This is a genomic window from Mycobacterium sp. (assembly GCF_032159775.1).
Lineage (GTDB): Bacteria > Actinomycetota > Actinomycetes > Mycobacteriales > Mycobacteriaceae > Mycobacterium.
The window spans coordinates 1-54,275 of sequence record NZ_JAVHWK010000022.1 but is presented as its reverse complement, the minus strand read 5'-3'; the positions used below and the strand labels follow the sequence as shown (position 1 = coordinate 54,275).

The window sequence follows — 54,275 nt, the reverse complement described above, 5'->3', positions numbered from 1 at the left end:
AGCGCCTGGGCCAGCACGGTGGCGGTGGTGGTGCCGTCGCCCGCGACGTCGTCGGTCTTCTTGGCGACTTCCTTGACCAGCTCAGCGCCGATCTTCTCGTAGGGGTCCTCCAGCTCGATCTCCTTGGCGATGGACACACCGTCGTTGGTGATCGTGGGGGCGCCCCACTTCTTCTCCAGGACGACGTTGCGGCCCTTGGGACCCAACGTCACCTTTACCGCGTCGGCGAGGCTGTTGAGGCCCCGCTCGAGGCCGCGACGGGCCTCTTCGTCGTACGCAATTGTCTTAGCCATTGCGAAGTGATTCCTCCGGATTTGGGGATGGCACACGTATGTGGTCGGGTTCAGTGCCCGCGACGGACGGCTGTGGGTGTGCTCCGCATGTGCGGCCCCGTGCCTCACCGGCCCGACCTAGCACTCACTGGTCGCGAGTGCCAACTGCATTTCTAGCACTCGACCATGGAGAGTGCAAGGTAGTTCACCGCTGGCGTAGCCCGTCCAGAAAGACCTCTGTCAGGCGCTCTGCCGCCTCCCGACGGTAGCCCTGCATCGCCTGGGCCCCGACCATGAGTGCCTTGACGTCCGGGACATCGAGGTCGCCGCGAACCGTTCCCGCCTTCTGGGCAGCCCGCAACAGATCGCCCAGCAGGCCGAGGAACGCCTCCTCGGCGTCCGGCGCCGCGGCGTTGATGTCGACGCCGACTCCCGCGAGCGCATCCACCAGACCCTGGTCCGTCGCACCCCAGTCCAGCACCATCGAACGCAGGAAGTCGAACAGCGCCCCACCCGGCCCGGCCGAGGTCAGCAGGGCGTGGCCGCTGTCCACGATGTGGCGTAGCCGGTTCTCCACCACGGCCCGGTAGAGGTCCTCTTTCGTCGGGAAATGCCGGTACACGGTGCCCGCCCCGACGCCGGCCCGCCGCGCGATCTCGTCGATCGGCACCGCCAACCCCTCGGCGGCGAAGGTGTCATAGGCGACCTCCAGCACCCGGGCTCGGTTACGCGCAGCATCCGCGCGCAACGGCCGATCGGGTTGAGCCACGTCCCACCTCCCGGGAATTGACTAAGCGGGGCGCACGTTCCGTATAGTCGGTTCAAACGGAGCACTCGCCCCGTTTAGCCTCGATTCTAGGAGATCATCATGACGAACTGGACTACTAGCGACATACCGGACCAAACCGGTCGCACCGCCGTCATCACCGGCGCCAACACCGGCCTCGGCTACGAGACCGCAGCCGCGCTGGCCGCGAAGGGCGCCCACGTGGTGCTCGCCGTGCGCAACACCGACAAGGGCCAGGCCGCAGCCGACCTGATCTCCAGGCGCAGTCCCGGCGCCAGCGTCGCCGTGCAGGAACTCGACCTCACCTCGCTGGTGTCCATCCGCGCCGCAGCCGACGAGCTGCGGGCCGCCCATGACTCCATCGACCTGCTGATCAACAACGCCGGCGTCATGTTCACACCGAGGTCGACGACAAAGGACGGCTTCGAATTGCAGTTCGGCACAAACCATCTGGGCCACTTCGCCTTCACCGGACTGCTGCTCGATCACATCGTGGCAGCGCCGGGTTCTCGTGTCGTCACCGTCAGCAGCGTCGGACATCGTTTTGCGCGCAACGGCATCCGCTTCGACGACCTTCAGTGGGAGAAGGACTACAGCCGCGTCGGCGCGTACGGGCAGGCCAAGCTGGCCAACCTGATGTTCACCTACGAGCTCCAACGCCGCCTGCGGGGCACCGGCACCATCGCGGCTGCCGCGCACCCGGGCGGTTCGCGGACCGAGCTCACACGCAACCTGCCGCCGCTGCTCGGGGCCGCGACCAAACTGGCCGAGCCACTTTTTCAGCCCGCCGAAATGGGGGCGCTTCCGCAGTTGCGCGCCGCCACCGACCCCGGTGTCATCGGCGGTCAGTACTTCGGTCCCGACGGATTCGGTGAACAGCGCGGTTACCCGGTCGTGGTGGCCTCCACCCGGGTCTCGCACGACGTCGCCGCGCAGAAGCGGTTGTGGACGGTCTCCGAGGAGCTGACCGGCGTCACCTTCGACGTTCACACCAGGTCGAGCAGCCCCTCGTAGAACCCGCCGAACCCGCACGCGGCTCGATCAGAACTCGGCCGCCTTATTCTGGACGTCGAGGAGCATCTCGATACGGGAGCCCTCGTCGTAACCCACGCCCGATGCTATGACCGCGAAGGAAGCGTTGATGTCACTCGTGAACCCGCGGGCGGTGCCGCCCTATCCGCCGCAGCGATACACCAAGGACGAACCCGAGGTCAGTGCGTGGCTGCGGCGGGGAACCGAACCGCCGGACTACGACTCGTTCGGCCTTGTCCAGTACCACTATCTGGCCAACCAGAGGGCCACCGACGGCGACTACGGCCTGTATCGCGTCGAGATCGCCCCGAACGGCGGCGGGCCCGGCCCGCATTTTCACCGCGCGATGTCCGAGGCGTTCTTCGTGCTCTCAGGAACAGTCAAGCTGTACGACGGCACGGATTGGGTCGACGGGCAGCCCAACGACTTCCTCTACGTCCCGCCGGGCGGCATCCACGGTTTCCGGAACGAAGCAGACGCGCCCACGTCGCTGCTGATGCTGTTTTCTCCCGGCGCGCCGCGGGAGCACTACTTCGAGGGCTTGGCCCAGCTCGGCGACTTGACCGACGACGAGCGCCGGGAGTGGTTCATCCGCAACGACAACTACTTCGTGGAGTGATCGAACCGCGCCGCCAGGTAGGGCGCGGTGCGGCTGCCCTTGGCCTGACTCACTTTTCGCGGTGTGCCCGCCGCGACGACGCGGCCGCCGTCATCGCCCGCGCCCGGTCCGAGATCGATCACCCAATCCGACCCGGCTACCATCCGCATGTCGTGTTCGGCCACCACCACGGTGTTGCCCGAGTCGACAAGGCGATGCAGCTGCGCATCGAGCGCGTCCACATCGGCCGGATGCAACCCGGTGGTGGGTTCGTCGAGCACATAGAGTGTGTGGCCGCGGCGAGGTCGCTGCAATTCCGAGGCGAGCTTGATCCGCTGCGCCTCCCCACCGGAGAGCTCGGTCGCGGGCTGCCCGAGACGCAGATAGCCCAACCCGACGTCGTGCAGTGTCGTCAGGCTGCGCGCCGCGGCCGGGACATCGGCGAGGAACTTCGACGCCTCGTCGACGGTCATGGCCAGGACGTCGGCGATGGTTCGGTCGCGGTACCGCACACGCAATGTCGCCTGGTTGTAGCGCGCGCCGTTGCACGCCGGACAGGTAGCGTAAGTGCCTGGCAGGAACAATAATTCGACCGATACGAAGCCCTCTCCCTGACAGGTCTCGCAACGACCTTCGGCGACGTTGAACGAGAACCGGCCGGCCGTCCAGCCACGGCGCCGCGCCGCAGGCGTCGCAGCGAATTCCCGCCGAACGGCGTCGAACAGTCCCGTGTAAGTGGCCAGCGTCGAGCGCGGGGTCCGCCCGATCGGTCGCTGGTCAACGGCGACAAGTCGGGCGATCGCCTCCGCGCCCACCGCCGTCACCCCGACGCTGGCGTCGTGATCGAGGTCGACGATCTCTGCGTCGGAATCCTCAGCGTCACTGTCGGTTTCGCTCTGGCCCACCACGCGGCCAAGCTGGCGGATCACCACATCGCCGAGCACCTTGACGACGAGCGTCGACTTGCCTGAGCCGGACACACCGGTGACGGCGGTGTAGACGCCCAGTGGCAGGTCGACGTCCATGTCGCGCAGGTTGTGAAAGCAGATGCCCTGCAGCCGCAGCCAGTCCGACGGCTTGCGCGGGGTGCGCCGCACCGATGCATCGTTGTCGAAAAGGTACCTACGAGTGATCGACTCATCGATATCGGAAAGTCCCGAAACGGGTCCGCTGTAGAGAACCTGTCCGCCATGCTCGCCCGCGCCGGGACCGACGTCGACGATCCAGTCGGCGCGGCGAACCACGTCCATGTCGTGCTCGACCACGAACAGCGAATTACCTGCTCGCCGCAGCCGATCCAGCACATCAAGCAGCGGCTCGGCGTCGGCGGGATGTAGGCCGGCAGATGGCTCGTCCAGCACGTAGAGCACCCCGAACAGCCCCGCGCGCAGCTGCGTGGCCAACCGCAGCCGCTGCAGTTCGCCCGGCGAGACGGTAGGCGTGCGTCGGTTCAGCGTCAGATACCCCAGGCCGAGATCGATGAGCACCTGGATGCGCGCGACGAGGTCTGCGGCGATCATCGTGGCGACCTCGGTCAGTTCACCGGACTCCGTCGACTCGAAGGCCGCCGCGGCATCCTTTCGCGCCGCCGTGGGTCGCAGCACGTCGGCGAGTTCTGCCAACGGCATCGCCACGTAGTCGGCGATGGTGCGGCCCGCGAAGGTCACCTTCAGCGCCTCGGGCCGCAGTCCCGAGCCGTGGCAGAGCCCGCATTCGACGCTGTCGACGTACTGTAGGACGCGACGCCGCATCATCGCGCTGTGCGAATTGGCCAGCGTGTGCCGGACGTGGCGTTCGGCGCTGGAGAACGTCCCGTTGTAGTAGTAGTCCGCGGTGACCGGATGCTGGCTTGGATCGATCTCTACGGTCGGCTGCTCGTCTGTGAACAGGATCCAATTACGATGGCGCTTGGGCAGTTTCCGCCATGGCTTGTCGATGTCGTAGCCGAGGGTGATCAGAATATCCCGCAGGTTCTGCCCCTGCCAGGCGCCGGGCCATGCGGCGACGGCGCCCTCGCGGATGGTCAACGACGGGTCGGGAACCAAGGTCTGCTCCGTCACCTGATGGATCCGGCCAAGTCCGTGGCACTGCGGGCAGGCGCCGACCGCGGTATTCGGCGAGAAAGCATCGGAGTCGAGTCGTTCGGTGGCCCCGGCCGGATACGTCCCGGCCCGCGAGAACAACATCCTCAGCAGATTGGACAAGGTCGTGATAGTGCCCACCGTCGACCGCGAGGTCGCCGACCCTCTCCGCTGCTGGAGTGCGACGGCGGGTGGCAGACCCGTGATGTCGTCCACCTTCGGCGCGCCGGTCGGCAGCAGCAGGCGTCGAGCGTACGGCGAGACGGACTCGAAGTACCTGCGCTGCGCCTCGGCGTAAATGGTCCCAAAGGCCAGCGACGATTTGCCCGACCCGGAAATCCCGGTGAAGGCCACCAGCGCGTCGCGCGGGGCCTGGACGTCGACTCCCCTCAAGTTGTGCACCCGGCTACCGAAGACCCGAACACACGGGTCGATTTCGTCGCTTCGCGGATCAGAGGTTGCTGGCATGCTGGCAGCAGAGTACCCACGCCGGGGCGGGACAAGCATCGTGTTTGCGGCGACTACAAGCGTCAACCAACCGCGACACACCGCCTGTCCGGCGACGCGCCGCAGTTAGATGCAAACCCGTAATCCGTTGCGTTAGGCTGCTGTCCGATCAGTTGAGGAGTCTTGGGTGCGGGCTAACGGCGCGCCCGACACCCAGGCTCTGCGGAGCTGGCAGCGTCGGGCATTGGTGCGGTATCTTGCCGCGCAGCCACGAGATTTTCTGGCTGTGGCGACCCCGGGCTCGGGTAAGACGGCGTTTGCCCTGCGTGTCGCCGGGGAGCTGTTGGCCGACGGCGCCGTCGAGCAGATCACCGTTGTGGTGCCGACCGAACACCTCAAGACACAGTGGGCGCTGGCGGCGGCCCGGGTGGGTATCGCGCTCGACCCGAAGTTCAGCAACTCCGCCGCGCTCACGTCGTCGGAATACCACGGCGTCGTCGTCACCTACGCCCAAGTGGCCAGCCACCCGACTCGGCACAGGGTGCGCACCGAGAACCGGCGGACGCTCGTGGTGTTCGACGAGATCCACCACGGCGGTGACGCGAAGAGCTGGGGCGACGCCATCCGCGAAGCGTTCGAGGATGCGACGCGGCGGCTGGCGCTCACGGGCACACCGTTTCGCAGCGACGACTCCGCCATCCCGTTCGTGAGATATGAACCGGACACCGGGTCTGATGCTCTTCGCGCAAGCGGCTCATCGCCAGGGCTGATGCGCTCGACGGCGGACCACACCTACGGCTATGCCGAGGCGCTGGCCGACGGCGTGGTCCGGCCGGTGGTGTTCCTCGCCTACTCCGGCGAGGCGCGGTGGCGCACCAGCGCGGGCGAGGAGCATGCGGCCCGGCTCGGTGAGCCGCTGAACGCCGAGCAGACGGCACGGGCGTGGCGCACCGTGCTCGACGCGAAAGGCGAATGGATACCGGCGGTTCTGCAGGCCGCCGACACCCGGCTGACCCAGAAGCGCAACGGCGGTGTGCCCGATGCGGGCGCGATGGTCATCGCGTCCGACCAGAAGGCCGCACGCGCCTATGCCGCCGTGCTGACCAAACTGACCGGCGAGACGCCGACCGTCGTGCTGTCCGACGACCCCGGGTCGTCGGCACGCATCGCGGAATTCGGAGCGGGAAAAGGCCGCTGGCTCGTCGCGGTCCGGATGGTGTCCGAGGGGGTCGACGTGCCCCGGCTTGCTGTCGGCGTCTACGCCACCAGTGCGTCGACGCCGCTGTTCTTCGCGCAGGCGATCGGCCGCTACGTGCGGTCGCGGCAGCCCGGCGAGACCGCGAGCATCTTCCTGCCGTCGGTTCCGGCGCTGCTCGACCTCGCCAGCCAGATGGAGGCACAGCGCGACCACGTACTCGGCAAGCCGCACCGCGAGGAACAGGGCTTCGACGACGAGGCGCTCGCGGACGCGGCACAGAAGAAATCCGAACCCGACGAGGACAAGGGCTTCGAGTCGCTCGGCGCGGACGCCGAACTCGATCAGGTCATCTTCGACGGCTCGTCGTTCGGCACGGCGACGCCTGCGGGCAGCGACGAGGAAGCCGACTACCTCGGCATCCCCGGCCTCCTCGATGCCGAGGCGATGCGAGACCTGTTGCGGCGCAGGCAGGAAGAGCAGATCACCAAGCGCACCGCGACGGGCGAGGTACCGCCGGTGTCGAAGCACAGCCAATTGCGCGAACTGCGCAACCAGCTCAACACCCTGGTTTCGGTCGCCCACCACCGCACGGGTAAGCCGCACGGCTGGATTCACAAGGAGTTGCGACGGATCTGCGGCGGACCACCGATGGCGGCAGCGACGTCGGACCAGTTGCAGGCCCGCATCCAAGCGGTGCGGGAGCTGCGTACCTAGCTTCGCGTCTGCGCCAGCTCGGCGAGGTGCTGTAGCGAGTTCTCCAGGTGCGACACGTCGAACGGCGGAAACTGGAAGACCTCACGCGTTTGTGTGGGGACCGCCGACCAGTCGTAGGAAAGCGTCACATCGGTGCGGTCGTCGCCAACGGGCTCCAGGTCGTAGCGCCAGATCCAGCCGCCGAAGTCGAGGGGGCCGTCCTCGGGACCTTGGTAATCGGGGATATGCCGAGGTTCGGATCCGGGCATCCACGCGATGGCGCGCGGCGGGTCGAACACCTCGACGCGGTTGGCCATCTCGTAGTGCTTGTTGGGGTGGTTGTCGTGGAACATCGCGACTCGAAAGATCTGACCGGTTTCGGTCAGCGGCTTGTCGTCGCGCGCTTCGCGCACCCAGCCGGTGCCGTCAATCGCGGCGTGCGTCGTAGGGTCGGCCAACACACCGAAAACAATGTCCGCTGGCGCATTGACTGTCGTGGTGACACGTACGGATTCATCGGTCATATCAGTACAGACCCGCACCGCCCGGGAAAATCATCGCTACAGACCGAGCACCTCGGGCAGATCGGCGACCGATTCGATGACGTGGTTGGGCTGCATCGCGAACTCGTCTGCAGCCCACCGGTCGAGGGTGTCCTGACGGAACTTGCCTGTGCGCACCAGGACGCCGGTCATCCCGACCACCTGCGCGGCCAGCACGTCGTTGTTGAGGTCGTCACCGATCATGAACATCTCGTCGGGGTCGACGCCCAGACGTGAAGCCGCGGCGAGAAATCCGGCTGGCGCGGGCTTGCCGACGGCGCTCGCCTTGCGGCCGGACGTCTCCTCCATCCCGATCAGGTACATGCCGGTGTCGATGCGCAGGCCCTCGGCGGTGTTCCACGAGGTGCTGCGGTGCATGGCGACCACCGGAACGCCGTGGGCCATCCAGTCGTAGACGCGGCTGAGCGTCACGTGGTTGTACTCCGGGCCCGCCCCGCCGAGCAGGATGACATCCGGGGTCTCCGGTGTGGGGTCCTCGGGGCCGTGGTCGCTTGCGTAGGCGATGTCGATGCCCGGCATGTCCTCGGCGATCTGTCCGTTGTTCACCAGGAAGCACCGCGCATCGGGGTATTGGCCGCGGACGTACTCGGCCGTCAGCGCAGCGGCGGTGATCACCTCGTCGGCCGCCACGTCCATGCCCGCCTCGGTGAGCAGATCAGCGATCTGCCTGCGGGTGCGCGTCGTGGTGTTGGTCAGATACGACCGGGCAATCTGGTTGTCCGCCAGCACCCGAAGCGTCTCGGCCGCACCCTCGATGGGCCGCCACGAGGTCACCAAGACACCATCGATGTCGAACAACACGCCACCGACCGCCATCCTGCGACAGTAATTGGCTTATCAGGGCCGCGCCCACTCACTGTCGGCCACCCACGGCGAGGCGGTGCCCGCGATGGACCAACTGAGTTCTGCCGGAACGTCGATCACCTGATAGTGCTTGACGCCGGCCGCGGTGGCCGCGATCAGCGTTGCCACCCCGGCCCGCCGCTGGAAGAACGTCTGGCGCACGGTCCATCCGATGATGCCTTCGGCGGCAATGCAGTCCCGACGGCGTTCCAGGCTGCCCGCCCGTGCGACCAGCCAGCGATCGTCGACCCGATGCCCGAGCGCACGTACCCGGTCGGCGGCCAGCAGTGCGCACGTCAGCGCCAGCGCGGCAACGGCGATCCAGCCCCACAGCGGTACGGCCACGAATGCCGCGGCGAGCGCCAGGCCGGCCGCGACGACGACCGGAAACACGAGGCCGCGCGTCCAGCGCCTGCGCGTCGCGGCGGTTCCGTGCCCGCGCACCGGACCGGACGCCGTGTTGACGTCGGCGATCAGGTCGGTCAACACCGACTCAGCCGTGCGGACGGGGCACGGCGGCAGCAGCAGCGACGCCTCCCCCGCGCCCGCGACCCCCGTCATCACCGCGTCCAGCCGAGCGCCACCGAGCAGCCGGACCAGCAGTGGCTGGCGCAGCGTGCCGCCCCGCAGCCTGCGCATGTCGAAGGTGTGCTCACGCTTGCGCAGCAGACCGTGCTGCAGATGTAATACTTCCGCGTCGCGGCGCAGCGTCAAATTCCCGAACGTCACCAGCGACCTGAGCACCGAAAGCCCGACCGACGCGAGCACGACGACCACGACAAAGACGGCGACACTGGCGACGATGCCGAACCGCTGCGCCGCGTCGCGGCCGGACTCGGCTAGTCGCGAATGTTCAAGTATCGCACCAAGACCCGCCTGGTAGGTCACGCCGACCGCGGCAAGGATCATGGCCAGGCCGGTGAAGCTGAGCGGGCTGTACCGCAGCCAGGACAGCTGCCAGCGCGCCAGCTGCCGACCCGGTGCCTGCGCTTCGACCTCGTCGGCGGCGGCCAGCGAGTCGGCCAGCAGGATGGAACGAAGCCGTGGCACCTCCTCGACGCGCACCGCATCCAGCGCGAACTCAGTGTCGCCCCTAGCCTGCTGCCCGGTGCTCACCCGCAACACCGTCAAGCCGAGCAGCTGGTGCAGCAGCCTGGCGTCGGTCTGAACCGAACGAATCCGGTTGCGCGGCACCGAAACCACCTTGCGCTGCAGGACGCCGGCGCGCAGCTGCACCTCATCGGTTTCGATGCGGTACGTGGTGGTGAACCAGCGCAGCACGCCGAAGGCGATCGTCAGCGCGACAATGACCACCGTCCACCACGAGTTGCCCGTCGCCGAACCCACCACGACCGCACCGACCAGCAACGGAATCTGCCGCAGCACCTCATGTACGGGGTGCACCAACAACATTCGCGGGCTGAGCCGATGCCAGACCGGCTCTGTCACGTCGCGTCCTCCGCTCCGATCGCGGCGATGTCGGTGAGCTGACCGACAACCCGGTCGGCGACCGCCGAGTCGAGCGCCACGATGCGCACCGCGCCCGCCGACGACGCCGTCGTCACCGTGACGTTGGCCAGCCCGAACAGCCGGTCCAGCGGGCCGCGATACGTGTCGACGGTCTGCACACGGGAGATCGGCGCGATCCGCCGCTCCTGTACCAGCCAACCCGACCGGGTATAGACCGCCTGCGAGCTGATGTCCCATCGGTGCACCCGGTACCGCCACAGCGGCACGACGATGACGAAGACCGCCATACCGACCGCGGTGACGGCCGCCGCGGAGACGTGCGCCCAGGCCAGCCCGTCGTCGACGACGACGAACCACACCACCTGGCCCACCGCGAGCACCAGCCACGGGATCGCCGCGCCGATCGCCCACACCAACGGCGCTTTACGGCTCGGCGGATTGGCGGGATCAACCAAAGTCACCCCTGCGCGTTGTGACATGGGAACGACCGTAACCGCCCGTGGGTAGTGTGCTGGTCATGACCAGAAAGTGGACCTCCGCCGATGTACCCGACCAGTCCGGCCGCATCGCCGTCATCACCGGCGCGAACTCCGGCCTCGGCTACGACACCGCCGCAGTTCTGGCGGACAAAGGCGCGCACGTCGTTCTCGCCGTACGCAACCTGGACAAAGGCAGGCAGGCCGCCGACAGGATCAAGGCTGCGAGCCCGAACGCCGTCGTCGCGCTCCAGCAGTTGGATCTGTCGTCGCTGGACAGCGTCCGCACGGCCGCCGACGAACTGCGCGCCGCGCACCCGCGGATCGACCTGCTGATCAACAACGCGGGCGTGATGTACGTGCCGAAGCGGGAGACCACCAAAGACGGTTTCGAAATGCAGTTCGGCACCAACCACCTCGGCCACTTCGCGCTGACGGGCCTGCTGCTCGACAACATGCTGTCTGTGGACGGGTCGCGCGTGGTCACGGTCAGCAGCAACGGACACAAGTTCCCGCTGTTGGCCGATATCTATTTCGACGATTTACAGTTCGAACGCGGCTATCACCGGATCAAGGCCTACGGTCAGTCCAAGCTGGCCAACCTGTTGTTCACCTATGACCTGCAGCGCCGCCTGAAACTCAAGGGTGTCCCCACCGTCGCGCTGGCCGCACATCCCGGTTTCGCCGACACCGAACTGATGCGCAACCTGCCCGACGTCATTCCGTCCTTCCTGTGGCGGCCAGTCACCCAGCCCGCCGACAAGGGTGCGCTGCCGACCCTGCGAGCCGCGACCGACCCCGGCGCCCAGGGTGGTCAATATTACGGGCCCGACGGCATCGGGGAGATCAAGGGTGACCCGAAAGTTGTTGCTTCCAACGCGAAATCGCACAACGAAGACATGCAGCGGCGGCTGTGGACAGTGTCCGAACAGCTGACCGGCGTCACCTATCCCGTCTGATGCGGTCCGTCGACGAGCACCAACAAGTCGTCGCCGCGCTCATCGGGCCCCGCGCTGCCGCAGCGGTGCCGCTGGCCGAAGCGCTCGGGCTTGTGCTTGCCGAGGACGTCGTTGCGCCGATGTCGCTACCCGGCTTCGACAACTCGGCCATGGACGGTTATGCCGTTGTCGCCGAGGACATCTCGGGCGCGACCGAGCAGCAGCCGGTGATGCTGCCGGTCGCCGAAGACATTCCCGCGGGCCGGACGGATCCGCTGACGCTCGAGCCCGGTACGGCACACCGGATCATGACGGGCGCACCCCTTCCGTCCGGCGCCACCGCCGTGGTGCCCGTCGAGGTCACCGATGGCGCGACGGACACCGTCGCGATCCATGCGACCGCGCGCGCCGGGCAGCACATCCGACGTGCAGGCGAGGATGTCGAAGAGGGCACCACCGTGCTGCGGGCCGGCCAGGTCGTGACGCCCGCGGTGCTGGGCCTCACGGCGGCCCTCGGCCTCAGCCGCCTGAAAGTCGTTCCACGGCAACGGGTTGTGGTGATGTCAACCGGATCGGAGCTGGTGGCGCCGGGCACTGCGCTGCAACCCGGTCAGATCTACGAGTCGAATGCGGTCATGCTCGCCGCGGCCGCGAAAGACGCGGGCGCCGAGGTGATAACGGCCCCGATGAGCAGTGACGACGTCGACGAGTTCCGCGCGGTCCTGAACCGACACGCCGGTGAGGCCGACCTCATCATCACCACCGGCGGCGTGAGCGCAGGCGCCTACGAGGTCGTCAAGGACGCGCTCTCGGCGGCGGGCGTCGAGTTCGTCAAGGTGGCGATGCAACCCGGCATGCCGCAGGGCGCAGGTCGCATAGACGACACCCCGATCATCACGCTGCCGGGCAATCCGGTCAGCGCCCTGGTGTCGTTCGAGGTCTTCATCCGAGCACCGCTGCGCGCGGCGATGGGATTTCCGAAGCCGCAGCGACCGCGGTTGACGGCCGAGCTTTCCGAGGATCTGAAGTCACCGCGCGGCAAGCGGCAGTTCCGGCGTGGCGTGCTGGACGTCGACCGGGCTGCGGTCAGCAGCTACGGACCCCCGGCCTCGCATCATTTGCGCTGGCTGGCGTCGGCGAACTGTCTGCTGGAGATCGACGAGGAGGTCGTCGAACTGGCGGCGGGATCCACTGTGCGGGTTTGGGACCTGTCGAGCGGGTAGCCACCCGTAGAATCGCTGCACGATGGCCAGACGCCCCGACCTCAGATCAGGCCCCGCGCGACTGGTGGCCCTGGCGAGAACCACGATCCCCCCGATGCACCCCGCCGGCCTGCCCTTTGTCGGCGCGGGCATAGCGGTCGCCGCGGCGGGCCGCCGTAACCGGTGGCTGCGCAACGCCGGTCTGCTGACCGCGGGCATCAACGCGGCGTTCTTTCGACACCCGCCCCGCGTGCCGCCCACCCGGCCCGGCCTGGTCGTCGCTCCCGCCGACGGGTTGATCTGCCTGGTCGAGAATGCGGTGCCGCCCGCCGAACTCAACCTGCCCGACCGGCCACTGCCCCGAATCAGCATCTTCCTGTCGATCTTCGACGCCCACGTCCAGCGCATCCCGATCAGCGGTGAGGTGGTGTCGGTGGTGCACCGTCCCGGGCTGTACAAGTCCGCCGAGCTCGCCGCTGCCAGCCAGGACAACGAACGCAACAGCGTGCTGATCCGCACGCCGGAAGGGCACGAGGTGGTGGCCGTCCAGATCGCCGGCCTGGTGGCCCGCCGCATCGTCTGCGACATCGGGCCGGGCGACAAGGTGGCGATCGGCGACACCTACGGCCTGATCCGCTACGGGTCACGGCTGGACACCTACCTGCCGGAGGGCACCGAGCCGCTGGTGCTGCCCGGCCAGCGAGCCGTCGGCGGCGAAACCATCCTTGCGGAGCTGGCGCGATGAAGCCCCGCGTCAAGAGGCCTGCCGTCAGCATGCGCATGCTGCCGAGCGCGATGACCGTCGCCGCGATCTGTCTCGGCCTTTCGGCGGTGAAGTTCGCGCTCGACGACAGGCCGACCGAGGCGATGGCGTTCCTGGCCATCGCCGCGATCCTTGACGCGCTCGACGGTCGCATCGCCCGGCTGCTCAAGGCCACCTCGAAGATGGGCGAGGAGATCGACTCGCTTGCCGATGCGGTCAACTTCGGTGTCGCACCGGCTTTCATCGTCTACGGCACGCTGCTGTCGCATTCGCGCATCGGCTGGATCGTCGTGCTGCTCTACGCGGTGTGCATCGTGCTGCGGCTGGCCCGGTACAACACGATGCTGGTCGAGAACAAGCCCGCGTACATGGACCAGTTCTTCGTCGGCATGCCCGCACCCGCTGGCGCGATCGGCGCGATCGGACCGCTGGCCGCCAAGATGCAGTTCGGCGACGGCTGGTGGACGTCCGAACCCGCCGTGGTGATCTGGATGATCGGTGTCTCGCTGCTTGCGGTCAGCACCATCCCCATGCGCAAGGTGCACACGTTCGCCATATCGCAGAACATGGTGGTTCCGCTGCTGGCGCTGCTGGCCGTGCTGGTCGCCGCGTCGATCCTTTACGGCTACGTCGTGATTCTTCTGATCATCGCGGGATACGTCATCCATATCCCGTTCGCCGTGCGGACGACCGCATGGTTGGCGAAGCACCCAGAGGTGTGGGACGACAAGCCCAAAGCGCAACGCCAGGCGCGACGGGCGAGCCGGGGCGCAAGCCGGGCGGTCCGACGCTCTCAGCCGCACCGTCGTTCGATGGCCCGACTCGGGCTCCGCAGACCGCCGGGACCGTGATATGACCGGGTTCGACGTCGCGGACCGCCCCAGGCCGCGACAGCAGCTCGCACTCACGGCGCGGCTGAACACCTCGGCCATGGACTCGCGTCGCGGTGTGGTCCGACTTCATCCCGAAGCCATTGCAGCGCTGGGCATTCGGGAATGGGATGCGGTATCGCTGACGGGATCGCGGACCACCGCAGTGGTGGCGGGGGTGGCCCCGGAGGGCACCCCCGCCGGCACCGCTCTGCTCGACGACGTGACGCTGTCCAACGCCGGACTGCGCGAGGACACGACGGTGCTCGTCGCACCGGTGACGGTCTACGGCGCCCGGTCGGTGACGGTGCGCGGATCGAATCTGGCCACCCGCTCGATCCCGTCGGCGACCCTGCGCCAGGCGCTGCTCGGCAAGGTGATGACCGTCGGTGACACCGTGTCGCTGTTGCCGCGCGAACTCGGACCCGACATCCCTACCTCGGCGGCAAGCAGTGCGTTGGCGTCGGCCGTCGGCATCACCTGGACGTCGGAGCTGCTGACGGTGACGGGGGTTGATCCCGCGGGACCGGTTAGCGTGCAACCCAATTCGGTGGTCAGCTGGGGCGACGGTGTCGCGACCTCTGAGCAACCCGAATCAGGTCAGTACACCGTGTCCACCCCGGCAAAGTCCACCACGGTGAACATCGACGACCTCAAGGGCCAGCATGCTCAGGCCGGCCGGCTGACCGAATGGCTGAAGCTCGCGCTCGACCAGCCGGATCTACTCCAAACACTGGGCGCCAAACCCAATCTCGGCGTGCTGGTGTCCGGGCCTGCGGGCGTCGGCAAGGCCGCGCTGGTGCGGGCGGTGTGCGCTGACCGGCGACTTGTCGAACTCGACGGGCCCGAGGTCGGGGCGCTGCGCGCCGAGGACCGGCTCAAGAGTGTTTCGGCGGCGGTCGCCTCGGTGCGCGACGGCGGCGGCGTGCTGCTGATCACAGACATCGACGCGCTCCTGCCAGCCAGCCAGGACAGGCCCGCCGAGTCCGTATCAACCCTGATTCTGACCGAACTGCGCAACGCCGTCGCGACCCCCGGTGTCGCCTTCGTCGCCACCTCGCAGCGGCCGGACGATCTCGACCCGCGACTGCGGGCTCCCGACCTCTGCGACCGCGAGCTGGGCCTAAGCCTGCCCGACGGTGCGGTCCGCAAGCAGCTGCTCGAGGTTCTGCTGCGCGACGTCCCTGCCGAAGAACTGATCCTTGACGAAATCAGCGAGCGCACACCGGGTTTCGTGGTCGCCGATCTGGCCGCGCTGGTGCGCGAGGCGGCGCTGCGCGCGGCGGCGAGGGCCAGCGAGGACGAGAAGCCGCCAACGCTGACACAGGCCGACCTGACGGGTGCGCTCACCGTCATCCGGCCGCTGTCGCGGTCCGCCTCCGAAGAGGTGGCTGTCGGTTCGATCACGCTCGACGACGTCGGCGACATGGTCGAGACGAAGCAGGCGCTCACCGAAGCTGTGTTGTGGCCGCTGCAGCATCCAGAGACATTCGAGCGACTCGGCGTCGACCCGCCGCGCGGCGTGCTGCTCTACGGCCCGCCCGGCTGCGGCAAGACCTTCATCGTGCGTGCGCTGGCCAGCTCGGGGCGGCTGTCGGTGCATGCGGTCAAGGGCGCGGAGCTGATGGACAAATGGGTCGGCTCATCCGAGAAGGCCGTGCGCGACCTGTTCCGCAGGGCCCGCGACTCCGCGCCGTCACTGGTGTTCCTCGACGAGCTCGACGCGCTTGCCCCACGGCGCGGGCAGAGTTTCGACTCCGGCGTCACCGATCGCGTGGTGGCCGCACTGCTGACCGAGCTCGACGGCATCGAGCCGCTGCGCAACGTCGTGGTGCTCGGCGCGACCAACCGGCCCGACCTGATCGACCCGGCGCTGCTTCGGCCCGGCCGGCTGGAGAAGTTGGTGTTCGTCGAGCCGCCCGACGCCGACGCCCGCCGTGACATCCTGCGCACCGCAGGCAAATCCGTACCGCTCAGCGACGACGTCGACCTCAACGCGCTTGCCGACGACCTGGCGGGCTACAGCGCCGCCGATTGCGTTGCACTGCTTCGCGAGGCCGCGCTGACGGCGATGCGGCGGTCGATCGACGCCGCGGACGTGACGGCCGCCGACGTCGCAAAGGCCCGCGAGAACGTGCGTCCATCGCTGGATCCGGTTCAGGTCGAGGCGCTGCGCTCGTTCTCGGCCCGCTAGGTTCTCGTCATGTCCACCACCGCAGTCTCGGTCGACGGCTCGCGCATCGGCTTCGAGTCGTCCGGTGACGGGCCGCCCATGCTGCTGGTGCACGGCACAAGCGCGACACACATCAGGTGGGCCCCGGTTCGCGATCACTTGGCCGAGCACTACACGGTGTACGAGATGGACCGTCGCGGCCGCGGTCTCAGTACCGACGAGGCCGACGCCTACAGCCTGCAGCGCGAGGCCGAAGACATTGCAGCGGTCGCACAGGCGATCGGTGGTGGCGTCTACGTCGTCGCGCATTCCTTCGGCGCGCTGTGCACGATCGAAGCCGCGCAGCGTACTTCGGCGTTCCGGCGCATCGTGCTCTACGAACCACCGCGTCCGACACCCGGCCACGATGACGTCTCGTCCGCGGTCGTCGCGCAGCTGAGGGCGATCACCGATCGAGAGCAGATCCTGGAGGTGTTCTATCGCAACGCCTTGCGCCTTCCGCAATCGGCGATCGACGGCATGCGGGGTACAGAGATGTGGCGAGCACGGCTGACCGCCGCGCACACCATCGCGCGGGAACTCGACGCGGTTAGCGAATATCGGGCCGGTGACCTATTGGGCAGCATCAACGTGCCCGTCCGAATGCTTGTCGGCGCCGACTCGACCGCGTTTCTCCGCGCCGCGACAACGGCTTTCGCGGCAGAGATGGCGGGTGTGGACTTGGTGGACTTGGCGGGGCAGGCGCACCAGGCGATCGATTTCGTTCCGGACGAGATCATCCGGCTAGTGCTCGAATTCGACTCGGCCCGCTGACCACCTACGGCCGCGCCTCGAGCACGAGGTTGAACGGTGTCTCGGTGGCGCGCCGGAATCGCGTGAAACCGCCGCCGTCGACGACGACTTCGCGCAGCCGGGCTTCGCCGGCCTGAGCCCCCAGAGCCGGACCGTTGCGCGCCAACGAAACCGGAACGCAGATCTGCGCCGAAGCGCCGTACATGACTCGGCCCACCGGGTTCAGGTTGTCGGCCACCCGGTCGTTGGCGAACGGCTCCACGATCATCGCGGTGCCGTCGTCGCTGATCGCCTCGCGCGCATGCCGGGACACACTGATCGGATCCCCCATGTCGTGCAGGCAGTCGAAGAACGCGATCAGATCGAAACCCTTGTCCTTGTAGCCGACGGCATCGGCGGTCTCGAAGCGCGCATTCGAAGCGCCCGCCGCCGTCGCCTTCTCGGTTGCGACACTGATCGATTCGTCGTGATAGTCGTAGCCGACGAACTCCGAATCCGGATATGTCAGCGCCATCAGGATGGTGCTGGCACCGTGCCCGCATCCGACATCGGCGACCTTGGCGCCGCGCTGCAGCTTGTCCACGACGCCGTCCAGCGCTGGCAGCCACGAGCCGATCAGGGAAGTGTTGTAGCCGGCGCGGAAGAAGCGTTCGGTTCCCTCGAACAAGCACGGGTGGTGCTCACCCCACTCCATGCCCGCTCCGGACTTGAAGTTGGCGAGCGTGTGCTCGAGCGCGTGGAACGTGGCCTCGACGATGTTGTAGGCACCCGGCATGTCGACGGGGCCGTTCGGGTCGGTCAGGCACAGCGCCTGCTCCGGGCTGAGCGACCACGCGTCGTTTGCCGCGTCGTACTCGACATATCCGCCCGCACCTTGATTGCCCAGCCACTCGCGGACGTAGCGCTCGTCGGTGCCGGTTCGTTGTGCCAGTTGGGCCGAACTCACGGCGCCTTTGGCCAGCTCGCGGTACAGCCCGAGCCGGTCACCGACCAGGATCAGCGTCGCGCTCATCGCGGCGCCGAGATCGCCGACCGCCTTGCCGAGAAATTCGTTCAACTTAGTTTCGTCGACAGCCATGGCTGCCTCATTTCGGTTGTCGTGGGTGTATTGCCCTTCATAGTGCGGCCGGTAAGTCCCGGCCGGACGACATTCGCCATCTAGATCTTGACAGTGACAAGTTAGCGCGGCATAGTCGATACACGAACTAGTCATTGTCAAGATCGAGACGGGAGGCACGCCATGACCGCACCGACCGCACCGACCATTCGGGCAGGCGACCGCGAGAGGGAGCAGACCGCGAACCACCTCGGCTCGGCGCTCGCCCAGGGATATCTCACGCTGGGTGAATACGAGACCCGACTCCAGGGTGCGTTCGCCGCCCACACCACCGCCGAACTGCGTCAGCTCGTCGCCGACCTGCCGCTGGCCCGGCTGCGGCGCAACGACCCGCGGCGGCGAGAGGCACGCCGGGCAGCGGCACGCCGCGGCGTGCAGATCCATCTGGCCGGTTACCTCGCGATGGTCGTCGTCGTGCTCACGGTGTGGCTCGCCGTCGGGCTGACCGCCGGCGCCTGGTACTTCTGGCCCGTCTGGCCCATCCTCGGCGCAGGCATCGGCGTGCTCGGCCATGCACTTCCAAATCGGTTCACTACAGGTTGCGGTGCGCGGAGGCGCTAACTCTGAGCAGGCCGCAGTTTCCAGTGGGCGATCGCGGCGGCGACGTGCGCCTCGGTCGGCAACTGGTCATCGGCCCACGCGACGAAGCAGTCCGGGCGCACCAGCACGGCGGCGGGCAGATCGCCGTCGCGGTGCACAGCGGTGATGACGTCGGGGCGATCGACGTCGACGTCTCCGTTCGTCACCATCACGAACCGACCCTCGCGCAACAGTTCGTAGAGCCGGGTTCCGCCACAGTCCACGTCGGGCATGCGCTTGCCGATCAAGCGGTGATCGCCACGGGACGCGCGCGGATAGTCGATGCCGATCTGGCTGAGGCGCCCCGCCATGAACCGCCTGCCCGCCGGCAGCCGCGTGATGGTCCCGACAGCGAGGGACTGCACCAGTCGCTCCGCCTTGGACCGGCCGAGGACCAGCTGGTTGAACGCGTCGGTCAGCCGGAGCACCGCCGCGCCGACGGGAAGGCGCTCGCTCTGATAGCTGTCCAATAGCCACCCGGGCGCCGTCCCGCCCACCGCCTCGCCGAGCTTCCAGCCCAGGTTCATCGCGTCGGCGATCCCGGTGTTCATGCCTTGGCCGCCGAGCGGCGAATGGACGTGCGCGGCGTCGCCCGCGATGAACACCCGCCCGGCCCGGTAGCGCTCGGCCTGCTTGCGTTCCGACAGGAACCGCGAGCTCCAGCGCATCTCGGTCATGCCGTAGTCCTCGTCGGCGATGCGGTGGAAGGAGTCCCGGATCTCGTCGATGGTGACCGGCTCCTTCAGCGGCGCCTGTTCCCGCAGCCGGTCCCAGGCGATGGCGCGAAACCAGCCGTCGCCGAACGGAATCATCAGCACCGCACCGCGCTCGTTGGTCACCCCGGTCAACGTCTCCTGCGGTGCCCGCGTCAGGCGCACGTCGGCGAGCAGGATGTGCGTCTCGTACTGCTTGCCGGTGAACTCGATGCCGACCAACTGCCGCACGGCGCTGTGCGCACCGTCGCAGCCGACGACGTAGCGCGTCGCGATCGACGCGCCGTCTGCACACTTCACCGTGACGCCGTCATCGTCCTGGTTCAGCCCGACGACTTCCGCGCCACGCACGACCTGCACACCGAGCTCGTCCACCCGCGCCTGCAACACCTGCTCGGTGCCGCTCTGCGGGACGATCAACAGCATGCCGAATCTGGACGGCAGCTCCCGCATGTTGATCGTCGCGCCACCCGGCGGCGCGATCTCGTAGACCGGAGCCCCGCGCGTCAGGAGCTCATCCGCCATCCCGCGCGCGTCGAGGAACTCGAGCGTGCGCGCGTGCACGGCGAACGCCCTCGTGATGTTGGGCTTGTCGATGCGCTCTTCGAGCAGCTGCACCTTGGCGCCGCCGAGCGCCAGTTCGGCGGCCATCATCAGGCCGGTCGGGCCTGCACCGATCACCACCACATCCGACGTGTCCACGGGCCGGATGGTAGCGGCATCCGCCCACGTAGACTGGGGTTCAGCCATGCTCGCCGTCCTATTCGCCCACGCGGTCGCGACCGCATTGGCTCCGCTCCTGGTGTACCGGTGGGGGCGAAAGGCGTTCTATCCGCTGGCGCTCGTCCCACTCGCCTCGCTGATCTGGGTGGCTCAGAACTGGCCGGGCGACGGGCCGGTCCGCAGCGTCAACGTGTCCTGGGTGCCGAAGCTGTCGATGGACATCACGCTGCGGTTCGACTCGCTCGCGGCGATCATGAGCATCCTGGTGCTCGGCATCGGCGCACTCGTCCTCGTCTACTGCGCGGACTACTTTCACCACCACGACGGCCACCCCGAGAAACGGCTGCCCAGCTTCGCTGCCGAGTTGGTGGCTTTTTCCGGCGCCATGTTCGGCCTGGTGGTCAGCGACAACATGTTGGTGCTCTACGTGTTCTGGGAGCTCACCACCGTGCTGTCCTTCTTATTGGTCGGTCACTACGCCGAACGCGCCAGCAGCCGCAAGGCCGCGGTGCAGGCGCTGCTGGTGACGACGGCAGGCGGGCTGGCGATGCTCGTCGGCATCATCGTGCTCGGCACCATCTCGGGCACCTACCTGTTGTCCGAGGTGATCGCGGCACCGCCGACCGGGCTGGCGGCGTCGGTCCCCATCGCATTGATTCTTGTTGGTGCACTGGCGAAATCGGCAATCGTGCCGTTGCACTTCTGGCTACCCGGCGCGATGGCAGCGCCGACCCCGGTGAGCGCTTACCTACACGCCGCCGCCATGGTCAAGGCGGGCGTTTACCTGGTGGCCAGGATGAACCCGGGATTCGCCGACTCGCCGCCGTGGCGGCCGATGGTGATCACGCTCGGCGTGCTGACGGTGCTGCTGGCCGGCTGGCGCGCTATCCGCGAATACGACCTGAAACTGATCCTGGCGTTTGGCACGGTGAGCCAGCTCGGCTTCATCACGGTGATGGTCGGCGCAGGCGGCAGCGACCTGATGCTGGCGGGCCTGGCGCTGCTGTGCGCGCACGCGATGTTCAAGGCCGCGCTGTTCATGGTGGTCGGCATCATCGACCACACCACCGGCACCCGGGACATCCGCAGGCTGGCCTGGCTGGGGCACGCCAGCAAGCCACTGCTCGTCATCGCGGTCGGCGCCACGGCGAGCATGGCGGCGCTGCCCCCGTTCCTTGGCTTCGTCGCGAAGGAAGCCGACTATGAAACCCTTTTGCACAGTGAGGCTTTGGGACACTTCGCCCCCTTCGTGCTCGGTGCCATCGTCGCAGGCTCGGTGTTCACCACGATGTACAGCCTGCGTTTCCTGTGGGGTGCCTTCGCGAAGAAGGGCAGAAGGGAACCCAGCAAGCGCGTCGCGGCGATGCACGTGGCACCGGTGACGTTCCTGGCCGCCCCTGCCATTCTCGCGGCCGTCGGTCTGGTGTTCGGCGTCTGGCCGTCTCCGCTCGACACCGCCCTGGACACCTACGCCGCCACGGTGCCGGGCGAAGGCGATTACGAGCTCGCGCTCTGGCACGGCTTCAACCTGCCGCTGCTGCTGTCGGTGCTGGTGCTGGCGGTCGGCACCGCGGCGTTCTTCGGCCGGTCGCGGTTCCCGCGCGCGCGGCTGATGTACCTACCGCTGGGCAACGCGGACCGCATCTACGACACGGTGATCCGCGGCGCCGACGTGCTCTCCGTCCGGCTGACGGGCATCACGCAGCGCGGTTCGATTCCCGCGACGCAGTCGGTGATCCTGGCCACGCTCGCGATCGTCCCGGCTGTGGTGCTGGCCTTGGGGGCCCGCGACCGGCCCGAGTTCGCGCTATGGGGTTCGCCGCTGCAGGTGATCGTCGGCGTGCTGATACTGGCCGCCGCGGTCGGCGCCGCGATGATGCGTAACCGCCTTGCAGCAGTGTTGCTCGTCGGAGTAACCGGCTACGGCTGCGGCACCATCTTCGCCTTCCACGGTGCACCCGATCTCGCGCTGACCCAGTTCCTTGTCGAGACGCTGACATTGGTCATCTTCGTGCTCGTGCTGCGCACACTGCCCGCCGAGTCCGACCGCACCAACATCGCAAGGCACCGGCTGCCGCGGGCGGCTTTGGCTGTGGCCGTCGGGGCAGGCGTGACCACGCTGGCAGCGTTCGCGATGGCAGCTCGCACCGATCTACCGATTGCAGCCCTGCTGCCCGACGCCGCGTACTACCGCGGAAACGGCGCCAACACCGTCAACGCGCTGCTGGTCGACATCCGGGCGTGGGACACCCTCGGCGAGATCTCGGTGCTGCTGGTCGCCGCGACCGGCGTGGCGTCAATGGTGTTCCGGCACAGGCGTTTCGGCGCTGCGCCGCGGGTGTCCGACGCCGGGCAACCCGACATAGGTCCGGTGCAGGCGATCGCCACCAGCCCGGCAGCGGGCGACACCACCTGGCTGCTCGGCAGCGGGCTGCGCGACCCGCGGAACCGGTCGCTGGTGTTGGAGGTCGCGACGCGGATGATCTTCCCGCTCATCATGGTTGCATCGGCATACTTCTTCTTCGCCGGCCACAACACCCCCGGCGGCGGCTTCGCGGGCGGTTTGACCGCAGGGCTCGCACTGGTGCTGCGGTATCTGGCGGGCGGCCGTTACGAGCTCGGCGAGACACTTCCGTTGGACGCGGGCAAGATCCTCGGCACCGGCCTCGCGCTGTCCGCAGGCACCGCGGTAGCCTCGCTGCTGCTCGGCGCACCGGTGCTGTCATCGGCGGTGCTGGAGTTCGACGTTCCGGTGTTGGGCCACATCAAGCTCGTCACCGCCCTGTTCTTCGACCTCGGCGTGTACCTGATCGTCGTCGGCCTGGTGCTCGACGTGCTGCGCAGCCTCGGCGCGCGGGTGGACGTCGAAATGACCCGGCGACCGGCGGAGGCGACGGCGCGATGACGACCTTCATCGTTCCGCTCGTGTTGATCGGCGGACTGACCAGCGTCGGGGTGTATCTTCTGCTGGAACGCGGCTTGACGCGAATGTTGTTGGGCCTGTTGCTGATCGGTAACGCCGTCAACCTGTTGATTCTTCTCGTGGGAGGCCCGTCGGGTAACCCGCCCGTGCGCGGCCGCGTCAGCGACGGCCAGACGTCGACTGCAGACCCGTTGGCGCAGGGCATGATCCTCACCGCGATCGTCATCAGCATGGGCATCGCGGCGTTCGTGTTGTCGTTGATCTACCGGACCTACCAGCTCACCACTGACGAAGAGGTGGCCAACGATCCCGAGGACACCCGGGTGGCCAAGCTGACAGACGAGGAGACCGCGGCGCTCGACGAGGCCCGACCGACTCCCGACCAAGCTCGCGACACCGAGGAACCCGACGAGCTGGACGCGTTGCCCGGGCTGGAGGGGTCGCGATGAGCACGACGGCAGCGGTATTGACCCCACTGCCCGTGTTGATCCCGTTGATCGCCTCGGCCGCGACGCTGGTGGCCGGTCGCCGACCCCGACTTCAGCGGACGATCACACTGATCGCGCTGTCGGCGGTGGTCGCGGTGTGTGCGGCACTGTTCTACCTCGCCGATCGCGAGGGCACGATCGCCCTGCACGTCGGCGGCTGGGGACAGAGCGTCCCCGGTATGGGTCCGCTCGGCGTCACCCTTGTGGTGGACCGACTTTCGGCGCTGATGCTTGTCGTCTCGTCGATAGTCCTGCTCGCAGTCGTGTTCTACGCCATCGGGCAAGGCATCCGCGACGGGGACGAACGTCAACCCGTGTCGATATTCCTCCCCACCTACCTCGTGCTGTCGGCAGGTGTGTGCAACGCGTTCCTGGCCGGCGACCTGTTCAACCTGTTCGTCGGATTCGAGGTGCTGCTGGCGGCGAGCTTCGTGCTGTTGACCATCGGCGCGAGCACCGAGCGCGTCCGCGTCGGCATCTCCTATGTCATGGTGTCGATGGTGTCGTCGGTGATCTTCCTGATCGGGATCGCGCTGATCTACGCGGCGACCGGGACCCTGAACATGGCCGAGGTCGCCGTGCGTATGGACGGGGTCGCGGCGGGCACGCGCAGCGCCCTGTTCGCGGTGCTGCTCGTCGCATTCGGCATCAAGGCGGCGGTGTTCCCGCTGTCCTCGTGGCTGCCCGACTCCTACCCAACGGCTCCGGCCCCCGTCACCGCGGTGTTCGCCGGCCTGCTGACGAAAGTGGGTGTCTACGCGATCATCCGGGCGCACACACTGCTGTTCCCCAACGGTGGGTTGGATCAGATGTTGATGGTGGCGGCGTTCCTCACCATGCTCGTCGGCATCTTCGGCGCCATCGCGCAAAGCGACATCAAGCGGCTGCTGTCCTTCACTCTGGTCAGCCACATCGGCTACATGGTGTTCGGCGTCGCGCTGTCGAGTGAGCTCGGCCTCTCCGGCGCGATCTACTATGTGGCGCACCACATCCTGGTGCAGACGGCGCTGTTCCTGGTCGTCGGTTTGATCGAGCGGCAAGCGGGTGCTTCCACGCTGCAACGGCTCGGCGGCCTGGCGGCCGCTAGCCCGCTGCTGGCGTTCGTATTCGTGATTCCCGCGCTCAATCTCGCTGGTATTCCGCCGTTTTCCGGATTCGTCGGCAAGGTCGCTCTGCTGGAGGCGGGTGCGCAGGACGGTTCGGTGCTGGCGTGGCTGCTCGTCGGTGGCGGCGTGGTGACCAGCCTGCTGACGCTGTATGTTGTATCGCGCGTCTGGACATTGGCGTTCTGGAGAACCCGCACCGACGCGCCGGAAGGTGATGTCGCGGCGGCGGCTCCCTCGGCTCTGCTCGACGACACCGAAGACATCCTGCTCGCCGAACGCACCGACGTCGGGCGGATGCCGGTGGGCATGCTGGTGCCGACCGGAGCGGTCATCGCCGTAGGGCTGACGCTGACAGTGTTGGCAGGCCCGATCGTCGGCTACAGCGATCGCGCGGCCGCCGAAGTGCTCGACCGTGATCGCTATATCTCGGCCGTGCTGGGGGAGGCGCCGCGATGAGAAGCCGCCTGCTGCGAGTATGGGTGCTCTGCTGGCTGATGCTGGTCTGGGTGTTGTTGTGGGGCAGAGCAACACCTGCGAACATCATCGGTGGCTTCGCGGTGGCACTGGTGGTCACACTGCTGCTGCCACTGCCCGCCGTGCCCGTCGAGGGCAGGGTCTATCCGCTGTCGCTGGCGAAGCTCATCGTTGTCGTCGCCTACCAGTTGGTGCAGTCCTCCCTGCAGGTGGCATGGCTGGCGGTCAAACCGGCGCCGCCACCGCTCAACGCGGTGTTGCGCGCCCGGCTGGCGATCAAATCGGACCTGGTTCTTGCGCTGGCCGTCAACATCTTCAACCTGGTTCCCGGATCAATCGTGTTGGAGATCGACCAGGAGCGCCGTCTGCTCTACATGCACGTCCTCGACGTCGGCAACGAGAAAACGGTCGCCCGGTTCTACCGTCAGGTCGAGCAGACGCAGCGGCTGCTGGTGGCAGCGTTCGAGCGGGACGCGGACTGGGAGCCATCTGCGGCGGTCAAGGAGGAGAGCCCATGAGCACCGTGTGGATCATCGCAGCGGTGATGTTGACCGCGGCAGGGGTGACCGTGATGTTCCGGATCCTGGCCGGGCCGAGCACGCTGGACCGCATCGTCGCGCTGGATACCCTGGTGGCCGTGACGATGTGTGCGATCGGCACCTGGGCGGCATTCAGTCTGGACACCACCGTCACCTACAGCCTGACGGCGCTCGCGCTGATCAGCTTCGTCGGCTCGGTGAGCGTCGCGCGGTTCCGGGTACCCGATGTTCGTGCGCATGCGAGGAGCAAATACAACCGGAGCAATCGCGAGAGCAGGTACCGACGATGAACATTGCCGACACCGTCGCCGCGGTGCTGGTGCTCGGCGGCTCGGCGCTCGCGCTCACCGCCGCGATCGGCGTCGTCCGGTTCCCCGACACCCTGTCGCGCATGCACGCGGCGAGCAAGCCGCAGGTGTTGGGGCTGTTGCTCGTACTGGCGGGCGCGGCGATCCGGCTGCGTGGCAATGTGGATGTCGGCATGCTGATCCTGACGGGGATATTCACCGTCATCACAGCGCCTGTCGTGGCCAATCGGGTGGGCCAGCTGGCCTACCGCGAGCAGAACCTTCACGACACACTCACCACAGACGAACTAGACGATTACACCCAAGGCGGCACGAATGGCCAGAACTGACAACGACTCCTGGGACATCACCGAGAGCGTCGGCGCCACGGCGCTGGGAATCGCGTGGGCGCGGTCTCAGGAATCGAAGTCGCAGTGCCCGTTGTACACCGACCCTTATGCAGAGGTGTTCATCGATGAGGCCGTCGCGCGCGGCTGGGAGCTGCCGCAGCGGCACTTGGCCGAGCGGATCCGCTCGATTTCGGGATACGCGGCATCCCGCACCAAATGGTTCGACGAATTCTTCATCGCGGCGGGCGCGGGTGGCATCGAGCAGGCGGTGATCCTCGCCGCAGGGCTCGACGCAAGGGCGTGGCGGCTGCCGTGGAACGACGGCAGCGTGGTGTACGAGATCGACCAGCCGAAGGTGCTCGCGTTCAAGACCGACACGTTGCGCGCACACGGTGCGCAGCCTGCCGCCCGTTACGTGCCGGTACCCGTCGACCTCCGGCACGACTGGCCGAACGCGTTGCGGGAGGCAGGGTTCGATGCGAGCGAGCCAACCGCATGGGCGGCCGAGGGGCTATTGCCGTACCTGCCCGCGGACGGTCAAGATCTGCTGTTCGAGCGGATCACGGATCTCAGCGCCCAGGGCAGCCGGGTCGCCGTGGAGGCATTCGGTGCCGGGTTCTTCGATCCCGAGTACCTCGCCCGCCGCCGCGAACGGGTACGGCAGCTGCGCGAGCAGGCCGGCGTACCCGACGACGCCCCCGACGTGGCGGATCTCTGGTTCATCGAGGAACGCACCGAAGTCACCGACTGGTTCTCCGGTCACGGATGGGAGGTGTCGATGATCGACGCCGCGGATCTGATGACGAGATTCAACCGGACGACCGACGACGACACCACGCCGCGAACGACTTTCGTCGAGGCGAGATTCAGCGGCTACTCGCCGGACAACTGAAATTCGACGAGCGCGCTGACGGTCTCGACGGCTTCGCTCAGCGCCGCCAACCGTGCCGCGACCGTTGGCGCGGCCAGCACCGAATAGCGGTCGGCCTGTCCCATCGGCAGTCTGGTCGTCAACTCGTACAACCACATTGCCGCATCGGGCGCGGCATCCGCTCCTGCGAGGATGTCGCGTGCGTTGATGTCGGCACCGCGGGCACCGGCGATCCGCTCGAACAGCGCAACCATCCTGTCCTCGATCTCGCGGATGGCATCGGCGCCGACCGGTTCACCGGGTTCGTCGGGCCACAGCTCGATCGCCGCCCTCGGGTATGGGTGATCGGGTTGCCATTCCACTACCCGGATCCGTTCGGCCAGCACACAGTTCAGCCGGTAGCGCCCGTCGCCGAAGGCGGCGACCTCGGCGATATGGGCCATCGTGCCGACATCGCTGCGGGCATCGCCGCCGCCGACCTCGCGGCCCGCCTCGATCATCACCACGCCGAACGCGGGGTCATCCATCGCCAGGCAGTCGGAGACCAGAGCGGAGTACCGGGGTTCGAAGATTCGCAGGGGCAGTTCTTCGCCGGGCAGCATCGCCCGCTCGAGCGGAAACATCGGAACGGTCGGCACGTCTAGATGTCCAGTTCCCCGACCAACGCGTCGACCACCGCGCGGAGGTCTCCGTCGTTGTCCTCGGCGACCCGCCGTTGACGCTGATAGGACCCGCCCAACCGATAGATGTCGGTCACCCCGGCCAACTCGTCTGCGCAGCCAAGGGATTTCGCCACCGGCTCGAGTCGATTGCACAGCTCGTCGAGATCCTCGGTGACCAATCGCTCGTTGCTGTCGGCGTCCAGGATGATCACCGCATCAAGGCCGTACCGCGCTGCGCGCCACTTGTTTTCCTGTACATGCCACGGCGGCATGGTCGGCAGCTCCTCGCCGGCGTCCAGCCGCCGGTCGAGATCGACGATCAGGCAGTGCGTCAGCGCAGTCAACGCACCGAGCTCACGAAGGTTGGAGACGCCGTCGAAAACACGCACCTCCACAGTGCCCAAATGCGGGGAAGGCCTGATATCCCAACGGATCTCGTTCATGTGATCGATGATCCCGGTCTTCTTCTGGTCGTGCACGAAGCCTTCCCACTGCGCCCACGTCTGGAAGTGGAACGGCAGACCGGCGGTCGGCAGTTGCTGAAACATCATCGCCCGGTTGCTCGCGTAACCGGTGTCGCCGCCGTCCCAGAAGGGCGACGACGAGGACAGCGCCAGCAGATGCGGATAGTGGTTGAGCAGCGATGTGACGATCGGCATGACCTTGTGCTCCGACGAGATGCCGACGTGCACGTGCACACCCCAGATCAGCATCTGCCGGCCCCACCACTGGGTGCGTTTGATCAGCTCCGCATACCGGGGCGCGTCGGTCAGCTTCTGGGCGGACCACTTCGCGAACGGGTGGGTGCCCGCACAGAAGAGTTCCATGCCGCGGTCACGCACGATGCGGCGGGCGGGCAGCAGACTGGACCGCAGGTCCTCCATCGCCTGCCCGGCGTTGTCGCAGATTCCGGTGACGACCTCGACGGTGTTGCGCAGCAATTCCTTGTGTACGCGCGGGTTTTCACCGATCTCGGCGATCACCGCCGCCGCCTCGTTGCTCAGGTCGCGGGTCTCGGCGTCGACGAGCGCGAACTCCCATTCGACGCCGACTGTCGGCCGGGCCGAGCCGGCGAAATCTATCCGCCTGCTATCCGGTGCCGATAACACCGCACGCGACCCGCTTCCCGGCGTCGCCAGTGGCCATGGTGGTCTGGTCTGGCGGCGGGGTGCCGTTCGTCTGCTGGTAGCGCTCCGGCGGGATGTTGGCGAAGTTGTCGGCCTTCTCGTGGATGATGATCGCCGTCTTGGCCCCCGCCTGCAGGTCCTCCGCGGTGAAGGCGTCGGTGGTGGTCACCAACTCGGCGGTGCCGTCCTCGCGCACCTGCAGCGACGTGAGGTCGCCGCTGGCGGGATGCTCACTGTGGCCGGGCGCCTGGAAATGCCCGCCAGCGGAGTTGAAGTCGCCCGGCTCGCCACCGGTCGGGGCCACCGAGCTGGCCTCGCACTTGCCGACCGAATGGATGTGCATCCCATGGAAACCCGGCGTGAGCTGACCAGGGCCGGTGGTCTTCACCGTCACGGTCACGTAGCCGCTGGAGAATGCGAAGTCGGCGGTGGCCACCGTGGTTCCGCCCGCGTTCTTCAGTTGGGCGGTCAGCTTGTCACCCGCAGGTGCGGCCGCACCCTCGCTCTCGGCGGGAGATGCCGACGGCGACGGCGAGCCCGTCCAGACCGACGGAGTGGTGCCCGGTGTCGAGCTCGGCGTCTCGGGTGCGCTGCAGGCGCTCAGTGACAATGCGGGAAACGCGAATAGGGCAGCGACTGTGACGGTCCTGAACATGCCGTGAGCCTATCCCGTGACCGCCACGATGACGCCCGGTGGTTGCTCAGTCAGCTCGGGAGACCTCGGCTCGACCGGAGCGGCGAGCAGCTGGCCCACCTCGTCGGCGGACGCCCGCTCGCCCGGTGCGTCGCTGAAGTAGACGGTGGTTGCGGTGACTCCCTCGAGTGTGAGGTTGCCGGTTTCGGTGACGTTCCAGCCCGCCTCACGCAGCTGATTGGCGGTGCTCTCGGCGGCTCCGGCGGTCTCCGAGATGTTGTAGACGCGAACGTCGGCCTTGGCTGCGGGCGCCGGCTCCTCGGATGTCGGCGACGGTGTCGAGGCGGTGCTGACCGTGGCCACCGGCGAATCCTCGGCACCCGAGTCGTCTCCTGAGCCCATCGCCTGGAAGCCGACCAGCAGAAACACCACTCCAAGGAACAGCAGCACCATCACCATGGCGCGCAGGGGCAGCCCGGAAGAGTCGGAATGGCGCTCGTTCATTTGGCCCACTGTATCGGCGTGGTGCGCGAACCCACGAAAGGCTCAGGTCACCTCGAAGCCGAGGCGGCGAGCCGCCCTGGCCTTCTGCCTGCTCGCCCGCAGCCGCCGCAGCCGCTTGACCAGCATCGGGTCGGCCGCCAGCGCCTCCGGCCGGTCCACCAGCGCGTTCAGCACCTGGTAGTAGCGGGTCGCCGACATCGAAAACAGTTCCTTGATGGCGTCTTCCTTGGCGCCCGCGTATTTCCACCACTGCCGTTCGAAGGCCAGAATGTCGTGTTCGCGGCGGGTCAGCCCATCAGCGAGTTCAGCATCGTCCCCGGATTGCTCAGTCCGCGCCATGGCGCCGTCCATGTTGCTCCTGGACCTCTCCCACACTCGATCTCGCTAGCGATACGGCGAATATTGAACCACGGCGTTGCTTGTTGGGCCGTCAGCCAACCGGGCGAGTCGGCTCACTTAAGCTTGCCAATCGTGGCAGTCGTACCCATCCGAATCGTCGGAGATCCCGTCCTGCGCACCGCGACCACTCCGGTGCCGGTCGCCGACGATGGTTCGCTGCCGCCCGACGTCGGCGAGCTGATCACGAATCTCTTCGAGACGATGGACGCCGCATACGGCGTCGGTCTTGCGGCCAACCAGATCGGGGTGTCGGCAAGGGTGTTCGTCTACGACTGCGCAGAAGACCGCGGCAAGACGGCCCGCAGGCGCGGCGTGATCGTCAACCCCGTGCTGGAAACCTCCGATGTCCCCGAGACGATGCCCGACCCCGAGAACGACGACGAAGGCTGTCTGTCGGTGCCGGGCGAGTCATTTCCCACCGGGCGCGCCGACTGGGCGCGGGTGACCGGGCTTGACGCGGACGGCACGCCGATCACGCTGGAGGGCGCCGGGTTGTTCGCGCGGATGCTGCAGCACGAGACCGGGCACCTGGACGGGTTCCTGTACCTCGACCGTTTGGTCGGCAGGCATGCGCGCAGCGCCAAGCGGGCGGTGAAGTCGCACGGTTGGGGCGTGCCGGGCCTGACGTGGATGCCCGGTGAGGACCCCGACCCGTTCGGCCACTGACGTGACCGATCTTCCCGCGATAGGCACCCGGGTCAGCCTGCGTTACCGGCGCGAGGAGGGTTCGGTGCCACCGCTGACCGATGTGATCGGTCACCTGCTCCAAGGCGGGCCTCTCATCCGCGTCCAGACGAAAACGGGTGCGGTGGTGGAGATCTCGGCCGGCGACGTTGTTGCGGTGCGAGCGCTGACCGCAGTGCCGGTGCGGACGTCGCAGATCCGTGCGACGGAGCACGCCGCCGCGCTGGCGTGGCCGGGCACCGAGCGGCAGTGGCTCGACGGCTGGCTGCTGCGCGCCGCGGGGGGACACACTCACCGGGCGAATTCCGCTGTGCCGCTAGGCATTGAGGCGGGAACGAATTCGGTGCCCGCGATCGTCGACTGGTACAGCCAACGCGGTCTGACGCCGTGGCTTTCGGTGCCAGACCGGCTGGTGATCCTTCCGCGAGGAGTTCCGCCGCATCTGGAAACCGTCGTGATGGTCCGCGACCTGCCGATGGGTCGTCCCGATGCGATGGTGGCGCTGGCACCGCGGCCCGACGCGACCTGGTTGGCACTCTACGAACGCCGGGTCCCCGTCGACGTGCTCACCGCAGTTGTCGACGGTGACGTCGTGTTCGCGACCCGCCACGACGCCGCCGTCGGCCGCGCGGCGATCACTGCGGCGCCGGACGGAACTCGTTGGGCGGGTATGTCGGCCGTGCGTGTTGCCGACACGCGGCGCCGAGAAGGCCATGCCCGCGCCCTGTGCCTTGCGCTGATGGCCTGGGCCACCGATCGCGGCGCGCATCGCTGCTATGTCCAGGTTGTCGTCGACAACGCACCCGCGATCGCGCTGTACGAACAACTCGGCTTCACAACCCAGCACCGCGCGCGCTACATCGACGGCGCGGACGTGAGGAGCAGTGTGGATCCGCGCACATGAGGGGCAATGTGCATCCGTAGCCTGTAGCCATGCGGCTGGCCACCTGGAACGTGAACTCGATCCGGGCCCGTGTCGACCGCGTCACCGACTGGCTGGAACGTGCCGACGTCGATGTGCTGGCCATGCAGGAGACCAAATGCGCCGACGACCAGTTCCCCACCATGCCGTTCGCCGCGCTCGGATACGAGGTCGTGCATTGCGGCTTCAACCAGTGGAACGGCGTGGCGATCGCATCGCGTGTCGGTATCGACGACGTCCAGGTCGGCTTCGACGGACAACCCACGTGGGGTGACAAGCCGGATGTCGAAGCGGTCGCGGAGGCACGTGCACTCGGCGCCACGTGTGACGGTGTCCAGGTGTGGAGCCTGTACATACCCAACGGCCGCACGGTGGATTCCCCGCACTACGGCTACAAACTGCAATGGCTTGCCGCGCTGAAGGTCACGGCGCAGAAATGGCTCACCGAGAACCCACGGGCACAGATCGCGCTCACCGGTGACTGGAACATCGCGCCCACCGACGAAGATGTCTGGAGTGTCGAGGCCTACCGCGGCAGCACACATGTGACGGGCCCGGAGCGTGCCGCCTTCAATGCGATCGTCGACGCCCAGTTCACCGACGTGGTAAGGCCTTTCACGCCGGGACCCGCGGTCTACACGTACTGGGACTACACCCAGTTGCGGTTTCCGAAGAACCGGGGCATGCGCATCGACTTCATCCTCGGCTCACCAGCGCTGGCACAACGCGTGTCGCACGCCGAGATCGTCCGCGAGGAACGAAAAGGCAAGGTGCCCAGCGATCATGCGCCGGTGCTCGTCGAACTCGGCTAGATCTCAGCCGAACAGCGGCAGGGCCCGCTTTCGCGCCAAGGCGTCCATTCCGCCCTGAATGCTGGATTGCACCTCGCGGTACTTGGCATCGACGTAGTCGTCATCGTCGGCACGTTGCGGATCGTGGTCCAGTTCGATCGCGGGCATGAGCCGAGTCCTGATCTTGGCGGGCAACGGGAACTGCGGTAGCGCCGCGGGCGCGATCCCCCACGGCAGCGACACCGCGACAGGAAAGACCTTCAACCGCAACAGCTTGTCCAGCCGAAGCGTCCGCGAGAGCCGGTCGCCGCGGATCAGCACCGGCATGGCGTCGGCACCTCCGACGGTCGCGATCGGCACGATCGGAACGCCGGCGCGGATGGCCATCTTCACGAATCCACTGCGGCCTGCCAGATTCGCTTTGTCGCGTTCCACCCACGGCCGTAGTGAATCGACCTCACCGCCGGGCCACACCGCGACGTCACGCCCCTCCGCAAGTGCGGTCGCCATCGAGTCCGGGGCGGCGGGCAGCACGCCCATTGCGCGGAAATACCTGCCGATCGCGGGTATCGCCATCAGAGCGTCGTGCGCGGTGCCGTGCAGGGGCCGGTCCTGGCCGAAGCGTCGCCACCACTGCACGCCGACCGTCCACGCGTCCCAGACGAACGGTGCGCCCGAGTGGATGCCGACCAGCAGCACCGGTGGCTCCGGAAGGTTGTGCCAGCCGTCCATCTCCATGCGGAACCAGTAGTCGACGAGGAAGTTCCACAGGTATTTCTGGCGCTGCATCGTCGTCTCGTCCTGACCCCGCAGATCCCACTCGCCCGCGCGCTCGGCCAGCCAGCCGCCAAGCCCGCCGCCCTGCTCAGCGCGCCGATCGGCCATCTTCGCGCGTGCCTCTTGTGCGTTGCGCTGCGCCTGCTGTCTAAGGTCCGGAGGTCGGGGATCGGTGCTTGCCATACCCACCGGGTACCCAATTTAGTCGTCGGCGCCGCCGTACCGGCCGGGGTTGAACATCGACGCCACCGCGCCGATGAGCATCATCACCGCTGCCGCGACGAACACCACGATCAGCCCGCTGTGGAACGGCTCGGTGATCAGTTGCGGGAAGAACGTCTTGCCCGTCAGCACGTCGGCGTTGACGCCGGGGTCCTGCAGCGCGCCCGAGGGCGCCAGCAGTTCGGCGATCGGGTTGTAGCCGAGGAATGCCGCGAACAGGCTGCCGACAGGGGGCAGGTTGGCCACATCCTGTGCGACGGCTGCGGACACGCCCTGAGCCTGCAGCCCGCTGCTCATGGCCGACGGAAGGGTGTGTGCCAGCCCGACGATCATCAGCGAGAAGAAGACGCCGATCGACAGCGATGACCCCGCGTTGAAGAACGTCGCCCGCACGCCGGATGCGGCGCCACGCTGAGCGGCCGGGACGCTGGACATGATCGCCGCGGTGTTGGGTGCGGTGAAGATGCCGCCGCCGAGGCCGTTCAGGAACACCAGCACCGCGAAGACCCCGTAGTTGAAGTTCACCGGGATCATCACCAGAGCGATGAAGGTCGCCGCCATCAGCAGCATTCCGCCGACCGTGAAGGGACGCGCGCCGAAGCGGTCCGACAGCGAGCCGGCAAGGGGCCCGGCCACCAGGAAGCCTGCCGTCATGGGCAGCATGTAGATGCCTGCCCAAAGCGGGGTCGACTCAAAGCTGAAGCCGTGTAACGGAAGCCAGATGCCCTGCAGCCAGATGATGAGCATGAACTGCAGGCCGCCGCGGCCCATCGATGACATCAGCCCGGCGAGGTTACCCATGCCGAACGACGCGGAGCGGAAGAGCCTGATATCGACCACGGGTTCGGCGACCCGCAACTCGATGAAGCAGAAGGCCACCAGCGACAGCAGGCCGAATCCGATTGCGCCGAGGACGACCGGGCTTGTCCATCCGGTCGTCGAGTCACCGTAGGGCTGAATGCCGTAGGTGATTCCGGTCAACAGCACCGTCAGCCCGATACCGAAGGACAGGATGCCCGCCCAGTCGAGGCGGCCCGGTGTGCGGACGCCGAGCTCCTTCAGCGACCGGATGCTCCAGATGGTGCCGAGGATGCCGATGGGCACGCCGACCCAGAAGATGGCCTTCCAGTGCCACTCGGAGAGGAAGCCACCGATGAGCAGACCGAGGAACGATCCGGCGACGGCGGCCACCATGTTCACCCCGAGTGCCATGCCGCGCTGGTTCGACGGAAACGCGTCGGTCAGGATCGCCGATGACGATGCCATCAGCATCGCGCCGCCTACGCCCTGCACGACCCGCCAGCCGATCAGCCACAGCGCACCGCCGCCGAGGTGGAAAGGGTCGAAGGACAGCGCGACGGCCGCGAACGTGAACACCACGAAGCCGAGGTTGTAGATGCGGACCCGGCCGAGCATGTCGCCGAGGCGGCCGAACGGGACCACCAGCACGGCGGTGACCACCAGGTAGCCCATCAACATCCACAGCAGGTAACTGACGTTGCCCGGGGCCAGCGGGTTCAGCCCGATGCCGCGGAAGATGGCGGGAAGCGAGATGAGGACGATCGATGCGTTGATGGTGGCCAGCAGCGTGCCCAGGGTGGTGTTGGACAACACCACCCACTTGTAGAGGGGATGGTCGTGGTCCATTCGCTTGCGGCGGCGCGCCGTCTCAACGATGGCCACATCGGCATCGGCCACGACTGGAGGTTTCGTCATCTCTATCTCGGTCGTCATCAAATCGCTTACGTATCGTTTCCGGTCAAAACACATATGTTAGCTATACAAACCAATGGGTAGCAATTTGTGTTCCATGCGATAGCGTGAGCACGGCCTATACCACCACGCGGGAGCGCGCACCGAGCGAGCTGAGAGGACGGCTGTAGCCGCCGTCGACCGTATGAACCTGACCGGGTAATGCCGGCGTAGGGAGTTGTCGTTGAGTTTCCTACCTTTGACTCCCGGCGGTCAGACCCCACCGCGGGTGATGACGATCGCCGGCTCCGATTCCGGCGGCGGCGCAGGCATCCAGGCGGATATGCGCACGTTCGCATTGCTCGGCGTGCACGCCTGCGTCGCGGTGACCGCGGTGACCGTGCAGAACTCGATGGGCGTCAGGGGTTTCCACGAGATCCCCGTCGAGGTCATCGGGGGGCAGATCGAGGCCGTCGCGAGCGACATCGGGATACAGGCCGCCAAGACCGGCATGCTGGCATCGTCGGCGATCATCTCGACGATCGCCGAAACCTGGCGTTCGCAGGGCCTGGCCGGCGTGGTGCCGCTGATCGTCGATCCGGTCTGCGCGTCGATGCACGGCGACCCGCTGCTGCACCCGAGCGCGCTGGATTCGCTTCGGACCGAACTGTTTCCGCTCGCAACCCTGGTGACGCCCAACCTCGACGAAGTGGCGCTGCTGGTCGACATCGAGGTGGTCGACGATGCGTCCCAGCGGGACGCGGCCCGCGCTCTGCATGCACTCGGACCGCAGTGGGCTCTGGTCAAGGGTGGCCATCTGCGGTCCTCCACAGAGAGCCCCGACCTGTTGTACGACGGAAGTGACTTCTACGAGTTCGGCGCGCACCGCATCGACACCGCAGACGATCACGGCGCGGGCGACACGCTCGGTGCCGCGGCCGCCAGTGCGCTGGCGCACGGCTACACCGTCGTCGACTCGGTGACGTTCGCCAAGTCGTGGGTGACCGAATGTCTGCGCGCCGCTTACCCGTTGGGACACGGGCACGGTCCGGTTTCGCCGCTGTGGCGGCTGTCGGAGTCGCCGTGACCCTCGACGACATTGCCGCCGTCGCGCACCGGCCCGACGGCAAGCCGAAGGGTGCGGTCGTGCTCACTCACGGCGCGGGGGGCAGTCGCGAGTCGGCGCTGCTGAAGAAGATCTGCGACGAATGGGCTCGGCGCGGGTGGCTGGCGGTGCGCTACAACCTGCCCTACCGCAGGCGCAGGCCCAAGGGCCCGCCGTCCGGGTCCGTGGCCACCGATCAGGCAGGCGTCGTCGAAGCGATCGAGCTGGTCGCCGCGTTGGCAACGGGTCCCGTCATCGCGGGCGGTCATTCCTATGGCGGCCGGATGACATCGATGGTGGTCGCCGACGGTGCGACGCGCGTCGACGCGCTGACATTGTTCTCCTACCCGCTGCACCCACCGGGCAAGCCCGAGAAGCCCCGCACCGAACACCTGCCGCGAATCGAGGCACCGACGGTGTTCACCCACGGCACCTCCGATCCGTTCGGCTCCATCGACGAGCTGGCCGCCGCCGCGGCGCTGATACCCGCCGCCACCGAAATAGTCGAGATCACCGGCGCCAGACACGACCTCGGTTCCAGGACACTCGATGTCCCGGTGCTCGCGGTGGACGCGGCGCTACGGTTGCTCTCGTGACCACGCCGCCGGGTCATCCTCCACCGCCCGACCAGCCGCCACCGCTCAGACCGTATCCGCCCCCGCCCCAGGGCGGCTATCCCCCACCACTGGGCGGCTACCTACCACCGCCACCGCAGGTGGGTTATCCCGCTCCGCCGCCGTACTACCCGCCGCCAGGCCAGTACGCGCCCCCTACTCCCGGTACCAACTGGTGGGCGGTCATCTCGTTGGTGTTCGGCGTCCTCGGCGGGGTGCTGATCAGTGTGGTCTGCGGCATCGTCGGGCTGAACCGGGCCAAGAAGGGGCAGGGCGGACGCGGGATGGCGATCGCGGGCCTGGTGCTGTCCGGGCTGTGGATAGTGGGGATCGTGGCCCTGGTGGTCTTCCTGGTGGTCTTCGACAAGGGCACCGTGAGCGCCACCGAGGTGAAGGCGGGCGACTGCCTCAAGGAACTGCCCGCCTCCGGGCTGGTGATCACCCTCGACACCGCGCCGTGCGGCGAACCGCACACCGGTGAGATCTTCTCGATGATGACGATGCCCGATGGAGACTTCCCCGGCCAGTTCGCCATCGAGGAGTACCAGAACAAGTGCGCGCCGAAGCTGGCGAAGTATGCGCCCGATGCCGCAGAGGATCCGGATGTCGGGGTGTTCGTGCTCTACCCGAGTGAGGACTCATGGGGTCAGGGCGACCGCATCGTCACCTGCATCGCGACCACGGACAGACCGCGGACCGGGACCCTGAAGAACTGAGCTGTGAGGAAGAAAGGATCGGCCATGACAGGACAGAAATCGGGAGGTTCGCCGATGGCGGCCATCTCCGGCGTGGCGCTAGCCGGGGCCGGGGTAGCGCACTTCGTGCGCCCCGAGGTGTTCGACGACATCACCGGACGCGCGTTCCCGCGCGACACCCGCACGCACGTCTACATCGACGGGGGCATCGAAACCGCGATCGGACTGGGGCTCATCACGCGAAAAACCAGGCGACTGGCCATCATTGGGCTGATCGGGTACGGCGTCTACCTCGCGGGCAACGTTGCCCGCAATCGGTAGCGGCCGAGCAGCGTGAGGTCGAGCAACCTGCTCACCGCGACACGGGATTCGACGCTGTTGTCGTAGTGCACCAGCCTGCCCACGTCGATCACCAGCGCCATGGCGGCGTGCACCGCGAAGCGCGCCTGACCGACGGTCCAGTCCGTTCGGATCTCAGTCAACAATCGCACCCACGATTCGACCGTCGCCCGTTGCAGGTTCCGCAGGATTTTCTGGTCGGCGGGCGCCATGTTCACCCGCTCCGTGTAGTAGACGTAGGCGAGTTCCGGATGGTCGAACGACCTCTTCACATAGGCGTCGATCAACCCGGTCAGCGCCCCCTCCGGGTCGCTGACCGCACCGAGGATCAACGAGGCCTCCGAGGACAGCCGATCGGCCGCCCGCCGGTATATCGCGGCGAGTATGTCGTTCTTGCCGGTGATGTATCGGTAGATGCCGGAGGTGGGCATGCCGACCGCTGCTGCGATCTCCTCCATCGTGGTGTCGCGGTATCCCTTTCGGTTGAACAGCCGCACCGACTCCGTCAGCAGCGCTTCGTATTTCGACGCATCGACCCCCGCCGGTCCCCTACGCTGCCTCTCGGTGGCAGACCCGTTGGACAGGTCGGGTACGTCAGCAGTCGAGATGGCGGCGGCGATTTCGCGGAGTACGACGCGGATGTGGGCGGCGGGTAACTTCGCGTGATGATCGACGATGCTGCCGATCACGCTCAGTATCGACGAGGACAGCATCCAGAGCTGTCGCGAGGAAAGATCGGGCCGAAGGACCAACAGCGACAACTGAATTCGGCGGTTCACTGTTCGCATCTGACCGTTGAGGGTGGCCTGGTCGTCGCCGCGCAGAAAGCGCGCTTCCCAGCGGTAGAGTCCGCCCGACTGGCGATTGGCCAGCGCGGTGTCGGTGATGGCGGAGGTCAGCCGCTGCAGTGTTTCCGCACCGGGCGGTGTCTCATCGGCGAACGCAGTGCAGCCGACCAACTGCTCACCCAACGCCAGCACCGCATCCCGGAACAGGCCGTATTTGCTCGGGTAATGCCGATACAGCGCGGTCGCCGAAATCCCGACACGAGACGCGATCGCCTCCATGCTCACCGCGTGATAGCCGAACCGGCTGAACGCCTCGGCCGACGCCCGAGCGATCTGCGCCTTGCGATCCTTGGGTCGTCGCCGGACGCCGGCATCTGGGGCCGGCCGGCTGCTCGCCATGGCGACACACTAATGGAGTGCACCCACACTTATCGGCCGACTTCGGTTGGAAAATATTGACAAAATCTGCGCTCGAAGCAGAATGATCATTAACATAATCGTGGGCATGTAAGCGTCTGGACGACGTCACCGGGGAGGCTTTGTTGCATCACTACCACCACCGCGCCTTCTACCTCGGCATGCTCAGCGTCGCGCTGGTCGCCACCGGGCTGCTCGCGCTCAACTTCCCCGTCTACATCGACGTGTACGACCAGTTCGGCTTCCAGATCAAATGCGGCACCGGATACTTCGCCAACCTGACGCAGGCGGCCGAGGCCAGCGGCGGCGACTACGTCGGCCAGTGCGAGACGGCGGTGATGCTGCGCCGTCTGTGGACGATCCCGCTGGTGGCGATCGGCTCAATCCTGCTGGCCGTCATCGTGGCGGTGGCCGCCACCGTGTGGGGGCGTGAGTCGGTGTTCGGAGAGGACGCCGCGGCCTAGTATCACCTTCGGTGAGCACGCCGGAGGAGCCCGCGCTGCAACGGCGCCTCGGCATCGCGGACGCCGTGACGATCGGGCTCGGCTCGATGATCGGCGCCGGCATCTTCGTCGTGCTCGCCCCCGCGGCGGCCGCGGCGGGTTCGGGCCTGCTCATCGGCCTTGGAGTCGCGGCCATCGTGGCCTACTGCAACGCGACGTCGTCGGCGCGGCTTGCGGCGCTCTACCCGCAGTCGGGCGGAACCTATGTCTACGGCCGCGAGCGGCTCGGCGCGTTTTGGGGTTACACAGCGGGCTGGAGCTTCGTCGTCGGCAAGACGGCCTCGTGCGCGGCGATGGCGCTCACGGTCGGCATCTACGCGTGGCCCGCGCACGCGCACGTGATCGCAGTCGCAGCGGTCGTCGTGCTCACCGGGGTCAACTACGCAGGCATCCAGAAGTCGGCGGTGTTGAACCGCGTCATCGTGACGATCGTGCTCGTCGTGCTGGCCGCGGTCGTGGTGACCGTGGTTGGCTCCGGTGACCCGCGAGTATCTGGATCGAGTTTCGACGGCGGCAGCATCGGCGGTGTGCTGCAGGCGGCGGGCCTGTTGTTCTTCGCATTCGCGGGTTACGCCCGCATCGCCACCCTTGGTGAGGAGGTGCGCGATCCGGCCCGCACGATCCCGCAGGCCATCCCGATCGCGCTCGGCATCACGTTGGCCGTCTACGCGATCGTCACCGTGGCGGTCGGGCTGCAGTTGGGCGGCGAGGGTCTTGCGACGTCGAGCGCTCCGCTCGCCGACGCCGTGCGGGCGGCGGGCCATCCCGGTATCGAGCCGGTGATCCGTGCCGGGGCTGCCGTCGCCGCGCTCGGTTCGTTGTTGTCGTTGATCCTCGGTGTGTCGAGGACGACGCTGGCGATGGCGCGCGACGGCCACCTGCCACACAGCCTCGCCGCGGTTCACCCGCGGTTCGCGGTCCCGCACCGCGCCGAGCTGGTCGTGGGTGCCGTTGTCGCGGTGCTCGCCGCGTTCGCCGATGTGCGGGGGGCGATCGGATTCTCGGCGTTCGCGGTGCTGGTCTACTACGCGATCGCCAACGCGTCGGCTCTTACCTTGGGCCGCAGGTTGATTCCAGCGGCCGGCCTGGCGGGCTGCATACTGCTGGCCGTCCTGCTGCCGATCGGCTCGGTGCTGGTCGGCGCCGGTGTGGTGCTTATCGGTGCGGTCGGCTACTGGTTGCGGCGACAATACTCGTCGTGATCCCGATGACCTGGACGCGAGTCGACGCGCGCTCCGACCCAGACTTCGTCGTCGCGCCCGATGAACGGCTGGACTGGGCGCGCACCGTCGGCATCGGCGCCCAGCACGTAGTGGCGATGTTCGGCGCCACCTTCCTGGTGCCGGTGCTCACCGGCTTTCCGCCCGCGACGACGCTGCTGTTCTCCGGCGTCGGCACGGTGTTGTTCCTGATCATCACCGGAAACCGGCTGCCCAGCTATCTGGGTTCGAGCTTCTCGGTGATCGCGCCAGTCACGGCTGCGGTCGCCTCGCAGGGCACCGGAAGCGCGCTGGGCGGGCTGGTCGCCGTCGGCCTGGCGCTGATCGTCATCGGCCTCGTCGTACATGTCATCGGTACGCACTGGATCGATGTGACGCTGCCGCCCGTGGTCACCGGGGCGATCGTCGCGCTGATCGGTTTCAACCTCGCCCCCGCGGCCAAATCGAACTTCGAGAAGGGCCCGCTTGTCGGAGTCTTCACCCTGGTGCTGCTGGTCGCCACGCTCGCCTTCTTCCGCGGCATCATCGGCAGGCTGGCGATCTTCATCGCCGTCGTCGCGGGATATCTTCTGGCGCTGATCCTCGGTGACGTCGACACGTCGGGAATCGCCGCGGCGCCGTGGATCGGGCTGCCGGAGTTCCAGACACCCACGTTCACGCTTGCGGTGCTGCCGATGTTTCTGCCTGCAGTGATCGCATTGATCGCCGAGAACATCGGGCACGTGAAGTCTGTCGGCCAGATGACCGACACCGACGTCGACCCGGTCATGGGCCGTGCGCTGGCCGCCGACGGCGTCGCGACCACGCTCGCCGGCTTCGGCGGCGGCTCGGCGACCACCACCTACGCCGAGAACATCGGCGTGATGGCCGCGACGCGCATCTACTCGACCGCGGCGTACTGGGTGGCTGCTGCGGTGGCCATCGCATTGTCGTTGTGCCCCAAAGTGGGAGCGGTGATCTCGGCCATACCGCCCGGCGTCCTCGGCGGCGCCACCATCGTTCTGTACGGGCTTGTCGGTGTGCTCGGGGTGCGGATCTGGCTGACCAACGACGTCGACTTCGGAAAGCCGTTGAACCAGATGACCGCGGCCATCCCGTTGATCATCGGTATCGCCGACTTCACCTGGCAATTGGGCGATTTGACGTTCACCGGTATCGCCCTCGGTTCGATCGCCGCGCTCGTCGTATACCACGGCATGCGAGGCTTGGGATACAGGACGGCGAGCTGATGTTCACTCACCATGCCCTGGTGCGGCGGCCGTCGCCTCGGCTCGCCGAAGGGCTCATCACGCACATCGACCGAAGCGAACACGTGAACGCCGAACTGGCGCAACGGCAATGGGCCGGTTATGTCGACGCGTTGAACGACGCCGGCTGGACCACACACGAGGTGCCCGCCGCGCCCGACTGTCCCGACTCCGTGTTCGTCGAAGACACCATGGTCGTCTACGGCGACCTGGCGGTGATCTGCCGTCCTGGCGCCGACGAGCGATGGCCCGAGATTTCCGCGGCCGAGGCCGCTGTCAGCGCGCAGGGATACCGCGTCGTGCGGGTCGAAGCGCCGGGCACCCTCGAGGGCGGCGACGTGCTCAAGCACGACGAGACTGCCTGGGTCGGTGTCGGCGGCCGCACGAATGCCGAAGGCATCGCGCAGCTGGCCGCCCATCTTGAGCCGTTCGGCGCCGATGTGGTGACCGTGCCGTTGACCAAGGCACTGCACCTCAAGTCCGCGGCCACCGCACTTCCCGACGGCACAGTGGTCGGCTTCGAACCCGTTGTCGACGATCCTGGAATCTGGGGTGAGCGGTTCCTCGGCGTCCCCGAGGAGCCTGGGTCACATGTCGTGCTGCTGGACGACGACAGACTGCTGATGTCGTCGGCTGCACCGCGCACGGCGCAACTATTCGAAGAGCGCGGCTATGGGGTGATCGGTGTCGACATCTCCGAGTTCGAGAAGCTCGAAGGCTGTGTGACCTGCCTGTCGGTCCGCCTTCGCGGCAGGCCGACGCCCTAGCGGCCGTCGAGCAGCGCCGACGGTCCGCGGGTCATCATCTGACGCGCCACGATGATGCGCTGGATCTCGCTGGCTCCCTCCCAGATGCGTTCGACGCGCAACTCGCGGAACATCCGTTCGGCGACGTTCTCGCGCATGTAGCCCCGTCCGCCGAACACCTGTACGGCGCGATCCGCGACGCGTCCGGCCATCTCGGAGCAGTACAGCTTGGCCATCGAGGCCTGCCCGTGCAGCGTCTTGCGGTCAAGTCCGGCGTCGATTGACCGGGCCACCTCGTAGAGCATGGTGCGCGCGGCGAACAGTTCGGTCGCGCTGTCGGCCAGCATTCCCGCGACCAGCTGATGCTCGCCCAACGGCTTTCCGCCGATCTCGCGGGTCTGTGCGAACGCGGTCATCTCGTCGACGAGTCGCCCTGCGGCGCCCACGCAACGCGCGGCGACCATCATCCGCTCGAACCGGAACCAGTCCTGCGTGAACGTCATCGGTTCGCCCTCGGCACCGACAAGGTGGGATACCGGAACCCGGACGTCGTTGAATGCGACGATCGGGTGCTCGTCGGCGATGTTGTGCGAATAGTCCGGCGTGCGAACGACTTCCATTCCCGGCCATGGCAGATCGACCACGAGCAGCACGTGGTCACCGGCATGCTCGCCGGTGGTCAGCACGGCCTCGACGAAGACGTAGTCGGCGAGGTTGTACGAGGTGACATGCCACTTGACCCCGTTGATCACATACGTGTCGCCGTCGCGGCGCGCGGTCGTCTGCAACGCCGAAACGTCGGACCCGGCGAACTCCTCGGTGATCGCGTACGCCTCGTGTTTCTCGCCGCGCACCGACGGCAACAGCCAGCGCTCCAGCTGGTAATCGGTGGCCACTTCGGGCCACCACTGCGGCGGCGTCGCCATCACCCATGCCAGGCCGTTGGTCACCCGTCCGCATTGTTCCTGTACCAGCACTTGCTGCAGGGCCGTGCAGCCGCAACCGCCCACCGACGTCGGCATGTTGGTCGCATACAAACCGAGGCCGTACGCCCGCCTGGAGTGCTCGGCCGTCACCTCCTTGGGCAGCGGGCCACCCGCTAATTCGGCCTCCACCTCATGCGGCATCAACGACTCCACGAAGGTCCGCGCCGTACCGCGGATCCGCAGATCCTCCTCCGTGAGTCCGTACATCGGGAAACCACGCCCTTCGCTCTTGACTGAGCGTTCAGTCTATGCCAGCGTTCCCTGGTATGACCAGTGCTGACGTTGTAGTGGTAGGCGGCGGAACAGTCGGCGCATGGACGGCCGTCCAACTGGCGGAACGTGGCGTCAAACGAGTGGTTCTGCTCGAGAAGGCGACGCTCGGCGACGGGGCGAGCAGCCGTGCCGCGGGCATGGTGCGAGCCCAGGGCGGCACCGAGGCCGCCATTGTGCTCGGCATGCGCACCCAGGACTTCTACGCAGCCAGCGGCGACCGGTTCCCGCTCGACTGCGGCTTCGTTGCGCAGGGTTATCTGATGCCCTGCTTCAGCGAATCCGAGGTGGCGCAGGCTCACGACCGCATCGCGCTGCAGCACAAGCTCGGCCTCGAGGTCGAGTGGCTGTCCGGCACCGACGTCGACAACATGCACACCGGCATTGCGCAGGGCGCCACGCTCGGCTCGTCGTATGCGCCCGGAGACGGCTACATCGACGCACCGCGAAATGTGCTGGCCTACACCGCGGCGCTGACGGCGCTGCAGGTCGACGTGCGGGAGCGCTGCCGGTTCACGGGTCTGCGCAATGACGGTGGCCGGGTGGTCGGTGTCGACACATCCGACGGGCCGATCGACACCGAGCATGTCGTGCTCACCGGCGGGCCGAAGCTTGCCGAAGTCGGCGCCACGGCAAGTTCGAGGGTGCCCGCGGGCGGAGCGCGACACCAGGTGGTGGTCACCGCGCCGGTGACGGCGTTCAATGTGCACGACGTGCCGATGGTCTTCGACCTGCCCTCCGGAATCTACTGGCGGCCAGGCGAAGCCGGCGGACTGCTGTGGGGTATGAGCAATCCCGAAGAAGCGCCTGGAGTTGCGGCCGACTTCGACGAGATCTACTACCAGAAGGTCCGCGGCCGGATCGAAGAACTGCTGCCCGGTCTGAAGGGGCTCGGGCTGCGCAGGACGTGGGCGGCGACGATCGACTACACCCCCGACCATCTGCCGATCCTCGGACCGCTGCTCACCGACGACGGCCCGGTCCAGGGCACCGTTGTCGCGAGCCCGGCGGGCCACGGCATGATGTGGGGCCCGGCGGTCGCCGAGGTGGCCGTCGACCTGACGATGACCGGTCGATGCGACTGGCTGGACCTCACCGATCTCGGGCTCGACCGATTTGACGCTGACGGCAACAGTCGCGTTGCGCCCGAGCCGATTTCACTTCCCTTCCCAGAGAAAGCAACAATGTGAACACGATTACCACCGCAATCCTTGTCCAGGCCGCGGAGCGAAAGGTCTACTCCATCTTCTGATCTCTATTTGATCAAGGTCGTGCAACGGGTGGTGGGGCACTCCTGGTTTCGTCGTTCGGCGACGGAGAATCCGGGATGTGATGCAACCGCGGGAGCCCGACGTTGGCGCGTGAGATATCCCGCCAGACGTTCCTACGGGGTGCCGCGGGCGCGTTAGCCGCAGGCACGGTTTTCGGCTCGGTACGGGCTGCCGCCGAGCCGATTGCCACCGGCTGGGATGCTTTGTCGGCCACCATCGGCAACCCGGTCCTGCTGCCTGACAACGGGCAATTCACCGCGGCGAAGCAGGTTTTCAACACTATCTACAACGGGTCGAACCCGGCCGCCATCGTCACGCCGAAAACCGCTGAGGATGTGCAGGAGGCGATGACGTTCGCTGCGGCCAACAAGCTCAAGGTCGCGCCGCGCAGCGGTGGGCATTCCTACACGGGCGCGTCAACGGCGAACGGCGCGATGGTGTTCGACCTGCGCCAGCTTGCCGGCGGAATCAGTTACGACGCCGCCACTGGCCGCGTCACGACGCCGCCCGCGACCAGTCTGTACGACCTGCACCAAACGCTTGCCGCAGCGGGCAGGGGCATTCCGACGGGTATCTGCCCGTCGGTCGGTGCCGCGGGGCACGCCCTCGGCGGCGGACTGGGCGCCCAGTCCCGGCACGCAGGCCTGCTCTGCGACGCGCTGACGTCGGCAACGGTGGTACTGCCGGGTGGCCAGACGGTGACGGCGTCCGCCGCCGAGAACCCCGACCTGTTCTGGGCGTTGCGCGGCGGCGGCGGCGGAAACTTCGGGGTGACAACATCTTTGACATTCGCCACCTTCCCGATCTCGGACGTCGATGTGGTGAATGTCCACTTTCCGCCCGAGTCCTTCGCCCAGGTCCTCGTCGGTTGGCAGACCTGGCTGCGCACCGCAGACCGGAGCAACTGGGCTCTGGCGGACAGCACCACCGATGCGACGGGTACGCACTGTCGGATCATGGCGACCTGCCCTGTCGGCTCGGGTGACAGCGTCGCGAAGGCCGTCACCTCAGCCGTCGGATTGCAACCTTCCACGACCGACATCCAGACGTTCAACTACATGGACCTGGTGAAGTATCTGGCAGGCAACAACCTCAACCCGGCGCCGCTCGGATACGTCGGCGGATCCGACGTTTTCCCGATCGTCGACGCGGGCGCGGCCAAGGGCATCGCCGCGGCGGTCAACGCCTTCCCTCCCGAGGCGGGCCGCATGCTGGCGATCATGCACGCCCTTGACGGCGCTCTGGCCACGGTGGCGCCTGGCGCCACGGCATTTCCTTGGCGCAGGCACTCAGCACTGGTGCAGTGGTACATCGAACCGGCCGGCTCGCCGTCGGCGGCAATCAACTGGCTCAACACGGCACATCAAGCGGTGCAACCGTATTCGGTCGGTGGCTACGTGAACTACGTCGAGGCAAACCAGCCGGCCGGGCGGTACTTCGGCCCGAACCTGACCAAGCTGAGCGCTGTGCGGCAGAAGTACGATCCCGGTCGGGTGATGTTCTCCGGGCTGAATATTTAGCGAATGTTGTAATACTGCTCAGCATCGCCTGATGAACGACGCTGGCCGGGCGCAACGGAGGGGACCAAAAATCGTGACAAGTAGTGCCCCGGCTCCAATCGGTAGCGAACTCGACGGCACCGCCAAGCCCGCTGAGGCACCTGGCGGAATCGTGAACCGGTATTCGCCTGCCGGCCAGGTCGGCTTCGTCGCCGCCGCGATCATTCCCACCATCGTGTTGTACATCGGGTTTTGGCTGATCCCCGTTCCCGAGAACCCATACGTATCCGCCGCCGAGTTGGCGGTGTTCTGCCTTCTTTACGGCGTGTATTTCGTCGGGATCATTCGGTTGGTGAACAGAGATCCGCAGCGTCGAGCATTGGTGTCGGCTGCCGCGATCGTGACCGTCCTCGTCGACACAGCGGTGTCATGCGCTCCGGAGCTTCCCATGTTTTACAACATTGCCGCGACTGCGGTGAACATTGCGTACGTCGCCGTCACCGTTGCCTATGTCGCGGTGTGGGGAGTCGCTCGCCGACAAAGCAGAAGCTGGATGTTCGGACTGCCGTTCGCGGCGGCCGTTTCCTGGGCAGCCCAATTCGGCCTGTATCAGCACCCCGGCAGGAACTACTGGTGGGAACCGTTGACGGCTTTCGTCGGTACGTTCGTCGTCGGCTGCCTGATCTGTTGGGGCTTCGATGTTTTGGGGCGCCGCCTCACGTCGCGCGGTGAGGCACCAGGCTCCTGAATACTGATTTCTAGCGTTTGCGGGAGCGGCTTAGCCCCTGGCCGCGGCCCGTTCGGTGGCGAGGTTGTCTTGGCTGGCCGCCCACGAAGCCAGCAGCTTGAGACCATCGGCGGTCGGCGTGTTCGCGGGCGCGGTGTAGATGTTGAGCTGAAGGCCGGGGTCGGAAGGCAGCTGCATCGCCTCGAAGTTCAGGTCGAGCTGACCCACTGCGGGGTGCCGCAGCCGCTTTTGGCCGGAGCGGTGGAAGCGGACATCCTGGGATGCCCACTGCTTCCGGAAAAGCTCACTGCGCGTTGACAACTCACCGACCAAGGCGATCAAGTCCTCGTCGTGTGGGTTCTGACCGGCCTCGAGGCGAAGCATCGCGGCCGCATCGCGGGCGATCTTGTCGTAGTCGACGAAGAACTGCTCCGCGTCCTCGCGATTCAGGTACACGAACCGCGCGGTGTTCGCGGGCCGGCGCGGGTCGGCAAGCACCGGCGCGTAGAGCGCGCGGGCCATCTGGTTCATCGCGAGCACGTCGTGGCGCCCATTGCGGATCCAGGCGGGCGCGTCGGTGATGGCATCGAGTACCTGGTGTAGCGCCGGCCGAACAGTCCGCGGCGTTCTGCGCTGATGACGGCTGCCCCCTGCAGCCGACTCCCTGGCGAGCGCATAGAGGTGCTCGCGCTCTGCCTCGTCGAGTTGCAGCGCTGACGCCAGAGCGTCCAGCACGCTCTCCGACGCCCCCGCGAGGTTGCCGCGCTCCATGCGTACGTAGTAGTCGACCGACACCCCGGCGAGCATCGCGACCTCTTCGCGCCGCAGACCCTTGACTCGACGGTTACCGCCGTACGCCGGGAGACCCGCCTGCTCAGGAGTGATGCGCGCTCGCCGCGAGCTCAAGAACTCGCGGACCTCGCTGCGCACATCGATCGAAGTCATGCCTACACCGTAGGCACGCCTGAAGACGGTTGGGAGGTACTGCCGGTACCCCGCTGATCAGGCACTCCCAGGTGCGCTCGGCGGAGCCTAGCGTCGATGACATGAGCGTCCCCACCTTCACACTCAACAACGGCGTCGAGATACCCGTGCTGGGCTTCGGCGTCTTCCAGACCGCACCGGCGGAGACCATCGCCGCCGTCGAGGCGGCGCTGGAGACGGGTTACCGGCACATCGACACCGCGGCGGCGTACGGCAACGAGCGGGAGGTCGGCGAAGCGATCCGCGGGTCCGGGCTGAGCCGCGACGAGGTCTTCATCGAGACCAAGGTGTGGATCACCGACTTCGGTTACGAGGCCACGCTGCACGCTTTCGACAAGGCCATCGGCAAGCTGGCCGTCGAGCAGCTCGACCTGCTGATCCTGCACCAGGCACTTCCAGGTGAGTTCGAGTTGACCGTCGGCGCGTACACGGCGCTGGAGAAGCTGTACGCCGACGGCAGGGTCCGCGCGATCGGCGTCTCCAACTTCATGCCGCGCCATCTCGAGAAGCTGCTGGCGGAGACCGAGGTGGTTCCTGCTGTCAACCAGATCGAGGTGCACCCCTACTTCCGGCAGTCGGAGCTGCTCGCGTTCGACGACGAACACGGCATCCTCAACCAGGCGTGGGCGCCGATCGGTGGCATCACGTTCTACCGCGAGGGACCGCATACCTCGACGCTCGAGAACCCGGTCATCGGCGAGATCGCCGACGCGCATGCCAAGACGCCGGCTCAGGTGATGTTGCGCTGGCACCTACAACAGGGCCGCCAGGTGATCCCGAAGTCGGTGACGCCGTCACGGATCGCCGAGAACTTCGACGTCTTCGACTTCGACCTGAGCGCCGAGCAACTGGCTGCCATCGATGCGCTGGACACCGGCATCCGTGGGGGTCCAGAGCCCGAAGCCATCACTCGCGAGAACTACGGGATCGATATCCCGGAAGCCTGAGGAGGATTCATGCACACACGCACGCTCGGCCAAGGACTGCGCGTTTCGGCAGTCGGTCTCGGCGCTATGGGGATGTCGCAGAGCTACGGCCCCAATCCCGGAGATCGCGACGACATGATCGGCGTTCTGCGTTACGCGGTGGAAGAAGCCGGGGTCACGTTCTTCGACACCGCCGAGGTGTACGGACCGTATGTCAACGAAGAACTCGTCGGTGAGGCGTTGGCGCCGCTGCGCGACCACGTCGTGATCGCTACCAAGTTCGGATGGAACATCGTCGACGGCAAGATGGTGGGCACCGATTCGCGTCCCGACCAGATCAAGCGAGTCGCCGACGCGTCGCTGCAGCGGCTGCGGACCGACGTGATCGATCTCTTCTACCAGCATCGGGTCGACCCGAATGTGCCGATCGAGGACGTCGCCGGGACGGTCGCCGAACTCGTGCAAGCCGGAAAGGTGCGGCACTTCGGGCTCTCGGAAGCTGGCGCTGCGACCATCCGGCGCGCTCATGCAGTCCATCCCGTCACCGCGGTGCAGAGCGAGTACTCGCTGTGGACCCGCGACCCTGAACCTGAGGTGCTGCCCACCTGTGGCGAGCTCGGCATCGGTTTCGTGCCTTTCAGCCCACTCGGTAAGGGCTTCCTGACAGGAACGGTCACGGGAACGACGCAATTCGCTGCCGGTGACGTCCGGACCACCATCCCGCGGTTCGCCGCCGACAATATCGGCGCCAACGAGGCGCTGGTGAGCCAGGTCCGCGGCCTCGCTGAGGCGAAGAGCTGCGCGCCGGGACAGGTTGCGCTCGCATGGATTTTGGCCCAGCAGCCGTGGATCGTGCCCATCCCCGGCACCCGCCGCCGCGAGCGCGTCGAAGAGAACGCCGGCGCCACCCAGGTCGCGCTCTCGGCCGACGAGGTAGCAGACCTCAACGTGCTGGCCGCACGTGTCGGCGTGCAGGGCGACCGGTACAACCCCGCCGGAATGGCGATGGTCGGCCTGTGATGATGAGCGGCTGGACCACTAACCAACTCGAGCGCATCAGCGGGGCGCAGGAGATGCGGATCGCCGGGCGCCGCCGCGACGGCTCACTACGCAAGCCGGTGATCGTGTGGATGGTGCTGATCGGCGACGACCTTTACACCCGCTCGGTCAATGGCGCCGGCGCCGCATGGTTTCGCGGAACACGGGTACGCCATCAAGGACACATCAGCGCTGGTGGTGTGGATGTCGATGTCGACTTCCTCGACGTCGATGAGGACGCCATCGATGACGCCGTTGACGCCGCATACCGCTCGAAGTACGAGCAATATCCCAGCCCGGTGGCGGCCATCACCAGCCCTCCGGCGCGCGCGACCACGCTCAAGTTCGTGCCGCACGCCGGCACACCCGACCCGCAGGAGTGAGGATGCAGAAACTGCAACGGCAGCCAGACACCAAGGGACCCGCCGAGATGTTTACCGGTGACGTCTACTTCGACGTTATCTACAAGGGTGACGAACCGTCGCGCATGCGGGCCAACGTGGTGCGGTTTGCACCGTGCGCACGCACCGCATGGCACACCCACGCGATGGGCCAAACTCTGCACGTCACCGACGGCGTCGGGCTCGTGCAATCGCGCGGGGGTGACGTGGTGGTGATGCGGCCCGGCGACACCGTGTACACACCGCCCGGCGAATGGCACTGGCACGGAGCGGCACCCGAACACTTCATGACACACCTCGCCATGTGGGAGGGCCCGGACCCGGACTCCGGCCAGCCCGAAACCGATTGGGGTGAGCACGTGACCGACGACGAGTATCACACCCGGACGAAGGAGTGAGCGTGGCGATCAGCAACACGGCAAAGCGCAATCACGACGAACTGTTTCCGGGTCACGTCTCGACGCTGGCGGCCACCGATCCCGAACTGATCGACGTGTTCGACAACTTCGCGTTCGATGAGGTGTTGCTCGACACCGACCTCGACGTCCGTACCCGGCTGATGGTGCAGCTCGCATCGATCATCGCCAGCCAGGCCGTCGGCGAGTACCGTGCCATGCTCGGCGCTGCACTGACAGCCGGCGTGACACCGATCGAGACCAAGGAGATCATCTATCAAGCTGTGCCGTACGTCGGTTTGGCGAAGGTGTTCGATTTCCTGCACGCCACCAACGACATTCTCATTGAGCGCGGCGTCGAACTGCCGCTGCCCGATCAATCCACCACAACACCGGACACACGACGCGACAAGGGAATGGCGGTACAGAAGCGCATCGTCGGCGACGACCAGGTCGACGCGATGTACGCGGCGGCCGCCGAGGACGAGAAGCACTTTCAGCGGTATCTCTCGGCGAACTGCTTCGGTGACTATCTCACCCGCACGGGCCTCGAAATCAAAACCCGGGAACTGCTGACCTTCTCGATGCTCGTCGCACTCGGAGGCGCCGACCCACAGGTGAAGGGACACGTCGCGGCGAACCTGAACATCGGCAATGACCGCGGCACGCTGCTCGGAGTACTGACAGCGTTGCTGCCGTTCATCGGCTACCCGCGGACCCTCAACGGACTCGCCGCGCTCAACGAACTCACCGCGGCGAAATAGACAAAGGAGAACGAAAACGTGAAACACGCAAAGCTGCGAGACCTCGACGTCTCACGAATCGGTCTGGGCGCCATGGGGATGTCCTTCGGTTACACAGGAGCGGGAACCGACGACGCCGAATCAATCCGCACAATCCAGCGCGCCCTGGACCTCGGAGTCACGCTCATCGACACGGCCGAGATCTACGGCCCGTACACCAACGAAGAACTGGTCGGCCAGGCAATCAAGGGCCAGCGCGACCAGGTGGTGGTGGCCACGAAGTTCGGCATGGTGTCGCACACCGGTGGCGCCCCAGGCAACCTCGACAGCAGCCCGGCCAACATCCGGACCGCCGTGGAGGGTTCGCTGCGCCGCCTGGGTACCGACTACATCGATCTCTACTACCAGCACCGCGTCGATCCCAACGCGCCGATCGAGGACACCGTCGCCACGATGGCCGAATTGGTCGCCGAAGGAAAAGTGCGACACCTCGGCCTGTCTGAAGCCGGGGTGAACACGATCCGCCGCGCCCACGCCGTACATCCGATCACCGCTCTGCAATCGGAGTACTCGCTGTGGACGCGTGACCCCGAACCTGAGGTGCTCCCGTTGCTCCGCGAACTCGGCATCGGCTTCGTGCCGTATTCGCCTCTCGGACATGGCTTCCTCACCGGTGCCATCAGATCGATGGACGATCTCGACGACCACGACTGGCGCAAGACCAGCCCCCGGTTCATGGGAGAGAACTTCGACCGCAACCTGCAGATCGCCGATGAGGTGCAGGCAATCGCCGCGGAAGCCGGCGCTACACCGGCTCAGGTGGCGATCGCGTGGCTGCTCACCAAGGGCGACGACATCGCACCGATCCCGGGCACCAAGCGTGTGAGCCGACTTGAGGAGAACGTCGCGGCCGACGGCGTCGAACTCAGCGCCGAGCAGCTCGAAAAGCTGAACAACCTCACCCCGCCCGCAGGCGATCACCACAACGAAGCGCAGATGGCGATGATCGATCGCTGACTCAGTCCACGAACCAGTTTCGGAGGAGAACCACGAAAGCCGCAATCTTCAAGGGACCGGGTGAGTTCCCGGCCTGAACTTCTAGCGCCGGCTTGAGCGGTCCGGTTTTGTCGGACCCTCCTGTCATGATGGGTTCATGTCCTCGACGGCATCGCTGCCCGGCACGAGAAACGTTGCCGGGCAACGCCTCGCGGCGTTGTTCGAGGAGTTGTCGGAGTTGGCCGGTCAGCGCAACGCGATCGACGGGCGCATCGTGGAGATCGCCGCGGAGATGGAGCGCGACGAGTTGTGCGGCTCGACAGGTGCGCGGTCGGTGGCGGCGTTGATCGCCTGGAAGCTGGGCTCGTCATCGTCAAACGCGCACACCATCACTGCTGTCGCGAACCGGTCGGCGGAGTTTCCCCGCTGCGTTCAGGGCTTGCGGGAAGGCCGCCTCTCCCTCGATCAGGTCGGCGTGATCGCCGAGCGGGCAGCAGAGGGGTCCGATGAGCATTATGCGGCGCTCGCCGAGGTCGCCACCGTCAGCCAACTGCGCACCGCCATCAAACTCGAACCGCGACCGC

Annotated in this window: 57 protein-coding genes and 1 riboswitch; of the genes, 38 read left to right on the top strand and 19 right to left on the bottom strand. The window is 66.9% G+C overall.

From position 1 onward, the window contains the following. Both QOJ24_RS02515 and QOJ24_RS02510 read right to left on the bottom strand, forming a co-directional pair. Positions 1-293, bottom strand: a 293-nt coding sequence (locus QOJ24_RS02515; RefSeq protein ID WP_526258784.1) for a TCP-1/cpn60 chaperonin family protein, incomplete at its 3' end; no start/stop codon positions are given. Positions 294-477: 184 nt separating this feature from the next. Further along, on the bottom strand, positions 478-1,041 hold the full coding sequence (locus tag QOJ24_RS02510) for a TetR/AcrR family transcriptional regulator (protein WP_526258782.1): 564 nt from the start codon (positions 1,039-1,041) through the stop codon (positions 478-480). 99 nt (positions 1,042-1,140) lie between these two features. On the opposite strand from QOJ24_RS02510, the gene QOJ24_RS02505 reads away from it, so the two are divergent. Beyond that, the gene (locus QOJ24_RS02505; protein ID WP_526258780.1) at positions 1,141-2,073 is read left to right on the top strand and encodes an SDR family oxidoreductase; all 933 of its coding nucleotides are present in this window, start codon (positions 1,141-1,143) and stop codon (positions 2,071-2,073) included. A 127-nt stretch (positions 2,074-2,200) separates the two neighbouring features. Next, positions 2,201-2,710 (top strand): cupin domain-containing protein, encoded by a 510-nt coding sequence (locus QOJ24_RS02500; protein ID WP_526258788.1) that lies wholly within the window; start codon positions 2,201-2,203, stop codon positions 2,708-2,710. Here QOJ24_RS02500 and QOJ24_RS02495 read toward each other — a convergent pair. Continuing rightward, complete coding sequence (locus tag QOJ24_RS02495; RefSeq protein WP_526258778.1) at positions 2,695-5,238, bottom strand: excinuclease ABC subunit UvrA; 2,544 nt, start codon at positions 5,236-5,238, stop codon at positions 2,695-2,697. The genes QOJ24_RS02500 and QOJ24_RS02495 overlap by 16 nt on opposite strands. Positions 5,239-5,404: 166 nt before the next feature. Here QOJ24_RS02495 and QOJ24_RS02490 point away from each other — a divergent pair, with 166 nt between their 5' ends. After that, complete coding sequence (locus QOJ24_RS02490; protein WP_526258776.1) at positions 5,405-7,129, top strand: DEAD/DEAH box helicase; 1,725 nt, start codon at positions 5,405-5,407, stop codon at positions 7,127-7,129. On the opposite strand, the gene QOJ24_RS02485 is transcribed toward QOJ24_RS02490, so the two are convergent. From QOJ24_RS02485 to QOJ24_RS02470, 4 genes are read right to left on the bottom strand one after another with little or no spacing between them, the layout of a single operon-like run. Then, positions 7,126-7,632, bottom strand: a complete 507-nt coding sequence (locus QOJ24_RS02485; protein ID WP_526258774.1) for an SRPBCC family protein — start codon at positions 7,630-7,632, stop codon at positions 7,126-7,128. The two genes, QOJ24_RS02490 and QOJ24_RS02485, sit on opposite strands and share 4 nt — an antisense overlap. Positions 7,633-7,668: 36 nt before the next feature. After that, a complete protein-coding gene (locus QOJ24_RS02480; protein ID WP_526258772.1) occupies positions 7,669-8,487 on the bottom strand; it encodes an HAD-IIA family hydrolase in 819 nt (272 codons plus the stop codon). Between the two features lie 21 nt (positions 8,488-8,508). Then, complete coding sequence (locus tag QOJ24_RS02475) at positions 8,509-9,927, bottom strand: PH domain-containing protein (protein ID WP_526258786.1); 1,419 nt, start codon at positions 9,925-9,927, stop codon at positions 8,509-8,511. Between the two features lie 32 nt (positions 9,928-9,959). Next, a complete protein-coding gene (locus QOJ24_RS02470; protein WP_526258770.1) occupies positions 9,960-10,463 on the bottom strand; it encodes a PH domain-containing protein in 504 nt (167 codons plus the stop codon). A 38-nt stretch (positions 10,464-10,501) separates the two neighbouring features. Here QOJ24_RS02470 and QOJ24_RS02465 point away from each other — a divergent pair, with 38 nt between their 5' ends. Genes QOJ24_RS02465 through QOJ24_RS02440 form a run of 6 tightly spaced genes read left to right on the top strand, consistent with a single transcriptional unit; the run spans position 10,502 to position 17,218 of the window. Beyond that, positions 10,502-11,419, top strand: coding sequence for an SDR family oxidoreductase (locus QOJ24_RS02465; protein ID WP_526258768.1), 918 nt, complete (start codon positions 10,502-10,504; stop codon positions 11,417-11,419). After that, positions 11,419-12,621: a molybdopterin molybdotransferase MoeA gene (gene moeA / locus QOJ24_RS02460; protein ID WP_526258766.1), complete on the top strand. Its 1,203-nt coding sequence runs from the start codon at positions 11,419-11,421 to the stop codon at positions 12,619-12,621. Before QOJ24_RS02465 ends, moeA begins: the two co-directional genes overlap by 1 nt. A gap of 22 nt (positions 12,622-12,643) precedes the next feature. After that, on the top strand, positions 12,644-13,345 hold the full coding sequence (locus QOJ24_RS02455) for a phosphatidylserine decarboxylase (RefSeq protein ID WP_526258764.1): 702 nt from the start codon (positions 12,644-12,646) through the stop codon (positions 13,343-13,345). Beyond that, positions 13,342-14,214, top strand: a complete 873-nt coding sequence (pssA, locus tag QOJ24_RS02450; protein WP_526258762.1) for a CDP-diacylglycerol--serine O-phosphatidyltransferase — start codon at positions 13,342-13,344, stop codon at positions 14,212-14,214. Before QOJ24_RS02455 ends, pssA begins: the two co-directional genes overlap by 4 nt. A gap of 1 nt (position 14,215) precedes the next feature. Next, positions 14,216-16,426: an AAA family ATPase gene (locus QOJ24_RS02445; RefSeq protein ID WP_526258760.1), complete on the top strand. Its 2,211-nt coding sequence runs from the start codon at positions 14,216-14,218 to the stop codon at positions 16,424-16,426. A 9-nt stretch (positions 16,427-16,435) separates the two neighbouring features. Continuing rightward, complete coding sequence (locus tag QOJ24_RS02440) at positions 16,436-17,218, top strand: alpha/beta fold hydrolase (RefSeq protein WP_526258758.1); 783 nt, start codon at positions 16,436-16,438, stop codon at positions 17,216-17,218. 4 nt (positions 17,219-17,222) lie between these two features. Here the strand turns inward: QOJ24_RS02440 and QOJ24_RS02435 are convergent, their stop codons facing one another. Continuing rightward, positions 17,223-18,275 (bottom strand): class I SAM-dependent methyltransferase, encoded by a 1,053-nt coding sequence (locus QOJ24_RS02435; protein ID WP_526258756.1) that lies wholly within the window; start codon positions 18,273-18,275, stop codon positions 17,223-17,225. Between the two features lie 162 nt (positions 18,276-18,437). Between QOJ24_RS02435 and QOJ24_RS02430 the strand changes: the two genes are divergently transcribed. Further along, the gene (locus tag QOJ24_RS02430) at positions 18,438-18,875 is read left to right on the top strand and encodes a DUF1707 domain-containing protein (protein ID WP_526258754.1); all 438 of its coding nucleotides are present in this window, start codon (positions 18,438-18,440) and stop codon (positions 18,873-18,875) included. Here QOJ24_RS02430 and QOJ24_RS02425 read toward each other — a convergent pair. Continuing rightward, the gene (locus QOJ24_RS02425) at positions 18,872-20,308 is read right to left on the bottom strand and encodes an FAD-dependent oxidoreductase (protein WP_526258752.1); all 1,437 of its coding nucleotides are present in this window, start codon (positions 20,306-20,308) and stop codon (positions 18,872-18,874) included. The genes QOJ24_RS02430 and QOJ24_RS02425 overlap by 4 nt on opposite strands. A 46-nt stretch (positions 20,309-20,354) precedes the next feature. Here QOJ24_RS02425 and QOJ24_RS02420 point away from each other — a divergent pair, with 46 nt between their 5' ends. The 7 genes from QOJ24_RS02420 to QOJ24_RS02390 are packed head-to-tail and all read left to right on the top strand — an operon-like array spanning position 20,355 to position 27,388. After that, the gene (locus QOJ24_RS02420; RefSeq protein WP_526258750.1) at positions 20,355-23,234 is read left to right on the top strand and encodes a Na+/H+ antiporter subunit A; all 2,880 of its coding nucleotides are present in this window, start codon (positions 20,355-20,357) and stop codon (positions 23,232-23,234) included. Continuing rightward, positions 23,231-23,701: a Na(+)/H(+) antiporter subunit C gene (locus tag QOJ24_RS02415; RefSeq protein ID WP_526258748.1), complete on the top strand. Its 471-nt coding sequence runs from the start codon at positions 23,231-23,233 to the stop codon at positions 23,699-23,701. Before QOJ24_RS02420 ends, QOJ24_RS02415 begins: the two co-directional genes overlap by 4 nt. Beyond that, a complete protein-coding gene (locus tag QOJ24_RS02410) occupies positions 23,698-25,302 on the top strand; it encodes a Na+/H+ antiporter subunit D (RefSeq protein WP_526258746.1) in 1,605 nt (534 codons plus the stop codon). Before QOJ24_RS02415 ends, QOJ24_RS02410 begins: the two co-directional genes overlap by 4 nt. Next, positions 25,299-25,838 (top strand): Na+/H+ antiporter subunit E, encoded by a 540-nt coding sequence (locus tag QOJ24_RS02405; RefSeq protein ID WP_526258744.1) that lies wholly within the window; start codon positions 25,299-25,301, stop codon positions 25,836-25,838. The genes QOJ24_RS02410 and QOJ24_RS02405 overlap by 4 nt, the downstream gene beginning before the upstream one ends. Next, positions 25,835-26,149, top strand: coding sequence for a monovalent cation/H+ antiporter complex subunit F (locus QOJ24_RS02400; RefSeq protein WP_526258742.1), 315 nt, complete (start codon positions 25,835-25,837; stop codon positions 26,147-26,149). Before QOJ24_RS02405 ends, QOJ24_RS02400 begins: the two co-directional genes overlap by 4 nt. Beyond that, positions 26,146-26,496 carry a monovalent cation/H(+) antiporter subunit G gene (gene mnhG, locus QOJ24_RS02395; protein ID WP_526258740.1) on the top strand — a complete coding sequence of 117 codons (351 nt, stop codon included), beginning with the start codon at positions 26,146-26,148 and terminating at the stop codon, positions 26,494-26,496. The genes QOJ24_RS02400 and mnhG overlap by 4 nt, the downstream gene beginning before the upstream one ends. After that, on the top strand, positions 26,483-27,388 hold the full coding sequence (locus QOJ24_RS02390) for an SAM-dependent methyltransferase (protein WP_526258738.1): 906 nt from the start codon (positions 26,483-26,485) through the stop codon (positions 27,386-27,388). Before mnhG ends, QOJ24_RS02390 begins: the two co-directional genes overlap by 14 nt. Here the strand turns inward: QOJ24_RS02390 and QOJ24_RS02385 are convergent. The 5 genes from QOJ24_RS02385 to napA are packed head-to-tail and all read right to left on the bottom strand — an operon-like array spanning position 27,370 to position 30,645. Further along, positions 27,370-28,005: an LON peptidase substrate-binding domain-containing protein gene (locus QOJ24_RS02385; RefSeq protein WP_526258736.1), complete on the bottom strand. Its 636-nt coding sequence runs from the start codon at positions 28,003-28,005 to the stop codon at positions 27,370-27,372. The genes QOJ24_RS02390 and QOJ24_RS02385 overlap by 19 nt on opposite strands. Before the next feature lie 2 nt (positions 28,006-28,007). Next, positions 28,008-29,138: a glutamate--cysteine ligase gene (locus tag QOJ24_RS02380; RefSeq protein WP_526258734.1), complete on the bottom strand. Its 1,131-nt coding sequence runs from the start codon at positions 29,136-29,138 to the stop codon at positions 28,008-28,010. Further along, positions 29,119-29,811 (bottom strand): superoxide dismutase[Cu-Zn], encoded by a 693-nt coding sequence (sodC, locus tag QOJ24_RS02375; protein ID WP_526258732.1) that lies wholly within the window; start codon positions 29,809-29,811, stop codon positions 29,119-29,121. The genes QOJ24_RS02380 and sodC overlap by 20 nt, the downstream gene beginning before the upstream one ends. Positions 29,812-29,820: 9 nt before the next feature. Further along, positions 29,821-30,294: a LytR C-terminal domain-containing protein gene (locus QOJ24_RS02370; RefSeq protein ID WP_526258730.1), complete on the bottom strand. Its 474-nt coding sequence runs from the start codon at positions 30,292-30,294 to the stop codon at positions 29,821-29,823. A 42-nt stretch (positions 30,295-30,336) separates the two neighbouring features. Then, positions 30,337-30,645, bottom strand: coding sequence for a nucleoid-associated protein NapA (napA, locus tag QOJ24_RS02365; RefSeq protein WP_526258728.1), 309 nt, complete (start codon positions 30,643-30,645; stop codon positions 30,337-30,339). Between the two features lie 120 nt (positions 30,646-30,765). On the opposite strand from napA, the gene QOJ24_RS02360 reads away from it, so the two are divergent. The 3 genes from QOJ24_RS02360 to QOJ24_RS02350 are packed head-to-tail and all read left to right on the top strand — an operon-like array spanning position 30,766 to position 33,111. Continuing rightward, the gene (locus QOJ24_RS02360; protein ID WP_526258726.1) at positions 30,766-31,359 is read left to right on the top strand and encodes a peptide deformylase; all 594 of its coding nucleotides are present in this window, start codon (positions 30,766-30,768) and stop codon (positions 31,357-31,359) included. A gap of 1 nt (position 31,360) precedes the next feature. After that, on the top strand, positions 31,361-32,281 hold the full coding sequence (locus QOJ24_RS02355) for an N-acetylglutamate synthase, CG3035 family (RefSeq protein WP_526258724.1): 921 nt from the start codon (positions 31,361-31,363) through the stop codon (positions 32,279-32,281). Positions 32,282-32,310: 29 nt separating this feature from the next. After that, the gene (locus QOJ24_RS02350; RefSeq protein WP_526258722.1) at positions 32,311-33,111 is read left to right on the top strand and encodes an exodeoxyribonuclease III; all 801 of its coding nucleotides are present in this window, start codon (positions 32,311-32,313) and stop codon (positions 33,109-33,111) included. 3 nt (positions 33,112-33,114) lie between these two features. Here the strand turns inward: QOJ24_RS02350 and QOJ24_RS02345 are convergent, their stop codons facing one another. Continuing rightward, on the bottom strand, positions 33,115-34,050 hold the full coding sequence (locus QOJ24_RS02345) for a lysophospholipid acyltransferase family protein (protein WP_526258720.1): 936 nt from the start codon (positions 34,048-34,050) through the stop codon (positions 33,115-33,117). A gap of 18 nt (positions 34,051-34,068) precedes the next feature. Continuing rightward, entirely contained in the window at positions 34,069-35,823 is a 1,755-nt protein-coding gene (locus QOJ24_RS02340) for an MFS transporter (RefSeq protein ID WP_526258718.1), read from the bottom strand. A 99-nt stretch (positions 35,824-35,922) separates the two neighbouring features. After that, positions 35,923-36,035, top strand: a riboswitch (TPP riboswitch). Between QOJ24_RS02340 and thiD the strand changes: the two genes are divergently transcribed. The 4 genes from thiD (at position 36,026) to QOJ24_RS02320 (ending at position 38,516) form a co-directional block, all read left to right on the top strand. Further along, positions 36,026-36,868: a bifunctional hydroxymethylpyrimidine kinase/phosphomethylpyrimidine kinase gene (gene thiD / locus QOJ24_RS02335; RefSeq protein WP_526258716.1), complete on the top strand. Its 843-nt coding sequence runs from the start codon at positions 36,026-36,028 to the stop codon at positions 36,866-36,868. It overlaps the preceding riboswitch by 10 nt. Next, positions 36,865-37,482: an alpha/beta hydrolase family protein gene (locus QOJ24_RS02330; RefSeq protein WP_526258714.1), complete on the top strand. Its 618-nt coding sequence runs from the start codon at positions 36,865-36,867 to the stop codon at positions 37,480-37,482. Before thiD ends, QOJ24_RS02330 begins: the two co-directional genes overlap by 4 nt. Beyond that, positions 37,479-38,216 carry a septum formation family protein gene (locus QOJ24_RS02325; RefSeq protein ID WP_526258712.1) on the top strand — a complete coding sequence of 246 codons (738 nt, stop codon included), beginning with the start codon at positions 37,479-37,481 and terminating at the stop codon, positions 38,214-38,216. Before QOJ24_RS02330 ends, QOJ24_RS02325 begins: the two co-directional genes overlap by 4 nt. 24 nt (positions 38,217-38,240) lie before the next feature. Next, positions 38,241-38,516, top strand: coding sequence for a DoxX-related protein (locus QOJ24_RS02320; RefSeq protein ID WP_526258711.1), 276 nt, complete (start codon positions 38,241-38,243; stop codon positions 38,514-38,516). Here QOJ24_RS02320 and QOJ24_RS02315 read toward each other — a convergent pair. Next, positions 38,483-39,721, bottom strand: a complete 1,239-nt coding sequence (locus QOJ24_RS02315) for a TetR/AcrR family transcriptional regulator (RefSeq protein ID WP_526258709.1) — start codon at positions 39,719-39,721, stop codon at positions 38,483-38,485. The two genes, QOJ24_RS02320 and QOJ24_RS02315, sit on opposite strands and share 34 nt — an antisense overlap. Positions 39,722-39,864: 143 nt before the next feature. Between QOJ24_RS02315 and QOJ24_RS02310 the strand changes: the two genes are divergently transcribed. From QOJ24_RS02310 to ddaH, 4 genes are read left to right on the top strand one after another with little or no spacing between them, the layout of a single operon-like run. Continuing rightward, positions 39,865-40,203 carry a hypothetical protein gene (locus QOJ24_RS02310; protein WP_526258707.1) on the top strand — a complete coding sequence of 113 codons (339 nt, stop codon included), beginning with the start codon at positions 39,865-39,867 and terminating at the stop codon, positions 40,201-40,203. Positions 40,204-40,214: 11 nt separating this feature from the next. After that, positions 40,215-41,444, top strand: a complete 1,230-nt coding sequence (locus QOJ24_RS02305; protein WP_526258705.1) for an amino acid permease — start codon at positions 40,215-40,217, stop codon at positions 41,442-41,444. Between the two features lie 5 nt (positions 41,445-41,449). Next, positions 41,450-42,691 (top strand): uracil-xanthine permease family protein, encoded by a 1,242-nt coding sequence (locus QOJ24_RS02300; protein WP_526258703.1) that lies wholly within the window; start codon positions 41,450-41,452, stop codon positions 42,689-42,691. A 20-nt stretch (positions 42,692-42,711) separates the two neighbouring features. Beyond that, on the top strand, positions 42,712-43,476 hold the full coding sequence (ddaH, locus tag QOJ24_RS02295) for a dimethylargininase (protein WP_526258701.1): 765 nt from the start codon (positions 42,712-42,714) through the stop codon (positions 43,474-43,476). Here the strand turns inward: ddaH and QOJ24_RS02290 are convergent. Beyond that, a complete protein-coding gene (locus QOJ24_RS02290) occupies positions 43,473-44,648 on the bottom strand; it encodes an acyl-CoA dehydrogenase family protein (protein ID WP_526258699.1) in 1,176 nt (391 codons plus the stop codon). The genes ddaH and QOJ24_RS02290 overlap by 4 nt on opposite strands. A 59-nt stretch (positions 44,649-44,707) precedes the next feature. On the opposite strand from QOJ24_RS02290, the gene QOJ24_RS02285 reads away from it, so the two are divergent. The 3 genes from QOJ24_RS02285 (at position 44,708) to QOJ24_RS02275 (ending at position 48,229) form a co-directional block, all read left to right on the top strand. Next, positions 44,708-45,901, top strand: coding sequence for an NAD(P)/FAD-dependent oxidoreductase (locus QOJ24_RS02285; RefSeq protein ID WP_526258697.1), 1,194 nt, complete (start codon positions 44,708-44,710; stop codon positions 45,899-45,901). A 164-nt stretch (positions 45,902-46,065) separates the two neighbouring features. Next, positions 46,066-47,502 (top strand): FAD-binding oxidoreductase, encoded by a 1,437-nt coding sequence (locus QOJ24_RS02280; RefSeq protein ID WP_526258696.1) that lies wholly within the window; start codon positions 46,066-46,068, stop codon positions 47,500-47,502. Between the two features lie 73 nt (positions 47,503-47,575). Next, positions 47,576-48,229 carry a hypothetical protein gene (locus QOJ24_RS02275; protein ID WP_526258694.1) on the top strand — a complete coding sequence of 218 codons (654 nt, stop codon included), beginning with the start codon at positions 47,576-47,578 and terminating at the stop codon, positions 48,227-48,229. A gap of 30 nt (positions 48,230-48,259) precedes the next feature. Here the strand turns inward: QOJ24_RS02275 and QOJ24_RS02270 are convergent, their stop codons facing one another. Next, complete coding sequence (locus QOJ24_RS02270) at positions 48,260-49,153, bottom strand: helix-turn-helix domain-containing protein (RefSeq protein ID WP_526258692.1); 894 nt, start codon at positions 49,151-49,153, stop codon at positions 48,260-48,262. Positions 49,154-49,254: 101 nt separating this feature from the next. On the opposite strand from QOJ24_RS02270, the gene QOJ24_RS02265 reads away from it, so the two are divergent. The 7 genes from QOJ24_RS02265 to QOJ24_RS02235 form a co-directional block, all read left to right on the top strand. Further along, positions 49,255-50,139, top strand: a complete 885-nt coding sequence (locus tag QOJ24_RS02265) for an aldo/keto reductase (RefSeq protein ID WP_526258690.1) — start codon at positions 49,255-49,257, stop codon at positions 50,137-50,139. A gap of 9 nt (positions 50,140-50,148) precedes the next feature. Next, positions 50,149-51,138 (top strand): aldo/keto reductase, encoded by a 990-nt coding sequence (locus tag QOJ24_RS02260; RefSeq protein ID WP_526258688.1) that lies wholly within the window; start codon positions 50,149-50,151, stop codon positions 51,136-51,138. Positions 51,139-51,140: 2 nt separating this feature from the next. Further along, positions 51,141-51,539, top strand: a complete 399-nt coding sequence (locus QOJ24_RS02255; RefSeq protein WP_526258686.1) for a DUF2255 family protein — start codon at positions 51,141-51,143, stop codon at positions 51,537-51,539. A 2-nt stretch (positions 51,540-51,541) separates the two neighbouring features. Beyond that, positions 51,542-51,955: a (R)-mandelonitrile lyase gene (locus tag QOJ24_RS02250; protein WP_526258684.1), complete on the top strand. Its 414-nt coding sequence runs from the start codon at positions 51,542-51,544 to the stop codon at positions 51,953-51,955. 2 nt (positions 51,956-51,957) lie between these two features. Then, the gene (locus tag QOJ24_RS02245; RefSeq protein WP_526258682.1) at positions 51,958-52,716 is read left to right on the top strand and encodes a carboxymuconolactone decarboxylase family protein; all 759 of its coding nucleotides are present in this window, start codon (positions 51,958-51,960) and stop codon (positions 52,714-52,716) included. Between the two features lie 18 nt (positions 52,717-52,734). Beyond that, positions 52,735-53,712, top strand: a complete 978-nt coding sequence (locus QOJ24_RS02240) for an aldo/keto reductase (RefSeq protein ID WP_526258680.1) — start codon at positions 52,735-52,737, stop codon at positions 53,710-53,712. Positions 53,713-53,848: 136 nt separating this feature from the next. Continuing rightward, positions 53,849-54,275, top strand: a 427-nt coding sequence (locus tag QOJ24_RS02235; protein ID WP_526258678.1) for a DUF222 domain-containing protein, incomplete at its 3' end; no start/stop codon positions are given.

Excerpts from the sequence above, each read along its gene's own strand:
- QOJ24_RS02505 (WP_526258780.1), top strand. The coding sequence starts at position 1,141 with ATGACGAACTGGACTACTAGCGACATACCGGACCAAACCGGTCGCACC.
- QOJ24_RS02480 (WP_526258772.1), bottom strand. The coding sequence starts at position 8,487 with ATGGCGGTCGGTGGCGTGTTGTTCGACATCGATGGTGTCTTGGTGACC.
- QOJ24_RS02420 (WP_526258750.1), top strand. The coding sequence starts at position 20,355 with ATGCTCGCCGTCCTATTCGCCCACGCGGTCGCGACCGCATTGGCTCCG.
- QOJ24_RS02285 (WP_526258697.1), top strand. The coding sequence starts at position 44,708 with ATGACCAGTGCTGACGTTGTAGTGGTAGGCGGCGGAACAGTCGGCGCA.
- QOJ24_RS02485 (WP_526258774.1), bottom strand. The coding sequence starts at position 7,632 with ATGACCGATGAATCCGTACGTGTCACCACGACAGTCAATGCGCCAGCG.
- QOJ24_RS02445 (WP_526258760.1), top strand. The coding sequence starts at position 14,216 with ATGACCGGGTTCGACGTCGCGGACCGCCCCAGGCCGCGACAGCAGCTC.
- QOJ24_RS02345 (WP_526258720.1), bottom strand. The coding sequence starts at position 34,050 with ATGGCAAGCACCGATCCCCGACCTCCGGACCTTAGACAGCAGGCGCAG.
- napA (WP_526258728.1), bottom strand. The coding sequence starts at position 30,645 with ATGGACGGCGCCATGGCGCGGACTGAGCAATCCGGGGACGATGCTGAA.
- QOJ24_RS02250 (WP_526258684.1), top strand. The coding sequence starts at position 51,542 with ATGCAGAAACTGCAACGGCAGCCAGACACCAAGGGACCCGCCGAGATG.
- QOJ24_RS02350 (WP_526258722.1), top strand. The coding sequence starts at position 32,311 with ATGCGGCTGGCCACCTGGAACGTGAACTCGATCCGGGCCCGTGTCGAC.
- QOJ24_RS02470 (WP_526258770.1), bottom strand. The coding sequence starts at position 10,463 with ATGTCACAACGCGCAGGGGTGACTTTGGTTGATCCCGCCAATCCGCCG.
- QOJ24_RS02320 (WP_526258711.1), top strand. The coding sequence starts at position 38,241 with ATGACAGGACAGAAATCGGGAGGTTCGCCGATGGCGGCCATCTCCGGC.
- QOJ24_RS02265 (WP_526258690.1), top strand. The coding sequence starts at position 49,255 with ATGAGCGTCCCCACCTTCACACTCAACAACGGCGTCGAGATACCCGTG.
- QOJ24_RS02290 (WP_526258699.1), bottom strand. The coding sequence starts at position 44,648 with ATGTACGGACTCACGGAGGAGGATCTGCGGATCCGCGGTACGGCGCGG.
- QOJ24_RS02440 (WP_526258758.1), top strand. The coding sequence starts at position 16,436 with ATGTCCACCACCGCAGTCTCGGTCGACGGCTCGCGCATCGGCTTCGAG.
- QOJ24_RS02370 (WP_526258730.1), bottom strand. The coding sequence starts at position 30,294 with ATGAACGAGCGCCATTCCGACTCTTCCGGGCTGCCCCTGCGCGCCATG.
- QOJ24_RS02455 (WP_526258764.1), top strand. The coding sequence starts at position 12,644 with ATGGCCAGACGCCCCGACCTCAGATCAGGCCCCGCGCGACTGGTGGCC.
- moeA (WP_526258766.1), top strand. The coding sequence starts at position 11,419 with ATGCGGTCCGTCGACGAGCACCAACAAGTCGTCGCCGCGCTCATCGGG.
- QOJ24_RS02315 (WP_526258709.1), bottom strand. The coding sequence starts at position 39,721 with ATGGCGAGCAGCCGGCCGGCCCCAGATGCCGGCGTCCGGCGACGACCC.
- QOJ24_RS02435 (WP_526258756.1), bottom strand. The coding sequence starts at position 18,275 with ATGGCTGTCGACGAAACTAAGTTGAACGAATTTCTCGGCAAGGCGGTC.
- QOJ24_RS02270 (WP_526258692.1), bottom strand. The coding sequence starts at position 49,153 with ATGACTTCGATCGATGTGCGCAGCGAGGTCCGCGAGTTCTTGAGCTCG.
- mnhG (WP_526258740.1), top strand. The coding sequence starts at position 26,146 with ATGAACATTGCCGACACCGTCGCCGCGGTGCTGGTGCTCGGCGGCTCG.
- QOJ24_RS02405 (WP_526258744.1), top strand. The coding sequence starts at position 25,299 with ATGAGAAGCCGCCTGCTGCGAGTATGGGTGCTCTGCTGGCTGATGCTG.
- QOJ24_RS02500 (WP_526258788.1), top strand. The coding sequence starts at position 2,201 with ATGTCACTCGTGAACCCGCGGGCGGTGCCGCCCTATCCGCCGCAGCGA.
- QOJ24_RS02400 (WP_526258742.1), top strand. The coding sequence starts at position 25,835 with ATGAGCACCGTGTGGATCATCGCAGCGGTGATGTTGACCGCGGCAGGG.
- sodC (WP_526258732.1), bottom strand. The coding sequence starts at position 29,811 with ATGTTCAGGACCGTCACAGTCGCTGCCCTATTCGCGTTTCCCGCATTG.
- QOJ24_RS02475 (WP_526258786.1), bottom strand. The coding sequence starts at position 9,927 with ATGTTGTTGGTGCACCCCGTACATGAGGTGCTGCGGCAGATTCCGTTG.
- QOJ24_RS02255 (WP_526258686.1), top strand. The coding sequence starts at position 51,141 with ATGAGCGGCTGGACCACTAACCAACTCGAGCGCATCAGCGGGGCGCAG.
- QOJ24_RS02300 (WP_526258703.1), top strand. The coding sequence starts at position 41,450 with ATGACCTGGACGCGAGTCGACGCGCGCTCCGACCCAGACTTCGTCGTC.
- QOJ24_RS02340 (WP_526258718.1), bottom strand. The coding sequence starts at position 35,823 with ATGACGACCGAGATAGAGATGACGAAACCTCCAGTCGTGGCCGATGCC.
- QOJ24_RS02260 (WP_526258688.1), top strand. The coding sequence starts at position 50,149 with ATGCACACACGCACGCTCGGCCAAGGACTGCGCGTTTCGGCAGTCGGT.
- QOJ24_RS02390 (WP_526258738.1), top strand. The coding sequence starts at position 26,483 with ATGGCCAGAACTGACAACGACTCCTGGGACATCACCGAGAGCGTCGGC.
- QOJ24_RS02495 (WP_526258778.1), bottom strand. The coding sequence starts at position 5,238 with ATGCCAGCAACCTCTGATCCGCGAAGCGACGAAATCGACCCGTGTGTT.
- pssA (WP_526258762.1), top strand. The coding sequence starts at position 13,342 with ATGAAGCCCCGCGTCAAGAGGCCTGCCGTCAGCATGCGCATGCTGCCG.
- QOJ24_RS02430 (WP_526258754.1), top strand. The coding sequence starts at position 18,438 with ATGACCGCACCGACCGCACCGACCATTCGGGCAGGCGACCGCGAGAGG.
- QOJ24_RS02415 (WP_526258748.1), top strand. The coding sequence starts at position 23,231 with ATGACGACCTTCATCGTTCCGCTCGTGTTGATCGGCGGACTGACCAGC.
- QOJ24_RS02410 (WP_526258746.1), top strand. The coding sequence starts at position 23,698 with ATGAGCACGACGGCAGCGGTATTGACCCCACTGCCCGTGTTGATCCCG.
- QOJ24_RS02465 (WP_526258768.1), top strand. The coding sequence starts at position 10,502 with ATGACCAGAAAGTGGACCTCCGCCGATGTACCCGACCAGTCCGGCCGC.